At 55.0% G+C, this 41,672-nt stretch carries 52 protein-coding genes (1 of these 52 cut by a window edge); 32 read left to right on the top strand and 20 right to left on the bottom strand.

The window, feature by feature from the left end; genetic code table 11:
* The 3 genes from ACMWKK_RS08675 to ACMWKK_RS08665 all read left to right on the top strand — a co-directional run.
* Window positions 1-372, top strand: a 372-nt coding sequence (locus tag ACMWKK_RS08675; RefSeq protein WP_406542774.1) for a DUF2931 family protein, incomplete at its 5' end; no start/stop codon positions are given.
* A gap of 116 nt (window positions 373-488) precedes the next feature.
* Complete coding sequence (locus tag ACMWKK_RS08670; protein WP_024907384.1) at window positions 489-836, top strand: YidH family protein; 348 nt, start codon at window positions 489-491, stop codon at window positions 834-836.
* Window positions 826-1,173 (top strand): DUF202 domain-containing protein, encoded by a 348-nt coding sequence (locus tag ACMWKK_RS08665; protein ID WP_112779995.1) that lies wholly within the window; start codon window positions 826-828, stop codon window positions 1,171-1,173. The genes ACMWKK_RS08670 and ACMWKK_RS08665 overlap by 11 nt, the downstream gene beginning before the upstream one ends.
* Before the next feature lie 34 nt (window positions 1,174-1,207).
* On the opposite strand, the gene dsdA is transcribed toward ACMWKK_RS08665, so the two are convergent.
* Entirely contained in the window at window positions 1,208-2,494 is a 1,287-nt protein-coding gene (dsdA, locus tag ACMWKK_RS08660; protein WP_112779996.1) for a D-serine ammonia-lyase, read from the bottom strand.
* A gap of 117 nt (window positions 2,495-2,611) precedes the next feature.
* On the opposite strand from dsdA, the gene dsdC reads away from it, so the two are divergent.
* Window positions 2,612-3,529, top strand: coding sequence for a DNA-binding transcriptional regulator DsdC (gene dsdC, locus ACMWKK_RS08655; protein WP_112779997.1), 918 nt, complete (start codon window positions 2,612-2,614; stop codon window positions 3,527-3,529).
* 84 nt (window positions 3,530-3,613) lie between these two features.
* Window positions 3,614-4,702 (top strand): cellulase family glycosylhydrolase, encoded by a 1,089-nt coding sequence (locus ACMWKK_RS08650; protein WP_112779998.1) that lies wholly within the window; start codon window positions 3,614-3,616, stop codon window positions 4,700-4,702.
* Here ACMWKK_RS08650 and emrD read toward each other — a convergent pair.
* From emrD to tisB, 4 genes are all read right to left on the bottom strand, one after another.
* Window positions 4,605-5,789 (bottom strand): multidrug efflux MFS transporter EmrD, encoded by a 1,185-nt coding sequence (gene emrD / locus ACMWKK_RS08645; RefSeq protein ID WP_406542773.1) that lies wholly within the window; start codon window positions 5,787-5,789, stop codon window positions 4,605-4,607. The genes ACMWKK_RS08650 and emrD overlap by 98 nt on opposite strands.
* A 175-nt stretch (window positions 5,790-5,964) precedes the next feature.
* On the bottom strand, window positions 5,965-6,798 hold the full coding sequence (locus ACMWKK_RS08640; protein ID WP_112779999.1) for an EamA family transporter: 834 nt from the start codon (window positions 6,796-6,798) through the stop codon (window positions 5,965-5,967).
* Between the two features lie 62 nt (window positions 6,799-6,860).
* On the bottom strand, window positions 6,861-7,307 hold the full coding sequence (locus ACMWKK_RS08635) for a GNAT family N-acetyltransferase (RefSeq protein ID WP_112780000.1): 447 nt from the start codon (window positions 7,305-7,307) through the stop codon (window positions 6,861-6,863).
* Window positions 7,308-7,371: 64 nt separating this feature from the next.
* Window positions 7,372-7,461, bottom strand: coding sequence for a type I toxin-antitoxin system toxin TisB (gene tisB, locus ACMWKK_RS08630; RefSeq protein WP_072049957.1), 90 nt, complete (start codon window positions 7,459-7,461; stop codon window positions 7,372-7,374).
* 486 nt (window positions 7,462-7,947) lie between these two features.
* On the opposite strand from tisB, the gene ACMWKK_RS08625 reads away from it, so the two are divergent.
* The 10 genes from ACMWKK_RS08625 to ACMWKK_RS08580 all read left to right on the top strand — a co-directional run bounded on the left by ACMWKK_RS08625 (window position 7,948) and on the right by ACMWKK_RS08580 (window position 16,885).
* The gene (locus tag ACMWKK_RS08625; protein ID WP_112780002.1) at window positions 7,948-8,262 is read left to right on the top strand and encodes a type II toxin-antitoxin system HigB family toxin; all 315 of its coding nucleotides are present in this window, start codon (window positions 7,948-7,950) and stop codon (window positions 8,260-8,262) included.
* Entirely contained in the window at window positions 8,259-8,678 is a 420-nt protein-coding gene (locus ACMWKK_RS08620) for a helix-turn-helix domain-containing protein (protein WP_139156876.1), read from the top strand. The genes ACMWKK_RS08625 and ACMWKK_RS08620 overlap by 4 nt, the downstream gene beginning before the upstream one ends.
* A gap of 146 nt (window positions 8,679-8,824) precedes the next feature.
* Window positions 8,825-8,923, top strand: coding sequence for an ilvB operon leader peptide IvbL (ivbL, locus tag ACMWKK_RS08615; protein WP_057979964.1), 99 nt, complete (start codon window positions 8,825-8,827; stop codon window positions 8,921-8,923).
* Between the two features lie 106 nt (window positions 8,924-9,029).
* Window positions 9,030-10,718 carry an acetolactate synthase large subunit gene (gene ilvB, locus ACMWKK_RS08610; protein ID WP_112780003.1) on the top strand — a complete coding sequence of 563 codons (1,689 nt, stop codon included), beginning with the start codon at window positions 9,030-9,032 and terminating at the stop codon, window positions 10,716-10,718.
* A gap of 3 nt (window positions 10,719-10,721) precedes the next feature.
* On the top strand, window positions 10,722-11,009 hold the full coding sequence (gene ilvN / locus ACMWKK_RS08605) for an acetolactate synthase small subunit (RefSeq protein WP_008500144.1): 288 nt from the start codon (window positions 10,722-10,724) through the stop codon (window positions 11,007-11,009).
* 99 nt (window positions 11,010-11,108) lie between these two features.
* Complete coding sequence (gene uhpA / locus ACMWKK_RS08600) at window positions 11,109-11,702, top strand: transcriptional regulator UhpA (RefSeq protein WP_112780004.1); 594 nt, start codon at window positions 11,109-11,111, stop codon at window positions 11,700-11,702.
* Window positions 11,699-13,204, top strand: coding sequence for a signal transduction histidine-protein kinase/phosphatase UhpB (gene uhpB, locus ACMWKK_RS08595; RefSeq protein ID WP_045328658.1), 1,506 nt, complete (start codon window positions 11,699-11,701; stop codon window positions 13,202-13,204). Before uhpA ends, uhpB begins: the two co-directional genes overlap by 4 nt.
* Window positions 13,197-14,516 (top strand): MFS transporter, encoded by a 1,320-nt coding sequence (locus ACMWKK_RS08590; protein WP_112780005.1) that lies wholly within the window; start codon window positions 13,197-13,199, stop codon window positions 14,514-14,516. Before uhpB ends, ACMWKK_RS08590 begins: the two co-directional genes overlap by 8 nt.
* A gap of 132 nt (window positions 14,517-14,648) precedes the next feature.
* The gene (uhpT, locus tag ACMWKK_RS08585) at window positions 14,649-16,040 is read left to right on the top strand and encodes a hexose-6-phosphate:phosphate antiporter (RefSeq protein WP_112780006.1); all 1,392 of its coding nucleotides are present in this window, start codon (window positions 14,649-14,651) and stop codon (window positions 16,038-16,040) included.
* 362 nt (window positions 16,041-16,402) lie between these two features.
* Window positions 16,403-16,885 carry an Hcp family type VI secretion system effector gene (locus ACMWKK_RS08580; RefSeq protein ID WP_112780007.1) on the top strand — a complete coding sequence of 161 codons (483 nt, stop codon included), beginning with the start codon at window positions 16,403-16,405 and terminating at the stop codon, window positions 16,883-16,885.
* A 24-nt stretch (window positions 16,886-16,909) separates the two neighbouring features.
* On the opposite strand, the gene ACMWKK_RS08575 is transcribed toward ACMWKK_RS08580, so the two are convergent.
* Window positions 16,910-17,227 (bottom strand): DUF1493 family protein, encoded by a 318-nt coding sequence (locus ACMWKK_RS08575; protein WP_112780008.1) that lies wholly within the window; start codon window positions 17,225-17,227, stop codon window positions 16,910-16,912.
* Window positions 17,227-17,679, bottom strand: a complete 453-nt coding sequence (locus tag ACMWKK_RS08570) for an STM2901 family protein (protein ID WP_112780009.1) — start codon at window positions 17,677-17,679, stop codon at window positions 17,227-17,229. The genes ACMWKK_RS08575 and ACMWKK_RS08570 overlap by 1 nt, the downstream gene beginning before the upstream one ends.
* A 344-nt stretch (window positions 17,680-18,023) precedes the next feature.
* Here ACMWKK_RS08570 and ACMWKK_RS08565 point away from each other — a divergent pair, with 344 nt between their 5' ends.
* Window positions 18,024-18,476, top strand: a complete 453-nt coding sequence (locus tag ACMWKK_RS08565) for a DUF1198 domain-containing protein (RefSeq protein WP_008500140.1) — start codon at window positions 18,024-18,026, stop codon at window positions 18,474-18,476.
* Here the strand turns inward: ACMWKK_RS08565 and ACMWKK_RS08560 are convergent.
* Entirely contained in the window at window positions 18,473-19,393 is a 921-nt protein-coding gene (locus tag ACMWKK_RS08560) for a LysR family transcriptional regulator (protein ID WP_045328652.1), read from the bottom strand. The two genes, ACMWKK_RS08565 and ACMWKK_RS08560, sit on opposite strands and share 4 nt — an antisense overlap.
* A gap of 187 nt (window positions 19,394-19,580) precedes the next feature.
* Between ACMWKK_RS08560 and ACMWKK_RS08555 the strand changes: the two genes are divergently transcribed.
* Genes ACMWKK_RS08555 through ACMWKK_RS08520 form a run of 8 tightly spaced genes read left to right on the top strand, consistent with a single transcriptional unit; the run spans window position 19,581 to window position 25,505 of the window.
* A complete protein-coding gene (locus ACMWKK_RS08555) occupies window positions 19,581-20,192 on the top strand; it encodes a hypothetical protein (RefSeq protein ID WP_045328650.1) in 612 nt (203 codons plus the stop codon).
* A 10-nt stretch (window positions 20,193-20,202) separates the two neighbouring features.
* On the top strand, window positions 20,203-20,979 hold the full coding sequence (locus tag ACMWKK_RS08550; protein ID WP_045328648.1) for an AfsA-related hotdog domain-containing protein: 777 nt from the start codon (window positions 20,203-20,205) through the stop codon (window positions 20,977-20,979).
* Entirely contained in the window at window positions 20,972-21,805 is an 834-nt protein-coding gene (locus ACMWKK_RS08545; RefSeq protein ID WP_045328646.1) for a hypothetical protein, read from the top strand. The genes ACMWKK_RS08550 and ACMWKK_RS08545 overlap by 8 nt, the downstream gene beginning before the upstream one ends.
* Window positions 21,806-21,812: 7 nt before the next feature.
* Window positions 21,813-22,037 (top strand): 2-hydroxymuconate tautomerase, encoded by a 225-nt coding sequence (locus tag ACMWKK_RS08540; RefSeq protein WP_045328645.1) that lies wholly within the window; start codon window positions 21,813-21,815, stop codon window positions 22,035-22,037.
* 3 nt (window positions 22,038-22,040) lie between these two features.
* Window positions 22,041-22,691: an HAD family hydrolase gene (locus tag ACMWKK_RS08535; protein ID WP_112780010.1), complete on the top strand. Its 651-nt coding sequence runs from the start codon at window positions 22,041-22,043 to the stop codon at window positions 22,689-22,691.
* Between the two features lie 21 nt (window positions 22,692-22,712).
* Complete coding sequence (locus tag ACMWKK_RS08530) at window positions 22,713-23,933, top strand: MFS transporter (RefSeq protein ID WP_112780011.1); 1,221 nt, start codon at window positions 22,713-22,715, stop codon at window positions 23,931-23,933.
* On the top strand, window positions 23,920-24,333 hold the full coding sequence (locus tag ACMWKK_RS08525) for a carboxymuconolactone decarboxylase family protein (RefSeq protein ID WP_023333965.1): 414 nt from the start codon (window positions 23,920-23,922) through the stop codon (window positions 24,331-24,333). Before ACMWKK_RS08530 ends, ACMWKK_RS08525 begins: the two co-directional genes overlap by 14 nt.
* Window positions 24,330-25,505, top strand: a complete 1,176-nt coding sequence (locus tag ACMWKK_RS08520; protein WP_112780012.1) for an acetyl-CoA C-acetyltransferase — start codon at window positions 24,330-24,332, stop codon at window positions 25,503-25,505. Before ACMWKK_RS08525 ends, ACMWKK_RS08520 begins: the two co-directional genes overlap by 4 nt.
* 67 nt (window positions 25,506-25,572) lie before the next feature.
* Here the strand turns inward: ACMWKK_RS08520 and ACMWKK_RS08515 are convergent, their stop codons facing one another.
* The gene (locus tag ACMWKK_RS08515; protein WP_045328637.1) at window positions 25,573-26,571 is read right to left on the bottom strand and encodes an aldo/keto reductase; all 999 of its coding nucleotides are present in this window, start codon (window positions 26,569-26,571) and stop codon (window positions 25,573-25,575) included.
* 229 nt (window positions 26,572-26,800) lie between these two features.
* On the opposite strand from ACMWKK_RS08515, the gene nepI reads away from it, so the two are divergent.
* Window positions 26,801-27,991, top strand: a complete 1,191-nt coding sequence (gene nepI / locus ACMWKK_RS08510) for a purine ribonucleoside efflux pump NepI (protein ID WP_045328635.1) — start codon at window positions 26,801-26,803, stop codon at window positions 27,989-27,991.
* 48 nt (window positions 27,992-28,039) lie between these two features.
* Here nepI and ACMWKK_RS08505 read toward each other — a convergent pair whose 3' ends face one another.
* Together ACMWKK_RS08505 and ACMWKK_RS08500 are read right to left on the bottom strand one after the other, a co-directional pair.
* Entirely contained in the window at window positions 28,040-28,945 is a 906-nt protein-coding gene (locus ACMWKK_RS08505) for an EamA family transporter (protein WP_112780013.1), read from the bottom strand.
* Window positions 28,946-29,087: 142 nt separating this feature from the next.
* Complete coding sequence (locus ACMWKK_RS08500) at window positions 29,088-29,384, bottom strand: YicS family protein (protein WP_045328632.1); 297 nt, start codon at window positions 29,382-29,384, stop codon at window positions 29,088-29,090.
* 141 nt (window positions 29,385-29,525) lie between these two features.
* On the opposite strand from ACMWKK_RS08500, the gene ACMWKK_RS08495 reads away from it, so the two are divergent.
* Window positions 29,526-29,945, top strand: a complete 420-nt coding sequence (locus ACMWKK_RS08495) for a GNAT family N-acetyltransferase (protein WP_112780014.1) — start codon at window positions 29,526-29,528, stop codon at window positions 29,943-29,945.
* A gap of 830 nt (window positions 29,946-30,775) precedes the next feature.
* Here ACMWKK_RS08495 and ACMWKK_RS08490 read toward each other — a convergent pair.
* Entirely contained in the window at window positions 30,776-31,249 is a 474-nt protein-coding gene (locus tag ACMWKK_RS08490; RefSeq protein ID WP_139156877.1) for a hypothetical protein, read from the bottom strand.
* 357 nt (window positions 31,250-31,606) lie between these two features.
* Between ACMWKK_RS08490 and nlpA the strand changes: the two genes are divergently transcribed.
* The 3 genes from nlpA to ACMWKK_RS08475 all read left to right on the top strand — a co-directional run bounded on the left by nlpA (window position 31,607) and on the right by ACMWKK_RS08475 (window position 34,289).
* The gene (gene nlpA / locus ACMWKK_RS08485) at window positions 31,607-32,407 is read left to right on the top strand and encodes a lipoprotein NlpA (RefSeq protein WP_112780015.1); all 801 of its coding nucleotides are present in this window, start codon (window positions 31,607-31,609) and stop codon (window positions 32,405-32,407) included.
* A gap of 122 nt (window positions 32,408-32,529) precedes the next feature.
* Window positions 32,530-33,309, top strand: a complete 780-nt coding sequence (locus ACMWKK_RS08480; protein WP_045328628.1) for an MBL fold metallo-hydrolase — start codon at window positions 32,530-32,532, stop codon at window positions 33,307-33,309.
* A gap of 26 nt (window positions 33,310-33,335) precedes the next feature.
* The gene (locus tag ACMWKK_RS08475) at window positions 33,336-34,289 is read left to right on the top strand and encodes a GlxA family transcriptional regulator (RefSeq protein ID WP_112780016.1); all 954 of its coding nucleotides are present in this window, start codon (window positions 33,336-33,338) and stop codon (window positions 34,287-34,289) included.
* Between the two features lie 28 nt (window positions 34,290-34,317).
* Here the strand turns inward: ACMWKK_RS08475 and ACMWKK_RS08470 are convergent, their stop codons facing one another.
* From ACMWKK_RS08470 to ACMWKK_RS08455, 4 genes are all read right to left on the bottom strand, one after another.
* Entirely contained in the window at window positions 34,318-35,406 is a 1,089-nt protein-coding gene (locus ACMWKK_RS08470) for an AAA family ATPase (RefSeq protein ID WP_112780017.1), read from the bottom strand.
* A gap of 145 nt (window positions 35,407-35,551) precedes the next feature.
* Complete coding sequence (locus tag ACMWKK_RS08465; RefSeq protein WP_112780018.1) at window positions 35,552-36,511, bottom strand: YbgA family protein; 960 nt, start codon at window positions 36,509-36,511, stop codon at window positions 35,552-35,554.
* A 102-nt stretch (window positions 36,512-36,613) separates the two neighbouring features.
* Window positions 36,614-37,024, bottom strand: a complete 411-nt coding sequence (gene uraH, locus ACMWKK_RS08460) for a hydroxyisourate hydrolase (RefSeq protein ID WP_112780019.1) — start codon at window positions 37,022-37,024, stop codon at window positions 36,614-36,616.
* Between the two features lie 99 nt (window positions 37,025-37,123).
* Window positions 37,124-37,849 (bottom strand): MerR family transcriptional regulator, encoded by a 726-nt coding sequence (locus tag ACMWKK_RS08455; protein WP_045328622.1) that lies wholly within the window; start codon window positions 37,847-37,849, stop codon window positions 37,124-37,126.
* Between the two features lie 117 nt (window positions 37,850-37,966).
* Between ACMWKK_RS08455 and ACMWKK_RS08450 the strand changes: the two genes are divergently transcribed.
* On the top strand, window positions 37,967-38,491 hold the full coding sequence (locus ACMWKK_RS08450; protein WP_112780020.1) for a lipocalin family protein: 525 nt from the start codon (window positions 37,967-37,969) through the stop codon (window positions 38,489-38,491).
* 4 nt (window positions 38,492-38,495) lie between these two features.
* On the opposite strand, the gene ACMWKK_RS08445 is transcribed toward ACMWKK_RS08450, so the two are convergent.
* Entirely contained in the window at window positions 38,496-38,933 is a 438-nt protein-coding gene (locus ACMWKK_RS08445) for a hypothetical protein (RefSeq protein WP_112780021.1), read from the bottom strand.
* Between the two features lie 112 nt (window positions 38,934-39,045).
* On the opposite strand from ACMWKK_RS08445, the gene ACMWKK_RS08440 reads away from it, so the two are divergent.
* On the top strand, window positions 39,046-39,501 hold the full coding sequence (locus tag ACMWKK_RS08440) for an acetyltransferase (protein ID WP_112780022.1): 456 nt from the start codon (window positions 39,046-39,048) through the stop codon (window positions 39,499-39,501).
* Here the strand turns inward: ACMWKK_RS08440 and ACMWKK_RS08435 are convergent.
* Window positions 39,491-40,528, bottom strand: a complete 1,038-nt coding sequence (locus tag ACMWKK_RS08435) for a virulence RhuM family protein (RefSeq protein ID WP_112780023.1) — start codon at window positions 40,526-40,528, stop codon at window positions 39,491-39,493. The genes ACMWKK_RS08440 and ACMWKK_RS08435 overlap by 11 nt on opposite strands.
* 59 nt (window positions 40,529-40,587) lie before the next feature.
* Window positions 40,588-40,929: a SymE family type I addiction module toxin gene (locus tag ACMWKK_RS08430; protein ID WP_112780024.1), complete on the bottom strand. Its 342-nt coding sequence runs from the start codon at window positions 40,927-40,929 to the stop codon at window positions 40,588-40,590.
* A 128-nt stretch (window positions 40,930-41,057) separates the two neighbouring features.
* Between ACMWKK_RS08430 and ACMWKK_RS08425 the strand changes: the two genes are divergently transcribed.
* Window positions 41,058-41,231, top strand: a complete 174-nt coding sequence (locus ACMWKK_RS08425; protein ID WP_112780025.1) for a YlcI/YnfO family protein — start codon at window positions 41,058-41,060, stop codon at window positions 41,229-41,231.
* 274 nt (window positions 41,232-41,505) lie between these two features.
* Here ACMWKK_RS08425 and ACMWKK_RS08420 read toward each other — a convergent pair whose 3' ends face one another.
* A protein-coding gene (locus ACMWKK_RS08420) for an oxidoreductase (RefSeq protein ID WP_112780026.1) crosses the window boundary here: on the bottom strand, window positions 41,506-41,672 show its 3' end. 298 nt of this gene lie beyond the right edge of the window; the window shows 167 of its 465 coding nt (coding positions 299-465); the start codon falls outside the window, past its right edge; it ends in the stop codon at window positions 41,506-41,508.

Below are 41,672 nucleotides of genomic sequence, written 5' to 3'. Positions count from 1 at the left end.
GCGCGCCACCCGCCCGTGATGATGCTGTTCTGCTGGGATTCGGTCATCGACAAGAAGACCTATGAGACCCGGATAGTCTTTCCGGCGTCGCTCAGGACCAGAATGCTGACCCCTACAGGCCTGGACTCATACGGGACCACGTGGTACGACACCCTGCTGATTGGCCTGGCCCCGGAAGGCCGTGTGCGTGTCTGGCTGCAGAACAGCGGGATTGGCGAGAACCTGCCGGTAGAGCCACAGCGGCTCACCACGCTGTCCGGTGAAAAACTGGATGCCTGTAAGGGAGTAACACAGTTTTCGCATGGTTACCGGTATACAGAAGATACGGTTGAGTTTATCAAAGGCAAAACCTACCCGTACGGACAATGGTGAGGGAAGCTGATATTACGTTCAGTAAGTCCTGCAAAGAACCCTTCGAAATACTTAACCAGATCAACTCGCCACGCTATGCTGAGCGAAGTAACAGAAGTAAGTTGTGAGGAGATGCAATGAAAATTTCCCGCCTCGGTGAAGCGCCGGACTACCGCTTCTCTCTGGCTAATGAGCGCACGTTTTTAGCGTGGATCCGCACCGCGCTGGGCTTTCTTGCCGCCGGGGTGGGGCTCGATCAGCTCGCGCCTGATTTCGCCACGCCGCTGATACGCGAGGTGCTGGCGCTGCTGCTGTGCCTGTTCGCGGGCGTGCTGGCGATTTACGGCTACCTGCGATGGCTGCGCAACGAGAAGGCAATGCGCCTGAAGCAGGATCTGCCCTACACGCGCGGGTTACTCATCATCAGCGCGATCCTGCTGGCGGTGGCGGGCGTGGTGATGGTGCTGGTGTTCTATGGCGGATAGCCGCAAAGCGCGACGCGAAGCGGACCCCGGCCTGCAGCCGGAGCGGACGTCGCTCGCCTGGCTGCGCACGCTGCTGGGGTATGGCGCGCTGATTGCCCTGGCGATTAAGCACAACTGGCACCGCACGGGGGTGCCGTTCTGGATCTCGATTGTTGTGCTGGCGCTGGTGGCGATCGTTTTATGGCGCTATACCCGCAGCCGTAACCTGATGGACGTGGCGCAGGATGATTTTGTGCAGCCGAAAGCGGTGCGGGATAAGTTCCTGATCGCCCTGGCCGTGCTGTCTCTGTCTTTACTCTTTGCGGTGACTCACCTTCAGCAAATTACGGGCTTATAAGCCCGGTGGCGGCTACGCCTTACCGGGCCTACGGTTAACGACCTTGTGCTAAATACTTCGCCATCTCGTCTTCCGGCACCATGCCGCCGCCGGTTGCCCACACCAGATGGGTAACGCTGGCATCTGACTGAACGCGTACCGGTCCGGCCATGCCCGCCAGCGCGGACGGTTCCAGCCGAATGCCTTCCTCCTGCGCCAGCCAGCCGAGCATGTCGTACATGCTCCGATCGGAAAGCGTATAGAACCCGTCCAGCAGGCGCTCCATCGCGCGGCCCACGAAGCCGGACGCGCGCCCGACCGCCAGCCCGTCCGCCGCCGTCACGTTATCAATGCCCAGATCCTGTACCGCAATCTCATCGTGAAGGCCGGTGTAGACGCCCAGCAGCATGCACGGGGAGTGCGTGGGTTCCGCGAAGAAGCAGTGGACGTTATCGCCAAAGGCCAGCTTCAGGCCAAACGCCACGCCGCCGGGGCCGCCGCCGACGCCGCAAGGCAGGTAGACGTACAGCGGGTGTTCCGCATCCACCACGCGGCCCTGCCCGGTAAACTGCGCCTTCAGCCGCTCGCCCGCCACCGCGTAGCCCAGGAACAGGGTGCGGGAATTTTCATCGTCAATGAAGAAGCAGTTCGGATCGCTTTCCGCCGCCTTGCGCCCCTGTTCCACCGCCACGCCGTAGTCCTGCTCATACTCCACGACGATGACGCCGTGGCCGCGGAGCTTCGCTTTCTTCCACTCGCGGGCGTCGGCGGACATATGCACCGTCACCTTAAAGCCGATGCGTGCGCTCATAATGCCGATGGACATCCCCAGGTTGCCGGTAGAGCCTACCGCAATGCTGTACTGGCTGAAGAAGTCCTTAAAGCGCGGCTCCAGCAGGATGCTGTAGTCATCTTCAACGCTCAGCAACCCGGCTTCCAGCGCCAGTTTCTCCGCGTGGGTCAGCACCTCGTAGATGCCGCCGCGCGCTTTAATCGAGCCGGAGATCGGCAGATGGCTGTCTTTTTTCAGCAGCAGGGTGCCGGGAATGGCTTTGCCAGATTCCTTCTCCAGCCGCGCCCGCATGGCCGGAATGGCGACCAGTTCGGATTCAATCATCCCATTCGTGGCTGCCGTCTCCGGGAAGGCCTTCGCCAGATACGGCGCGAAGCGGTTGAGGCGCGCGTGCGCGTCGTCCACGTCGGCTTTGGTCAGCCCGACGTAAGGCAATCCTTCCGCCAGCGTGGTGGTACGCGGGTTAAGCCAGGTCGTTTCTTTCAGGGCTATCAAATCCTCAATCAGAGGGAACTGTGCGGTCAGGGCCGCAGCGCGTGCGTTTGCCATTGTTCATCTCGTCGCAATCGGGTCGTGTGGGGTATTGGATAAAAAAAGAGGCATACTGACAAATGATATATATTGCGTTTCAGGTGAGCCAGATTGGATCAAACGCGGAGGAAAGGCGTGACGGATGCTCAGAATCGGCTGCTAAACGGCTGGCAGCTTTCAAAAATGTACACCTTTGAAGTGGCCGCGCGGCATGAGTCCTTCGCCCTGGCTGCGGCGGAGCTATCGCTCAGCCCCAGCGCGGTAAGTCACCGCATCAACCTGCTGGAAGAGGAGCTGGGTATTCAGCTGTTTGTCCGCTCGCACCGTAAGGTTGAGCTGACGCCGGAGGGGAAGCGCGTTTACTGGACGCTTAAATCGTCGCTGGACACCCTGAATCAGGAGATCCTGGATATTAAAAACCAGGCGCTCTCCGGTACGCTGACGATCTACTCCCGGCCGTCGATCGCTCAGTGCTGGCTGGTGCCCATGCTGGGCGACTTTACCCGCCGCTACCCGTCGATTTCACTCACCATCCTGACCGGCAATGACTACGTAAATATGCAGCGAACGGGCGTCGATCTGGCGCTCTATTTCGACGATACGCCGCCTAATCATCTTTCTCATCACTTCCTGATGGACGAGGAGATTTTGCCCGTCTGTTCACCGCAGTATGCCCGCGAGCACGATCTGCTGAAAAACCCCGATAACCTCTGCCACTGCACGCTGCTGCACGACCGTCAGGCCTGGAGTAACGATTCCGGCACGGATGAGTGGCTGAGCTGGGCGCAGCATTTTGCGGTGAATATGCCGCCATCGTCGGGCATTAGTTTCGATCGCTCAGATTTAGCGATTATTGCGGCCATCAACCACGTCGGCGTGGCGATGGGCAGAAAGCGGCTGGTGCAGAAACGGCTCGAACGGGGTGAGCTGATCGCCCCGTTTGGTGAAAAGACCCTGAAATGTCATCAGCACTACTATATTTCGACGCTTTCTGGCCGTCAGTGGCCAAAAATAGATGCCTTTATCGGCTGGCTGAGAGAACGGGCAGGTTGAAGAATTATTACGCTTTCGCTCTACACCAAATGTGAAAAAGCGTGCTAAATACAGGTAATGCTTTCGATTTATCCAGGGTAAACCGTGTTAAAGCCTTTTATTGTCTCTGCATTACTGATCTCTTCCGGCTGGGCCATTGCCGCCGAGCCGCCGCTGACGGCTGCCCGTTATGCGCAGCAGCTGGGCGTCGGGATGGATGTGGACTGGGCGCGCACCGAGCGCGGGATACGTGAATTCGACCCGCTGGAGGTCCGCGATTTTCGTGCTAAAGGCATTACCCACGTGCGCATCCGCGTGGCCGATGAGCCGACTGAAGCGCGGCTGATCCACCTGCGCAAGCTGGTGGAGGCCTGCGAACAGTATGGCGTGATCCCGATAGTTGCGTACCAGGCTGACGAATATAAAAACGACCCGAAAGCCGATAACGAGAAAGAGACCATCAACTGGTGGATTGCCGTGGCGCACTATTTCGGCCAGAGCTACCCGCTGCTGGGGTTTGATCTCATTTACGAGCCGGCCGACAAGCTTAACCACAACCTGGCATCGTTAAACCGCGTGTATGAAAAAACCATTAAGGCAATCCACGATATCGACCCGCAGCGCATGATCTTCATTGCACCACGCCTGCGCGCCGCGCCGGAGGATTTATCCAGCCTGAAGCTGCCCGCGCACAGCCAGAACTACCTGCTGGCGGAGTGGCATATTTTCCCGTGGGGGCCGCTAAAAAACAGCGGTAAATACCCGTGGACGTCCGGCACGGCGGCGGAGAAAGCGGCTATCCATAACCGCATCAATACCGCACTGCGCTGGCAGCAAAAAACCGGGCACGTTAGCTGGGTCGGGGGCTGGGGCGTAGGTGAATCAAGCCGCGTCACGCCAACCGCCTCGCAAATAGCCTTCGCCACCTTTATGGCCTGCGAGCTGCAAAAAGCGAAAATCCCGTATGCGCTTAACGCGGATTTCCAGTTTTACGACGGGGAAGAGGGAGCCTGGCGGCCTGCGCCGGAGCCGCTTTTGCAGGCGATGATGGCGCCCGTTTGTGAAAAGCCCGGCGAGAAGCCGGGCCATCATGCCGTTAAACCGGCTGCTCGTGATGCGGAACGCGCGACGCCAGCGGCAGCCAGCACAGTAAAATCAGCAGCCCCATCAGCGTCATCAGCAAACCCAAACTAGCCTGCCCGGTTTGCGGCATCATCGCCGAGAGCCATGCCAGCGCGCCGGAGCCGATATTCTGCAAACCGCCCACCAGCGCGCCCGCCGTGCCCGCGAGGAACGGGAACGGCTCCATCGCGCCGCTGGTCGCCAGCGGGAACAGCATCCCCGCGCCGAAGAAGAAGAGCGCCGCCGGGATGAGCAGCGTCCAGACGGTCATCACGCAGAACAGCCCCGGGATCCACATCATCAGCCCTGCCAGCAGGCAGCTGATCACCGACTGCCACATCAGCGTGGAGAAACGCTTGTTCTGACGTCCGGCGAACCACGCGCCGAAGAACGCCGCCGGGATCGGCAGAATAAACAGAATGCTCACTACCATACTGCTCAGGCCAAGCCCTGCGCCCAGCAGCACGCCGGAGCAGGCTTCGAACACCGCAATGCCCGCCAGGCCGCCGATCAGCATCAGCAGATAGCAGGTAAAAGAACCGTTGCCGAACAGCGTTTTATAACTGGCGATAAGCTTCGTGCGCGGGGCGTCCACTGGGCGCGTTTCCGGCATCCAGCGCGCCATGCTGAAGGTGACAATCACGCACAGCACCAGCAGGAATGCGTAGCAGGCGCGCCAGGACCACATTGTGTCCAGCAGGCCGCCAATCAGCGGCGCCAGCAGCGGGCTGACCAGAATCCCCATGTTCAACAGGCTATTGGCGTGACGAAGCTGGGTGCCCTGGTACATATCGCGCGGTAAGGTTCGCGCCATCACCCCGCCGACGCCGGTCCCGACGCCCTGCAGCGCGCTGGCGGCAATCAGTACGGTCAGGTTATGGGTGGTCATCGCAATGACCGTCGCCACCATGAATATGCTCATGCCGATCAGGATCACCGGGCGACGCCCGACGCGGTCGGACAGCGGGCCGTAGAAAAGTTGCGAGACGCCGTAGGTCAGCAGGTAGGCGGCCATTACGCTCTGCACCGCGCCCTCGCGGACGTTTAGTTCCTTTGCCATGTCGGCGATCGCCGGAATGTAGATGGTTTGCGCCATCTGACCGACGGCCACCAGTAACACCAGCATCAACAATAAGTTAACGTTCCTTTGTTTTTTCATGTCGCTGAATACTTTTGCCAAAAGAGAAAAATGAAGAATAAGTGACTGCGCATTCCCATAAATGCGCGAGGAATCTACCACAGTAAAATGACAATTTAATCATTGTGGTGGTGAATGGATGAACGATGAAAGGCAGGATTTGTAAACAAAAACGGCAACTAATGTTGCCAGTGATTTACGCGAGGCGCAGGAGAATAGCTCCGCCGGCAATACCCAGCGCCGCCGCAATGCGCAGGCCCGCAACCTTCTCTTTTAAAATCACAAAGGCGATCAGCGCCCCGAAAAGAATCGAGGTTTCACGCAGCGCCGCGACTACCGCCAGCGGTGCCTGCGTCATTGCCCAAAGCGCCAGACCATAAGAGCCCATGGTGCCAACCCCGCCGAGCAGCCCCTTTTTCCAGTGCAAACGCAGGTAGCTGGAGGCTTCGCGTCGACGCGCCACCATCGCCCAGCCGAGCAGGCAGAAGCCGTTCATAAAGAAGGTCCACAGCGTGTAGCCCAGGGCAGTATCCGACAGCCGCACGCCGGTGCCGTCCACCAGCGTATAGCCCGCGATAAAACAGGCGTTCAGCAGCGCCAGCCAGATCCCTTTGCGCGACTGCATGCGCCCGTTCATCGCCATCGCCAGAATCGACAGGCAAATGACCCCGATGCCGGACCAGGCGAGCCAGGAGAGGCTATCGCCGAGCGCCAGTACGCTGATCAGCGCCACCAGCAGCGGCGCGGTGCCGCGCATCAGCGGGTAGGTCTGACTCATATCGGAAACCTGATAGGTCTTCGCCACCAGCACGGTATACACCACCTGTAGCGCGCAGGAGACGATCAAAAACGGCCAGCTTGCGGCAGAAGGCTGTGGAGAGAAGGGAAGCAGCACTAGGGCAATCAGCGTGGCGGAGCCGCTGACGCTAATCGCGGAATAGAGCTTATCCGTTCCGGCCTTAACGATGGCGTTCCAGCTGGCATGCAGCAGGGCGGCAAAAAGCAAAATGCAGAATACGGTGATGGTCATGGCGTATCGGGTGGTGAATTGTCACTCAACTGTAACATTCACGCCCTGATGCTGCCAGCCGGTTACACCGCACAAAAAAGGCGGTGCGTCACCCGCGGTTCGTCCGAGACCAGCGTAAAACCCGCCCGGCGGTAAAACCCATACGCGCTGTCCGGCGCGTGGGTATTCAAGAAATCAAACCAGATGCTGGCATCGGCCATCACCACGGTTAAAAGCTGTTTGCCAATACCCAGCCCGCGACACTTCTCGCTGACGTAGAGATGGCGAATACGCCCGGCGCGCGGCTGCTGGCTGAAGGGATCGCGGTTGAGGCCGCATACGCCCACCAGCCTGCCGTTCAGAAACGCCCCCAGCAGCTTTTCTCCCGGCGCGTTAAATCGGTTTTCACCCCGCTGCCAGCTCTCTTCCAGCCTGCGCAGCATATTGAAATTCAATGCGATACTTTCCGCCTTCAGGGCGATATACCCCGGCTCCTCGGGCGTAACAGGCTCAATTAACAGACGCGACATAGCATTCCCTCGTTATTAAAGAGGGGCGGTTGCCCGCCCCTCTCAGGTGCGACTTGAACCTGAATTACCGAAGGAATTTCAGGACAGCATCAAGCAGTTGCAGTACAGCAACAATGAGTTTGAGGATAAGTATCACCATATCCACGATGCTCATACGCGTCTCCTTTTGGTAAAAAGGAGCACGATGCTGGCGTACCTTTCCGCCGCCTGTTGCCAGCACCTGGATTGACGTAACACAGTGTGCTCACTTCAGGGGGGTTAAGGCACTGACGGCACCACCCGTTTCAGCCAGGACTTCGTTGCGCCGGTAGAACTGCGGCCCCCTCGCTCACTGCGAACACCCTCAGTATAGATAAATACTGTATGTATGAACAGTATTTTTTGGACAAAAATCGAAGGGTGATTCATACTCAAAAACGTCAAAATCCGTGCCGGAATTGCGCGTTCGTCCTCGATCGCGTATACTTTTTGCGTTGACGTAACACAGTGTGTTCTGCGGCGACCAACCGCAAAACCCTGATAAAAACCTCGCTTAGGCGGGGTTTTTTGTTTTTGGTGTGCGCATGAAAGATGCCTGTTGACTTATTGGCAATGGATGTCATCATTGCCATAATGGCAACGGACGCGGCAGGCATGTAGTATGCATTTAATCTCTATGAAAGCTATTTTGGATGCGGTAACCCAGTTTCCGCAGCACAAGGAAGAGCTCCTTTTTTTGGGTCGCACCATCGAAAAGAGCCATTGCCCAACACCTGCTGCGCTGAAAAAACTGTTTCCGACGCTGGATTACTTTAAGTATCTGGATAAGCATTATGTTATTGATATTGCAAACAACAATATCAGAGTAGTGGCTCTCATATTTTTTGAAAGCCAAAAGTTTTATGTGCGCCATGTTTTTACTCATAAGGAATATGACCGTTTTACGGAGAAACATCGCACTAAGGGGAAGAAATGATGATCGTCGCTGATGCAATGAAAGCTACGCATGCCCTCGTTGCGGCCGTTCCATTACTGGGTGAACAGCCGAGTGAGAAAGATTATAAGGATGCGCTTGAGCTGGTTGAGTATCTGCTCATGAATGAGCCCGATAGCCCCTTGCTGGATATTGTGTGCGCCAGAATCAGTCGTTACGAAGCCAATCGTCCAGAAATAGTCGCATTACGCAAGGAGATGGAGTCAGTTCCCGTCGGTATTGCGGTTTTAAGAACCTTGATGGATCAGTATAACCTGACGATATCGGATTTTCAGGATGAAATTGGCAGTAAATCAATGGTTTCACGGGTTCTGAATGGTCAGAGACAGCTTACTCTGAACCATATTAAAAAGCTGGCGGCCAGATTTGGGGTGTCACCTGCGCTGTTTATTGAGTGAGTTAAAACTCGTTTTTGAGTGTTACCATTCAACAAACGAAACGTGATCCCTGACGCATTTTTGCGCAGATGAAAATTTTTCCATTGTCACGCCCGAAAACCTGTGTTTGTATAAATTCAATCAATGATTCCAAACACAGGTCCCCAATGACTTCATCCATTTTCACTTCGACCCTACTAAAAACTGCGCAACCAGCCGCAGTGGTCGTCGTGCGTGTGGTGGTGGTCGTCGGCAATGCGCCGTAGGGACTGGATCAACACACGAATCCAAAACCCCGCCGGCGCAAACCGGGCGGGGTTTTTCGTTTAGGACCCTCCCCGGAAAGTCGGCCCAGAAGAAAAGGACTGGAGCATGGCAAGTTCGGGCACAACATCCACCAAGACGCGTTTTACCGGCGCGCAGCTGATCGTTCATTTGCTGGAACGACAGGGCATCACCATCGTAGCGGGCATCCCGGGCGGCACGGTGCTGCCGCTGTACGACGCGTTAAGCCAAAGCACAAAAATCCGCCACGTGCTGGCGCGCCACGAGCAGGGTGCGGGCTTTATCGCGCAGGGCATGGCGCGTACCCAGGGCAAACCGGCGGTCTGTATGGCCTGCAGCGGTCCCGGCGCAACCAACCTGGTGACCGCCATTGCCGACGCGCGCCTCGACTCCATTCCGCTGATCTGCATTACCGGCCAGGTGCCGTCCTCAATGATCGGCACCGATGCGTTCCAGGAAGTGGATACCTACGGCATCTCTATCCCCATCACCAAACATAACTATTTAGTTCGCGATATCAGCGAGCTTCCTCAGGTTATCAGCGATGCGTTCCGCATTGCGCAGTCCGGCCGCCCCGGCCCGGTGTGGATAGACATTCCTAAGGATGTCCAAACCGCAGAGATCGAGATTGACGCGCTGCCGGAGCCGGGCGACCGAGCCCCCGCGCCGGAATTCAGCGCGGAGAGCGTGCGCGACGCCGCAGCGATGATTAATGCCGCCAAACGCCCGGTGCTCTATCTGGGCGGTGGGGCGATCAACGCCGCGGATGAAGTTCGCCAGTTCGCTGAAAAAGCCAGCCTGCCCACCACCATGACCCTGATGGCGCTCGGCATGCTGCCCAAAGCGCACCCGCTCTCTCTCGGCATGCTGGGCATGCACGGCGCGCGCAGCACCAACTACATCCTGCAAGAAGCGGATTTGCTGATTGTAATGGGCGCGCGTTTTGATGACCGGGCGATTGGCAAAACCGAGCAGTTCTGCCCGAACGCCAAAATCATTCACGTGGACATCGACCGCGCCGAGCTGGGTAAAATCAAGCAGCCGCACGTGGCGATTCAGGGCGACGTGGCGGAAGTGCTGGCGAAGCTGATCCCGCAGACGGACGCGACCGATCGCGGCGACTGGCGTCAGCTGGTGGCCGATCTGCAGCGCGAGTTCCCGGGCGCTATCCCAACCGAAGGCGACCCGCTGAGCCACTATGGTCTTATCAACGCCGTGGCTGCCTGCGTGGACGACAGCGCGATTATTACCACCGACGTGGGCCAGCACCAGATGTGGACCGCCCAGGCCTACCCGCTGAACCGTCCGCGCCAGTGGCTGACCTCCGGCGGCCTCGGCACCATGGGCTTTGGCCTGCCCGCAGCCGTGGGCGCGGCGCTGGCTAACCCGGACCGCAAGGTCATTTGCTTCTCCGGCGACGGCAGCCTGATGATGAACATTCAGGAAATGGCGACCGCAGCCGAAAACCAGTTAGACGTGAAAATCATCCTGATGAACAACGAGGCGCTGGGGCTGGTGCACCAGCAGCAGAGCCTGTTCTACAAGCAGGGGGTGTTTGCGGCGACCTATCCGGGGATGATTAACTTTATGCAGATTGCCGCCGGTTTTGGCCTGCATACCTGCGATCTGAACGCGGAAGAGGATGCCCACGCGGCGCTGCAGGCGGTGATTTCGCGTCCCGGCCCGGCGCTGATCCACGTGCGTATCGACCCTGAACAAAAAGTGTATCCGATGGTGCCGCCGGGTGCGGCAAATACTGAGATGGTGGGAGAATAAGCCATGCAGAAACAACATGATAACGTCATCCTGGAACTCACCGTCCGCAACCATCCCGGCGTCATGACCCACGTCTGCGGGCTGTTTGCCCGCCGGGCGTTTAACGTGGAAGGGATCCTCTGTCTGCCGATTCAGGGCAGCGAACACAGCCGCATCTGGCTACTGGTGAACGACGACCAGCGTCTGGAGCAGATGATGGCGCAGATCGACAAGCTGGAAGATGTCACCAACGTGGCGCGCAACCAGTCCGATCCCACCATGTTTAACAAAATTGCGGTGTTTTTCGAGTAGATCGCTTAAGGTAAGCGCCTTTGTTGGCCTACGAACTTTGCCCTTTGTAGGCCGGATAAGCGCAGCGCCATCCGGCGCTTTCAGACCGCAGGAACGCACATGATTACCATCGCCCTTATCGACGACCACCTTATCGTCCGCTCCGGATTTGCCCAGCTTTTGAGCCTCGAACCCGATTTTCAGGTGGTGGCCGAGTTTGGCTCCGGCCGCGAGGCGCTGGCGGGCCTGCCGGGGCGTGGGGTGCAGGTCTGTATCTGCGATATCTCGATGCCGGATCTCTCCGGTCTGGAGCTGCTAAGCCAGCTGCCGAAAGGCATGGCGACGATCATGCTGTCGGTTCACGACAGCCCGGCGCTGGTGGAACAGGCGTTAAACGCCGGCGCGCGCGGGTTTCTCTCCAAGCGCTGCAGCCCGGACGAGCTGATCGCCGCCGTGCGCACCGTCGCAACAGGCGGCTGCTATCTGACGCCGGATATCGCCATCAAGCTGGCGGCCGGGCGTCAGGATCCGCTCACCAAACGCGAGCGCCAGGTTGCGGAAAAGCTCGCGCAGGGGATGGCGGTGAAAGAGATTGCCGCCGAACTGGGGCTGTCGCCCAAAACCGTTCACGTTCATCGCGCTAACCTGATGGAAAAACTCGGCGTCAGTAACGACGTCGAGCTGGCGCGCCGTATGTTCGACAGCTGGCAATGAGTCACGCTTTTTCACGGCTGATCGCCGTCGTCGCCAGCTTTTTTATCTTCTCCGCCGCCTGGTTCTGTCTGTGGAGCATCAGCCTGCACCTGGTGGAGCGCCCCGAGCTGGCGGTGCTGTTGTTTCCCTTCGGGCTGCGTCTGGGGTTAATGCTCCAGTGTCCGCGCGGCTACTGGCCCGTTTTGCTGGGGGCCGAGTGGCTGATGCTGGTCTGGCTGGCGCAGGAAGTGGCTCTCGCGCACCTGCCCTTATTGATGACCGGAAGCCTGCTCACGCTTCTCCCGGTTGCCCTCATTTCGCGCTACCGCCACCAGCGCGACTGGCGCACCCTGCTGCGCCAGGGAGCAGCGCTGATCGCCGCCGCGCTGCTGCAGTCCCTGCCGTGGGTCGGCGAGAAGGAGATGCTCAACGCCCTGCTGCTGACCCTCACCGGCGGCCTGACGCTCGCCCCGACCTGCCTCGTGATCTGGCACTATCTCACCAGCACCGTCTGGCAGCCGCTCGGTCCCGCGCTGGTCTCTCAACCGGTGAACTGGCGCGCCCGACACCTTATCTGGTATCTGCTGCTGTTTGTGGTAAGCCTCTGGCTGCAGCTTGGCCTTCCCGCTGAGCTTTCACGCTTCACGCCGTTTTGCCTGGCGCTGCCGATTATCGCCCTGGCCTGGCACTACGGCTGGCAGGGGGCACTGATCGCCACGCTGATGAACGCCATCGCGCTGATTGCCAGCCAGACCTGGCACGACCATCCCGTTGATCTGCTGCTCTCCCTGCTGGCCCAGAGCCTGACCGGGCTGCTGCTCGGGGCGGGCATTCAGCGCCTGCGCGAGCTGAACCAGTCTCTGCAAACCGAGCTGGCGCGCAACCGCCGTCTGGCGGAGCGACTGCTGGAGACCGAAGAGAGCGTGCGGCAGGAGGTCGCCCGCGAGCTGCACGACGATATCGGCCAGACCATCACCGCTATCCGCACCCAGGCGGGCATTGTCCAGCGTCTGGCGGCGGAAAACGCGGGCGTGAAGCAGGGCGGGGCGCATATCGAACAGCTTTCGCTTGGCGTGTACGACTCGGTGCGCCGCCTGCTCGGCAGGCTGCGCCCGCGCCAGCTGGACGATCTGTCGCTGGAGCAGGCGGTGCGCTCCCTGATGCGCGAGATGGAGCTGGAAAGCCGCGGCATCGTCAGCCATCTCGACTGGCGTATTGATGAACGGGCGCTGAGCGAAGGCCAGCGCGTAACGCTGTTTCGCGTCTGTCAGGAAGGGCTGAACAATATCGTCAAGCACGCCAGCGCCAGCGCGGTCACGATCCAGGGCTGGCAGCAGGACGACAGCCTGAAGCTGGTCATTGAAGACGACGGCTGCGGCCTGCCGCCGGGCTCCGGCCAGCAGGGCTTTGGCCTGGCGGGCATGCGCGAGCGCGTGAAGGCGCTGGGCGGCACGCTGAACCTCTCCTGCACCCACGGGACGCGCGTCAGCGTCAGCCTGCCGTTAAGGAGCCACCATGTTTAAAACCCCCGCGAACGCCGCGCCGATTGGCGATAAAGCGGAAATCGACGCTCGCTACCGCTACTGGCGTCGCCATATCCTGATGACCATCTGGCTCGGCTACGCGCTGTTCTACTTCACCCGCAAAAGCTTCAACGCCGCCGCCCCGGAAATCCTCGCCAGCGGCGTGATGACGCGCACCGATATCGGCCTGCTGGCGACGCTGTTTTACATCACCTACGGCCTGTCGAAGTTCTTCTCCGGCATCGTCAGCGACCGCTCCAACGCGCGCTATTTTATGGGGGCAGGGCTGATCGCCACCGGCGTGGTGAATATCCTGTTTGGTTTCTCCACCTCGCTGTGGGCCTTTGCCCTGCTGTGGGCGCTGAACGCCTTTTTCCAGGGCTGGGGCGCGCCGGTCTGCGCCCGCCTGCTCACCGCCTGGTACTCGCGCAACGAGCGCGGCGGCTGGTGGGCAATCTGGAACACCGCGCATAACGTCGGCGGGGCGCTGATCCCGATGGTGGTGGGCGCCGCGGCGCTGCACTACGGCTGGCGCGCGGGAATGATGATTGCGGGTGGTCTGGCGATAATTGCCGGGCTGTTCCTCTGCTGGCGCCTGCGCGACAGGCCGCAAACCGTCGGCCTGCCCGCGGTGGGCGACTGGCGGCACGACGAGATGGAGATCGCCCAGCAGCAGGAAGGCGCGGGGCTGACCCGCAGGGAGATCCTCACCAAATACGTACTCAAAAACCCGTACATCTGGCTGCTGTCGCTCTGCTACGTGCTGGTCTACATAGTGCGCGCGGCCATCAACGACTGGGGCAACCTGTACATGTCCGAGACGCTCGGCGTGGACCTGGTCACCGCCAACTCGGCGGTGACGATGTTCGAGCTGGGCGGATTTATCGGCGCGCTGGTGGCAGGATGGGGCTCGGATAAGCTTTTTAACGGCAACCGCGGCCCGATGAACCTGATTTTTGCCGCCGGGATACTGCTCTCCGTCGGCTCGCTGTGGCTGATGCCGTTCGCCAGCTACGTGATGCAGGCGGCGTGCTTCTTCACCACCGGCTTCTTCGTGTTTGGTCCGCAGATGCTGATCGGCATGGCGGCGGCGGAGTGCTCGCATAAAGAGGCGGCGGGCGCGGCGACGGGGTTTGTCGGGCTGTTTGCCTATCTTGGAGCATCCCTCTCCGGCTGGCCGCTGGCGCGGGTGATCGACATCTGGCACTGGAGCGGATTCTTCGCGGTGATCGCCATCGCGGCGGGGATCTCCGCCCTGCTGCTGCTGCCATTTCTGCATGCGCAGGCCCCGCGCGAGGCCAGCGTGATGTGATGCGCTTCACCTTTTCACCCCGAGTGGCGCAAAACTAGGAAATTTTCCCGGTTTTACCCGGACGCTGTCTCAGGCATCTCTCCCGGCTGGTTTTTACAATGCTGCAAAAATCAGCTCAGGAGTAAACCAACCATGCTGGCCTTCTTAAACCAGGTGCGCAAGCCGACCCTGGATCTGCCGCTCGACGTGCGGCGCAAGATGTGGTTCAAACCGTTCATGCAGTCCTATCTGGTGGTCTTCATCGGCTACCTGACCATGTACCTGATCCGCAAAAACTTTAACATCGCGCAGAACGACATGATCTCAACCTACGGGCTGAGCATGACGCAGCTGGGGATGATTGGCCTGGGCTTCTCCATCACCTACGGCGTGGGGAAAACCGTCGTTTCCTACTATGCGGACGGTAAAAATACCAAGCAGTTCCTGCCGTTTATGCTGATCCTCTCCGCCATCTGTATGCTCGGCTTCAGCGCCAGCATGGGCGCGGGCTCCGTCAGCCTGTTCCTGATGATCGCCTTCTACGCCCTGAGCGGTTTCTTCCAGAGTACCGGCGGGTCGTGCAGCTACTCCACCATCACCAAATGGACCCCGCGCCGCAAGCGTGGTTCCTACCTCGGCATGTGGAACATCTCCCACAACCTCGGCGGGGCGGGTGCGGCTGGCGTGGCGCTGTTCGGCGCAAATTACCTGTTCGACGGTCACGTGATCGGCATGTTTATCTTCCCGTCGATTATCGCCCTGATTGTCGGCTTTGTCGGCCTGCGCTACGGCAGCGACTCCCCGGAATCTTACGGCCTCGGCAAAGCCGAAGAGCTGTTCGGCGAGGAGATCAGCGAAGAGGATAAAGAGACCGAAGAAAACGAGATGACCAAATGGCAGATCTTTGTTGAGTACGTGCTGAAAAACAAAGTGATCTGGCTGCTGTGCTTCTCAAACATCTTCCTTTACGTGGTGCGTATCGGCATCGACCAGTGGTCTACCGTGTATGCCTTCCAGGAGCTGAAGCTCTCTAAAGAGGTGGCGATTCAGGGCTTCACCCTGTTCGAAGTGGGCGCGCTGGTTGGCACGCTGCTGTGGGGCTGGCTCTCCGATCTCGCCAACGGCCGTCGCGCACTGGTGGCCTGCGTTGCGCTGGCGCTGATTATCGCCACCCTCGGCGTCTACCAGCACGCCAGCAACCAGTACGTTTACCTGGCGTCGCTGTTCGCGCTCGGCTTCCTGGTATTTGGCCCACAGCTGCTGATCGGCGTGGCCGCCGTTGGCTTCGTGCCGAAAAAAGCGATCGGCGCGGCCGATGGAATTAAAGGCACGTTCGCCTACCTGATCGGCGACAGCTTCGCCAAGCTGGGTCTGGGGATGATCGCCGACGGCACGCCGATTTTCGGCCTCACCGGCTGGGCGGGCACCTTCGCGGCGCTGGATGCGGCAGCGATCGGCTGTATCGTCCTGATGGCGATGGTTGCGGTGCTGGAAGAACGTAAAATTCGCCGCGAAAGGCGAGTGCAGAAATTAAAAACAGCCTGAGTGTGCAGGTAACTTCTTTGCCCGACTGACCGCCGGGCTTTTTTTCCTTCCATCTATCCCACCGAAAAAAAGATCGTGTCTGATCTTTCTACTCCACCAGAAGTCGGTTGCCAGACGGTATTTTCTGAACGTTTCATAATTTAACTGCTGAATATGGTTAAAAAATGCCAGGTCAATGTCTTAAAAATAGATCGACCGGGCGTAATCATGACTTGGTCTGAACTTTTATAGCCGCGCTGGGCATACGCTGGGGCGGGCAGGCGCAGTAAAAAGAAGACCTGGAATGAAGTATTCAAGCCAACCACTCGGCAGCACAAAAACCGGTGATTGACCATTACAACTTGCACACGGAAAAAATTAACATGGCAATACCAGCTTACTTATGGCTTAAGGACGACGGTGGAACATTAATCAAAGGCGGAGTTGATGTTCAATACAGAGAATGCAGCATTGAGGTAAAAGAATTTCATCATAACCTGATGATCCCAACAGATAACGCCACCGGCAAAATAACCGGTACGCGCATGCATTCGCCTATGTTAATCATTAAAGAATTCGATTGCTCAAGCCCATACCTCTATAAAGCGGTAGCGACAGGGCAGAGCCTGGTCTCTGCTGAGATAAAATGGTATAGGATTAACTACTCAGGCCAGGAAGAAGAATATTTTACTATGCTGCTCGAAGGCGTCAGGGTCGTTTCTATCTCGCCAGCGATGTCGCCGGGCGATAACCCTAACGAAAACCATATGGAAACGGTTGAACTACGTTACGAGAAAATTACCTGGAAGCATAACGACGGGAACATCATCTTTAGCGATGCCTGGAGCGAGCGCCAGTCAGCATAAAGAACGTAAGGGGCAAGTAGCCCCTTAATCATATAACCAGCGCCCGGATTTAGCAGACTCAATAATCATTTCGAGCGTTAGCGGCTTATACTGTCGGTCTCGAAACTTTTTTCTAAGTCCAAACTGGAACCAAAACAGCTCCGGCTCAAAATAGTTGTCCATAACAAAGTTGCTGTACTCGATCCCATAGCGATTGAAAAGGTCAAGCAACATGTCCTCAAGATCTTCAGGAACGAGGTTGAAATGCTCCTGGAATGCCCACTCCTTTCGGGCGGGGTGCTTCAGTTCACTGTAGTTTTCAGTGATGTAATCTAAAAATTCTTGCTCATCAGGTAACAACATTAGAAGCATGTCCATTCGATCCGATCTTTTGGTCGGGCTATCAGGTTGTACGTGTTTCTGGTTTCCTTGGCCACAAGGGCAAATATAATGACTGCCTGTGCGTAGCCGACGAAAGGAACAACTCTTCCAACAACTGCTCCCACCTTATTTGTTTGTCTGGTTTTACCCATACCGATGATGGTCTCAACTCTCATCCCTACTGGAAAGCGTGCTCCCTTTAATATGCGACGTGCTAGTTTGGAGGCAACGCTTGTACGTGAGCCTGATGCGCCTAACACCTTACGTTTAGGTATTAAAGGCTGACCTGCAAGGATTGTTGCAGCAGTCTCTACCGTTACGCCCAGATGGTTCGCCAGTCCCTCAGCGAATATCAGCAAAAATAGCTCCTGAGGGGTTACGTTCGAATTTCCGCGATAGAAGTACGTTCCACCAGATTCCTCAATTGTATCCATAGCATCGTCCTGAATTTAGTTTAAGCAAGGTTATAACCTTGCTTAAACTAAGGGTAATGCGGAGTTAATAGTTTTTTGAAATTAAGAAAAGTGCCCGCAAATAGGATATTTATCGATTATGACGCCGTGATATCGACAGGCTGTAATGAGGATCACATCTTCCTGAATATGGCTTACCTCGATCTAAAGCCGGGGAAAACCGACGGACGAGCCGAAGGGGCTTCAGCACGGCGTTCCGCTTTCAGAATGATTTTCCACCTCTTTTCACTGCACTAATAGCGTTCTGCCCGCTGTTGACCCAGCGAGTTTCCCGCTATGATGAGCGGCTAGTCTAAGGAGAACGCATGGTCTGGATAATGCTGGCAACGCTTGCCGTGGTCTTTGTGGTGGGATTTCGCGTCCTGACCTCAGATTCCCGCCGCGCCATCAAACGTTTAAGCGAGCGGCTGGGCATCACCCCGATGCCGGTCGAGTCGATGATCGATCAGTTCGGTAAAACGCCGGGCAATGAGTTTATCCGCTACCTTGAGCGGCCGGACGAGGCGCATCTGCAAAACGCCGCGCAGGTGCTGCTCATCTGGCAAGTCTGCATTGTCGACGGCAGCGAAGAGAACCTGCACACGTGGCACCGCCTGCTGCGTAAAGCCCGCCTGGCCGCGCCCATCACCGATGCGCAGATTCGTCTGGCGCTCGGCTTTATGCGCGAGATGGAGCCCGATCCGCAGGAGCTGAATGCCTTCCAGCTACGCTACAACCAGCTCTTCCTGCCGGAAGAGGGTGTGTTTTATCTGCATTAAGGCATTTTCCCGCATAACACATTCTGAGCGTTCAGAATCTCCTCTCTATTTTCATTGAGGCGGGTGGCGGCATAGATATCTATGTTTAACCTTTTTGCCTCCGCGTCCGTGAGTTCACGGTAGCAAAGTCCTTCCTGATTAAAGGTGCATTTCGACTGAGGCAGTAGCGCAAATCCTTTCCCTCTTGCGATACGGCTTAGCATCACAAGGGTATCATCCGGCTCTTTTATCCGCTTCAGCGGCGTTTTCAGCGTCTCAAAGTAGCTTTCGCATTTGTCGTAGAATGAAGGGTTTGCACTTCTGGAAAACCAGAATATGGGTAAATCACTGATATCTTCGAGGGAGACTTTCTCTTTGAGACTTGCTGGGTGTAAAGAGGGCATTGCGATGAGTAACGGCTCCTGGCAGACCCACCGGTACTGAACAATATCTTCATGGCCTGTCCCTTTTTCCCCGGTTAGCACCAGATCCAGCATATTTTTAGACAAGCTTTGCAGCAGTTGCGCTGACGTCAGATCCGGCGTTTCGACATCATCTCCCGCGTTCATTTTTTGAAGCTGGGTGTTCACGGGTTCAATATATTCAAAATTAAGCGTCCGCGTGAGACCGATACGCAGGCTCGTTTCAGAAGAGAGAGGATCTTCTTTTAGATTACTGATGTCTTTAAGGATTTTTTCTGCCTGAACAACCAGCGCACGACCTGCTTCAGTGAGGCTAACGTCATGCGTGCTGCGGCTGAACAACTGACGTTTCAGAACCGCTTCAAGGCACTTTATCTGGCGCGTCAATGGCGGTTGAGTCATGCGTAGACGTTCGGCAGCTTTACGGAAATTCAGTTCATGTGCAACAGCAAGAAAGCATTGTAATTGTTTGATACTGGGCAGGTTATTGCTGATTAAATGTTCTGCTGTGGCCATACGTGAGTCCTGAATGCGAAAAGGTATTTAGTCTTTTTTCGATTTTGATATTACACGCTAAATGCGGGCAGCAAAACCTGTTTTAACAGTAATACAAAAAATATATTACAAATTTAACAATTCCAATTGTTTCCTGTATTGATAAATTTCTATGCGAATCCTCACTCAATCAATATTCGGAGTAATTATGTCGTCTAAATATGTACTGGTATCACGCTTCCCATTAAAAAATACTTTTTCTGAAAAAGAATTTAATTCATTAAAAAGCAATGAAAACGTTCGCTACTATTCCTGTGAAGAAAACGGCATTAATGAATTGCTGGAACTGCGCGCGTTCAATGACATTAAAGAAATTGCGTGGGTTGAGAGTGAAATGGAATCCATGTTCCATCGTTTCTCGGATGTTCTTTCTGCCGATATTCGTCGCGAATTACTTAAATTTGTTGAATCCCCGATCGATAATAAAAAGAATTTACCAGAATCAAATTATATCCAGCTTCGTCACGTTGAAGTGCCAGCGCATAACTATCAGCAGTACCGTCAGTGGCGCGATGAAACCATTTTTAATGTGGTAAGAGATAACAAAGATAAGATTGAAAGTTTCGAAGCGTTTCATTCTCTGATCAGTGGTGTTCCGGGTGTAATGTTTATCTCCTCATTCAACGGTGATAAAGCAGCATATAAAGAAGCATTTACCAATGCACGTTACCAGGAAATCATTCAGCAAGCCGGCGACAACTTTATTACTGGCGGCAATGACGGCCTTTATACGCGCATCTACCGTGCTTGCTGTTGTTGAGGAACACTGAATGAACTGTAAAAAATTGGTTGTTGTTGGCGATAAATTTAATGAATTTGCCAACGGTAAAGATGTATTGACTATATCTCAGCTTGAATTATTGACTCAGATCCCTGCGAATATTATTGATAAAGAACACGAAATTATTGTTGGTCAGGGCGTGCGCAAAGATTTTGCCGGAAAAGTAATTTCAAACCAGGCAAGAAATGCAGTTCATGGTAATAAACTTAAAATGTGCTCTCTGGAAAAACTGGTTAGCGACAAAAAAAATGCACATTGCCATAAAAAGCTAGAACAGAACGTACTTATAGGTCCTGCTGAACAGGCTGAGCATAATCCCGATCTTTATGCTATGCCTTTGTTGATCGACGAACGTTGCGAATTGATGGCGGATCACCAGACGGGCCAGCATATTCAGGGAATGCTGCTGGTTGAAGCCAGCCGACAGGCCTTTATCGGCGTCACCGAGGAATTTATTTACCAGCAGGAAAGCGGGCGCTATTACGTCATTAATAGCATGGCAATCAATTTTGCCAGTTTCCTGTTCCCTTTACCGGCGCTGGTCCACTTTGAATTTCTTGAAAAAGATATTAATGACCGCCGGGGGCGTTTCAAGGCTCAGGTTCGCGTCACGCAGCACCAAACGCTTTGCGCGACAATGGATGTGTCGTTCACCGTCTATCCTTCCGCCCTGATTACAGAGAAAGAAAAATCTCTGGCTGAGGTTGCCATGCAGGCGACCATCGTTCAGCAGCAAGGGGCGGCTCAGGGGGTAACGCATGCCTGAATCACGTAGCCAGAAATACCGTCTGGCTGCGACCACGCAGGGGCCGCTTTACCCCCCTGCGGAGGTCATGGACGGGAAGGGTAATTTTGTCGTGGTTGGCATGGTGCCCGGGGATAACGGCCTGCAGTGGCGAAGCGTCATTGTCTCACCGGACAGCGCGCTCCCGGCATTTGGGGAAATCGCACCCTATAACATTCTGTGTGATATAGAAAAAATGCCTCAGGATGCCTTGAAGGAGATCATTCTTCATACGCTCCCTTTACCCATTCCGATGAACAACTACCGGATGATTTTCGCACCGGAACAGCGGCCGCAGGCCAATAATGAAATGCGGCCGAGCGTGCCGCTTCATGACGGCTATATTGCGGATTATCGCAGCAGCGATGGAAAACGAGACATCCAGCCTGTTACCCTCGCTGCCTGGCTTGAGGCAGAGGGCATTTTTGACGTCACGTTGTCCGAAGACAAGAAGCGAGCAAGGTTCACGTTTTCGTTCCGGAGTCTTGTTCCGGATAGCGTTTATACCGTGATGAGTCTCAGGGAAAACGATTTAGCCTCTGAGGCGCCGAGCAGGCCTGGCCCGCTCGGCATACCCAACGTATTTATAACCGATAGCGAAGGTAATGCCGAATATTGGGCAGAGTTAACCGATCCTTTTCCGGCGCCGGAGAGGAAAGGAAACAGAATTATTAACGTGGTCGTACTTTATATGAGCTCGCGCCAGAGCTACGGCGGTGCAATTGGTTTTTACGGTCTTGGAGGCGATATCCATGCCCATTTAAAACTTAAAGGCCGTTCCTTCGATGAATTTACAACTATAGAGTGAGAAAAGTATGCCGTTTGTTCATGTGATGACCTGGCCGACGAAAGATGAAAATCAAATCATCAGTCTTCAGGAAGATATTACGTTTGCCGTACACAAAAATACAGGTGCACCGCTGGATAAAATCTCCGTGGTGGTTTCTGAAATTTCGCCTTCCCGCTGGGCGGATGCAGGTGTGTCTGGTACGGATAAAGATTTCCCGGTTAAGAGCCGAAGAAAAAACTACGAGGAATAGGTTTTGCGTAAACACGCCGCATTTTTTGACGTTGATGAGACGCTTATAAATATTAAAAGTATGTTTGATTTCTATGATTTCTGGTGCAGGGAAAATAATCAACACGATCGTCTTCAACGCTTTATGTCTCGCTTTCGCGCTGACGTAAAAAACGGTGTACCAAGGGAGACGCTGAACCGAGATTATTATCGCCAGTTTAAAGGTGTATCTTGTCGTTATCTGGACGAAATGGGCGAGGAATGGTTCAGGCGTAAGCTGGAAAACGAATTTTTTATTGAGAGTGCCGTTTCAGCACTTAAAGACCATCAGAGCCAGAACATGTACACCGTATTTATATCGGGCTCTATGCTTCCGATTCTGTCACCCATTGCGAAATACCTTGGGGTAACGGATGTATTCTGTGCACCGGTCATAATAAATGAAGCAGGTGAGTTAACGGGTGAAATCGGCCAGCCGCAAACAATTGGCGCGGGTAAAAAAGATGCGCTTATAACGTTTTGCCGGGATAAGGAGATTAACCCGGCGGATTGTTATGCCTACGGTGACGATGTTTCGGATATTCCAATGCTCGAAGCCATCGGGCATCCCGTCTGTGTGGGAGAGCATTCCGCGCTTACCCGATATGCAGCAGAAAAAAATTGGCACATTATTTAAACCATTATTGAGGTAAGTAGTATGACTTCAGAACTCTCCCCGCAAAATATGACGTTAAGGTCATGGCTTGCGTTATTCATTCTGGCTATTTCAACGTTTACTATTGTCACTACTGAACTGGCACCCGTCGGATTATTAACGCCAATCGCAGAGGGGCTACAGTCTTCAGAATCCGCGGTGGGCATGACCGTGTCGCTTTATGCCTGGGTGGGGGCGTTGAGTGCGTTGTTTGCCTCCGTTTTTTTAGGCAATGTTGCCAAGAAGCGGCTTTTACTCGTGCTCACCGTGGTGCTTCTGATCTCCAACATCATGGCCGCGACGGTAAACACCTACAGCATGCTGCTTAGCGCCCGAGTGTTGGGTGCGCTTGCTCACGGTGCATTCTGGGCGATGATCGGCGCAACGGCGGTTGCTATCGTTCCTGCCAGATATATTGGGGCGGCGACGTCAATCGTATTTGGTGGCGTCTCTGCAGCAAGCGTTTTTGGCGTACCGGTATCCAACTACATTGGTATTCACTTCGGCTGGCGGCAGGCATTTTGGCTGATGGCCGCGCTCAGCGTAATTGCCTTTGTGGGTATTAGCGTTCTTGTTCCCCAGATCACCAGCAAAAGTGCGCTAGGCCTGGATGCGCTTAAAGGCGTGCTGAAATCATCTACCTTGTGGAAAATTTACTCCGCTACCCTGCTGGCCGTTACGGCCCACTTTGCCGCCTTTACGTACATTGAACCCTGGCTACACACGCAGAGTTTACTGTCCACCGCGTTTATTCCCGCTGTGCTTTTTGTTTACGGCATCGCGGGTCTTGCCGGTAATTTTCTGACCGGCGTGTTGATTGATAAGTATCTCAAGCTGACGGTCTCTTTGTCTGTACTGCTGATCTGTGCAGTGCTGCTGTTCCTGGGCCTGTCAGGCGCTTCGCTCTCTGCTGCGCTGATATTTATCAGCATGATTGTCTGGGGCGTTGCCGTGTCCGGAATATTTGTCGGCTTCCAGACCTGGGTTTTACGTATGGCTGAGGATAAAGCTTTCCCGGCCTCCGCAATCTACGTTTCGTTTTTCAATACCGCGATTGGTATCGGCGCGTCGGTCGGTGCCTGGATGGTTTCAGCATTTTCAATGCCGCTCCTGTATATCGTCGCCGGCACGGCCATCGGCCTGTCCGTTCTGCTTGTCGCGGTTATTCCTGCAACGTTGACCGCAAAACAGTCCCCTCTGGAGAAATCTTATGAGTCAAATTAATGACCGCACGCGCTATGGCAGAGAGATTATGGACCGTCTTGAAGCGGGACTTGCGGATAAAGTCACCCGCCGCCTGAGCGAGCTGGACCCGGGGCTGCCCGCCCTGATTACCGACTATGCGTTCGGGGATGTGGTGGGGCGTCCGGGACTGGATCTCAAAACGCGCGAAATGCTGACCGTCGCCTCGCTTGTGACGCTGGGCAATGCCATGCCGCAGCTGGAACTGCATATGAGAGGCGCGCTCAACACAGGCGTGACGCCGGAAGAGCTGCTTGAAATCGTGATACAGATGGCGGTGTATGCTGGTGTTCCCGCCTGTATGAATGGTCTTACTGCATACCGGGCGGCAATGGCCGCGACGGGTCATACCTTGCCAGGACTGAAAGGGGGGGACGCATGAGAGAGGTTGTCATTATTGCAGCCCGCCGCACGGCGACGGGCGCATTTCAGGGCGCACTTGCTGAGCATTCCGCTTCTGATTTGGGAAGCCGGGTCATTCAGGCGCTCCTGAAAGAATCTGGCGTAGAGGCCGGTGATATCTCTCAGGTCATTATGGGGCAGGTACTTACTGCGGGTTGCGGTCAAAATCCGGCCCGGCAGTCGGCCCTGAGTGCCGGATTATCGGTAGAAACGCAATGTCTGACAATCAATAAAGTGTGTGGTTCGGGGCTAAAGGCGGTCCATCTGGGCATGCAGGCGCTTCAGACGGGTGAGGCTGAATTTGTTATCGCCGGAGGTCAGGAGAGTATGTCCAACGCGCCGCATATCGCCATGACGTCACGTAGCGGAACACGGCTGGGTGATATCACTCTCAAAGATAGCCTGGTTTCTGACGGGCTCTGGGATGCCTTCAACGATTATCATATGGGTATCACCGCTGAGAATGTCGCGACGGAATTTGGTATCAGCCGCGAAATGCAGGATGAGTATGCCCTTATCTCTCACCACAATGCGCTTGAAGCGCAGGCGCGCGGCATTTTTGAGCGCGAAATTGTTCCGGTTGAGTGGCTGACGCGAAAAGGCGAAACGATTAGCGTGGAAAGGGATGAAGGGCCGCGTGCAACCAGTATTGAAAAATTGACGAAGCTGAGGCCTGTCTTCCGAAAAGAGGGAACGGTGACGGCGGGAAATGCGTCATCGCTGAATGACGGTGCCGCTGCGGTACTGCTTTGTACGCGTGATACCGCCGAAGCGCGTGGCTTGCCGGTTCTGGCTTCGCTGGGCGTTTTTACCAATTCCGGTATCCAGCCGGCATTAATGGGCGCAGCCCCGATTCATGCCATTGCCGACTGTCTTTCCCGCTCGGGATGGAAGCCTGAGGATATCGATCACCTTGAATCCAACGAAGCGTTTGCCGCCCAGGCGCTGGCGGTGATTCAGCAGGCTGGGATTTCCCCGGATCGTATCAATCCTTACGGCGGGGCCATCGCGCTTGGGCATGCGATAGGCGCATCTGGCTGCCGGATTTTGGTGACGCTGGTTCATTCCCTGGTCCGTAACGACGGCAAGCGTGGCGTCGCCGCACTGTGCGTAGGCGGTGGGGAAGGTGTCGCGTTGAGCGTTTATCGCTAACGGCACGGCGTATATGTAGAAATAAAAAAACCGGGTTTACCCGGTTTTTTTATTTCATGATGAGGTATCAGGCGTTCACACCCTTCATTCCCTCTGCAGAATAGCGTTCCCCTTTAATTTCTATCTTCCGATGAATATTGTTCAGCGATTCAACATCGCTTTTTTCCAGAACAACGTCAGCCGCATGGGCATTCTCAGCCAGGTAACGGGTGTGCTTAGTGCCCGGAATGGGGACCAGCTTATCGTATTGCGCCAGCAGCCAGGCCAGGGCAATTTGCCCTGTAGTGCAGTCGTATTTCTGCGCAAGCGGGGCAATGGCATCAAGAAGCTGGCGATTATGATCAAGACTGGACTGAATAAAACGCGCATTATTCTTGCGGAAATCACCGTCTGCAAAATCGTTGTTGCTGAGGTATTTTCCTGTCAGGAAGCCCCTGCCCAGAGGAGAGTAAGGGACCAGACCGATACCCAACGCTTTCACAACCGGCAGAACGGTATCCTCAATATCACGCGTCCACAGCGAATATTCGGTTTGCAGCGCAGTGACCGGATGTACCGCATGGGCTCGCTGTAGCGTGGCAGCCGACACTTCACAAAGGCCAACGTGATTAATTTTGCCTTCCTTAACGAGCGCGCTCAGGCACTCCATGCTCTCTTCAACGGGCGTTTCGTTGCTGACTCTGTGCAGGTAAAAGAGATCGATGCGTTCAACGCCAAGCCGCTTGAGGGATTCGTTACAGCAACGGGTAATATAATCGGGTGTGTTATTGATTGTGCGGGCATAGGACTCGTCAGGCGAGCGGTCAATACCGCATTTCGTGGCAATTTTAAACTGCTCGCGAGTGCTTTTATCCAGCCCGGCAAGAAAGTGGCCGATCAGCCGTTCGTTGTGACCACGACCGTAGAGGTTCGCGGTATCAATAAACGTTACGTTCAGATCAATGAGCTTGTGCAACACTTCCAGGGACGCATTGTCATTTGTTTGCCCGTAAAACTCGCTCAGCCCCATGGCACCATAGCCAATAGAACTTACGGTAAGATGTTGAGATAAAGTACGTGTTTTCATCGTTCCTCCTTTTCAGACGCTATGATTGTTTCACCTCAAATGTGGATACTGAATTTTCATTTTCGTTATGCTGAAAAGGTATCAATGCAGGCAGGCCGCTATTCCTGCGGGCCGTAAATACCCCTCTCCGCCATAAAACGCCACAAAAGTTGTCTAAACGTTAAATCCGTCACACTTTTGATGATAAACTGCGCGACTTTTCCGCACGTTTTTATCTTCAGGTGATGCCATGACAGAACATATCCAGCCCTCGACCAGACCACAGACCAGCGAGGTTTCTCGCCCCAACTGGTCGGCGGTTTTTGCCGTGGCGTTCTGCGTTGCTTGCCTGATCACCGTTGAGTTTCTGCCGGTGAGCCTGCTGACGCCGATGGCGCAGGATCTCGGTATTTCCGAAGGCGTGGCGGGGCAGTCCGTTACCGTGACCGCGTTTGTCGCAATGTTCGCCAGCCTGTTTATCACCCAGGTGATTGGCACTATCGACCGCCGTAAAGTGGTCATTCTGTTCAGCGTGCTGCTGACGCTCTCCTGCCTGCTGGTCTCCTTCGCGGAAAGCTTTACCCTGCTGCTGCTGGGGCGCGCCTGTCTGGGGCTGGGGCTCGGCGGCTTCTGGGCGATGTCCGCCTCGCTGACCATGCGCCTGGTGCCCGCGCGTACGGTGCCGAAAGCGCTGTCAGTTATCTTCGGCGCGGTCTCTATCGCGCTGGTGATTGCCGCGCCGCTGGGCAGCTTCCTCGGGGGGATTATCGGCTGGCGTAACGTCTTTAACGCGGCGGCGGTGATGGGCCTGCTCTGCATCATGTGGGTGTGGAAAGCGCTGCCGTCGCTCCCGGGCGAAGCGGCACACCACAAACAGAACATGTTCGCGTTGCTGAAGCGTCCCGGCGTGCTGGCGGGGATGACCGCTATCTTCATGTCCTTTGCCGGGCAGTTTGCCTTCTTTACCTACATCCGCCCGGTCTTTATGACCATGGCGGGATTTGACGTGGATGGCCTGACGCTGGTGCTCCTGAGCTTCGGCATTGCCAGCTTTGTCGGCACCTCGCTGTCGTCGCAGTTCCTCAAGCGCTCCCTGAAGGTGGCGCTGGCGGGGGCGCCGCTGGTGCTGGCGGCAAGCGCTACGGTACTGGTGCTGTGGGGCAGCGACAAGTGGGTTGCGTCAGCGATTGCGATTGTCTGGGGCTTTGCCTTTGCGCTGGTGCCGGTGGGCTGGTCGACGTGGATCACCCGCTCGCTCGCCGATCAGGCGGAAAAAGCCGGGTCGATTCAGGTGGCGGTGATCCAGCTGGCGAACACCTGTGGCGCGGCCATTGGCGGCGTGGCGCTCGACCACCTTGGACTGACGTCACCGCTGGTGATTTCCGGTACGCTGATGCTGCTGACGGCGCTGCTGGTGGCGGGGAAGGTAAAGGCGAAGTAATGCTTTTCTCCCTCTCCCGTGGGAGAGGGCTGGGGTGAGGGCATCAGGCTAGGCCGGGGCTTTCACCCGTCTTCTTGAATCCATCGAAATCAACACCACCGACGACACAATCAGCAGCGTTCCCAGCCAGTCCGGCACGGTGAACGCCACGCCCAGCAAAACCACCGACAGTAATGCGCTGCTCAGCGGCTCGGCGCAGCTCAAAATGCTCGCCTTCGGCCCGCCGATCATCTGCGCGCCTTTAAGGTACAGGCTGAACGTCAGCGCGGTACCGATCACCACCAGGTAGAAAAACGCCAGCAGCAGGCCGCCGTCAATCACGAAAGTGGTTCCGCGCCCGGCGTAGAACGGCGTCAGCATCAGTCCGGCAATCAACATGCTCCAGCCGACAATCGGCAGCGTGCCGTAGCGGGCGATCAATGTTGACGGGTAGGTGGTGTAAAATGCGGCGGCAAACGCCGAGGCGATGCCGAAGAACAGCGCGGCAGGCGAAATGGAGAGCGAGGTTGGATCGCCGTGGGTGACCAGCAGGAAAGTGCCAATCAGAGACGTCAAAATGGCCGACAGCACAAACACGCCGGGGCGCTTTTTTCGCGCCAGGGCAAACCACGCTACAATGATGGTCGGCGACAGGAACTGCAGCACGGTAGCGGTCGCCGCGTTGGATTTTTCAATCGTCAGCAGGAAGGTGAGCTGCACGGTGAGCGCGCCGACCAGCGAGAAAAACAGCAGGCTGAGGGCGTCTTTGCGATGTTTGATGACAGAGAAAATCTTGTCGCCGTGAACGAAGGAAAGCGTCAGCAGGATCACGCCGGTAAACAGCAGGCGAACCATGGTCAGGTAAGGTGAAGAGATGTGGCTTTTCTCCATGATGTACTGCGCACAAACTCCTGAACTGCCCCATAAAACGGCGGCGATCAGGACGTTCAGCATCCCTTTACGTGTGGAACCCATGTTCTCCCCTGCTATGCGTTGTCGTTAATCCGGTCAACAGCATAGCATGGTTGTCAGCGGCCTGATGCCCTCACCCTGGCCCACTCAAAACCGTAGGCCGGGTAAGCGCAGCGCCACCCGGCGAGAAGCCTGCGCCTAACCCTTAATAATCTTCCATACAATCCACCTGACCAACCGCCGCCCAGTAGGCATCGAGGTTGTCGCGCTTGACGGCGGTAACGGCATTTTTGATCAGCAGCTGATTGGCCTCGGATGACAAAATCATCTCCTGCCAGGCTTTATCGCTCTGCTTTTTCTGCGGCGTACAGGTTTTCTTAATATCTTTAAGGACCTGCTGCTTTATCTGCGCCTCTTTCGCCGGATCCTCTTTTTCCTGGGCATGGACAAACGCGGCGAAGAGCAGACAAACCAGCAGGCAGACCAGGTGCGCAGCTTTCATCAATAACCCCCTTAAGACGTCACAGGCTTCTCATGAAATGTATCGTTACATTCAGTGTAGCGACGCCAGTCGAAAGTATGAATTTTCTCCACGCCTCGTGTGTGAGATAGTGAAACGGCATCGAAAACAAGGAGAAAAAATATGCACTTGAGCATCACTGACGCCGTCACGCCGCAGGAAAAAGAAGAGTTACTGGTTGGCCTGAGATCCTATAACGGACAGTTCCTCGATCTGACGAACTTTAGCGGCGACATCGGCGTTTACGTACGAGACGAAAAGGGCGTGATGTTGGGAGGGTTGATCGGCGTGCGTAAAGGCGACTGGCTGAATATTGATTTTCTGTGGGTCAGCGAGACCGTGCGCGGATCCGGCGTCGGCAGCCAGCTTATCAAAACGGCGGAAAATGAAGCCAGACGCAAAGGCTGCAAGCATGCGCTGGTGGATACCGCCAGCTTCCAGGCGCGCCCGTTCTATGAAAAACAGGGTTACCAGCTGCAGATGTCTTTGCAGGATTATCCGTATCCGGGCATGCAGCGACATTACCTGGCGAAGCCCCTTTAATGCCGCTGTGGTGATTATGGATTCAGCTATTTATTGCGAGTCGCTTTCCTAATTTGAAGCGTATTGCTTGTCTTTTTTTCAGGCTCTGGCGCATGCTTTGATCTGTTCAAATAAAGAATAGATAGTGCTATGGAACGAACAGCAAAACTATTCAAAAAGGGGCGGAATCAAGCCGTAATTTTGCTTGCTGAGTTCGCATTTTATAAGGAAAGCGTTTATATCCGGTGTGATGAGGAGAGTAATGTCGTTTTGACGAGAAGAATTGTTCAGGCTAAGAGCTGGAATAATTTTCTCCATATGCTGGTAGATACGGACCTACCAGATACGTTTTGAGCAAGAAGCAATACAATTAGAGAGTTACGACAAGAGGTTCTCTGGATGGAGCATGCTCATGAGACACATGCTAGATATGAATATTGTGAGTCGCTTGTTTAAAAGACACCCGAAGGCTGTGAGCAGGATGACGTGTATGGTTACAGGAAAAATTTATATCTAAAGCATTACCGATGCGGAATTGCCGTATAGTGCTGACAGGAAGAAAAGCAGTAAACTGAAAGGTGTTCTTCAATACCATTACGGTTTGTGACTGGAACAATGACGCCGCCACAACATACGGTGAACTCCGTGCTGTAATAGAAAAGAGTGGAAAAATCATAAACGATCTGGATCAGCGGATTGCTACACATGTGATCAGTCGTCGGATGACGATTGTGACTAACGATCGTTCATTCAGACTGGTGCAGTAGCTTGCTCTTAAAGAATTTTACCAACAAGTTAAATAGAAGCGACCTTTTTAACAAACAGGTCGCTTAAAAATTGAACATTTTAATTTAAGCTTCTGCTTTATCTTCTATAATAACTTCTCCAAGCTCAAATATTATTTCAGCGGGTGATACTCTCATTGTTTTCTCAACCGCAATTGCACGTGCCTTTTTAATTTTAATGTCATTACCAAGAAGTGGTATACCTTCACACCAAGTCAATCTAAGTTGCCCTCGCTTTGAATTATTTGATGGTGTTGTAATGCTATAACCTTGCTCTCCATTGGGTACGACTTTTAAGCGCCAGAAAACACCATTGTCAGTAAAAGCTATGTCAACGCGATCTCCTTTTTTGAATCGCGCCTTGGACATCACATCCTCGGGTATGTTTATTGTCATATAACGTATATGTTGATTATTAGTGCTACGGCATATCTGTGATATGTTTAAATTATTGCTGAAAGGTAATCTCCCTGCTTTCCGACCTCTTTTTTTTACTATTTCACTTATAGATGTAAATTGATGTATTTCTTGGTCTTTCATTTCTATTTCCCTAAGCCAATTCAATTGTAACATGGATGTTTTCGTATTGAACTATGAGTTTGGGATCTTAAAGGTTATTGATTCACAAAAAATTGAGATATGTCAACTTGATTTCTATGTCTGAATGTTTTAATTATTGTTGATATTGATTTATAAAAGTCATGAATAAGTTGTGCTGGTTTTTTTATCCTCGTGATTGTATTTGGGCTTTTCTTATAATCTGCAAAATGTATTATATGTTTCTTGTGTTTTTTATTTTTATATAACCTTTCGTTCTTATTGATTCTTTTTCGGTTTTTATTCCACCGCCTCGTTGTCGATATATTCACTACAACATTTAGCAAAAGGAACTGTCTTGTGAAACGTCGATTGGGTGCTTTGGTACTGGCTGGCCTGCTGCTGGCAGGGTGCGATCAACACGGCAGCGATGCCAAACACATTAAAGTCGGCGTCATCAACGGCGCCGAGCAGGACGTGGCGGAAGTCGCCAAAAAGGTGGCGAAAGAGAAATATGGCCTGGACGTTGAGCTGGTGGGCTTCAGCGGCTCGCTGTTGCCTAACGATGCCACCAACCAGGGAGAGCTGGATGCTAACGTCTTCCAGCACCGCCCGTTCCTCGCTGAGGATAATAAGGCGCATGGCTACAAGCTGGTTGCCGTGGCGAACACCTTCGTGTTCCCGATGGCGGGCTATTCCCGCAAAATCAAATCCGTCTCGGATCTGAAGGACGGCGCGACCATCGCGATTCCAAACGACCCGACCAACCTTGGCCGCGCGCTGTTGCTGCTGCAAAAGGAGAAGCTCATCGCCCTGAAGCCTGACACCGGGCTGTTGCCGACGGTGCTGGACATTACCGCCAACCCGAAAAAGCTGAAAATTATGGAGCTGGAAGGAGCGCAGCTGCCGCGCGTGCTGGACGACCCGAAAGTGGATGTTGCTATCATCAGCACCACCTATATCCAGCAAACCGGGCTGTCGCCGGTGCATGACGGCGTCTTTATTGAAGACAAAAATTCGCCGTACGTGAACATCGTGGTGACGCGCGAAGACAACAAAGACGCGGAGAACGTGAAGGAATTTATCCAGTCGTATCAGTCGCCGGAAGTGGCGAAAGCGGCGGAGACGATCTTTAACGGCGGGGCGGTTCCGGGCTGGTAAACGATCTTCCCGAAAAAACCGGTTTTAAATTGGCCCGATTCCATCGGTAATCGCCCTTAAACCCACAGCGGGGCCCGTGGCGGCGGGCTATCCTCCTTATCACACCCACCGGAGGATAGCCCATGAACATTACCCACATTCGCAACGCCACCCAGCTGATTACCTTCGCCGGCAAACGTCTTTTAATCGACCCGATGCTGGCGCCAAAGGGCGCTTATCCGGGCTTCCCCGGCACGGCGCATGCCGAACGCCGCAACCCGACGGTCGAACTCCCCGTTGACGTCAACACGCTGCTGGACGCCGACGCGGTGATTGTCACCCATACTCATGACGATCACTGGGATCGCGCAGCGGTAGAGCTGATCGCCAAAGACAAACCGATCTACGTGCAAAACGATCGTGACGCCGCGCTGCTGCGCAGCCAGGGGTTTAGCAACCTGACGGTCATGACCGATGCGACCACCTTCGGCGATATTCAGATTACAAAAACCCACGGCGGCCAGCACGGTACCGATCGCGCTTACGCCGTGCCCGAACTGGCGGAGCGGCTGGGCGAAGCCTGCGGCGTGGTGCTGCGCCATCCCGATGAGAAGACGCTCTATCTTGCAGGAGATACGATCTGGCGCGATGAGGTGGCGGCCGATCTGCAAAAACATCAGCCGGATGTGGTGGTGCTGAACGCGGGCTATGCCCACGTCATTGGTTTTGGGCCTATCATTATGGGCCAGGAGGATGTGCTTAACGTCCATTTCCTGCTGCCGCAGGCCAACATTGTGGCGAGCCATATGGAGGCGATTAACCACTGCCTGCTGACCCGCAGCGCGCTGCGTGAGTACGTCGAAGCCAACCAGGTAAGTGATGCGGTGAGTATTCCCGAGGACGGTGAAACCGTTATATTCTGAGTGTGTTAAAGGGAAAGGAGGGACCGATGTCGCTAATCAACGTCGCGATTGTCGCGGTAGACGGGTTCAGCCCGTTTCACTACTCCGTTCCCTGCATTCTGTTTGGCGAATCGGTCTCCGGCGAAAAGCGCTTTAACGTGACGATCTGCGCCGAAACGCCGGGTTTTCTCACTTCAAAAGACGGATTTTCCCTCAACGCCACGCAGGATTATTCTGCTCTCGGGCAGGCCGATATCGTTGTCGTGCCTTACTGGCAGCACGTCCTTGAACGGCCGCCCCAGACGCTGCTCGACAGCCTGGTGCAGGCAAGAGACAGCGGCGCGGAAATTGTCGGGCTGTGTCTGGGGTCATTTGTGCTGGCCTATGCGGGGATCCTCGACGGTAAACGAGCGGCTACCCACTGGGAGTTCGAACGCCAGTTTCAGTCGCTCTTTCCTAACGTTCAGCTGGATATTAATGCCCTTTACGTGGATGACGGCAATATCATCACCTCCGCCGGAACCGCCGCCGCGCTGGACTGCTGCCTGTATATTATTCGCCAGCGCTTTGGCAGCGTGGTTGCCAACCAGATTGCCCGCCGGATGATTGTACCGCCCCACCGCGAGGGCGGTCAGGCGCAGTTCATCGCCCAGCCGGTACCCAAAGATACCCGCGACGGACGCATTAACTGCCTGATCGACTACCTGCAGCAGCACATCACCGAACCGCATAGCCTGGACTCGCTTGCGGAGGTGGTTTCGATGAGCCGCCGCACGCTGACCCGTCATTTTATTAAAGCCACGGGGATGAGCGTCGCTGACTGGCTTACCGCCGAACGCCTGCGGCGTAGCCAGATCCTGCTTGAAGCCGGAAATATGCCCGTTGAAAGCGTGGCCGAGATGGTGGGGTTTAATTCCGCCGTCACCTGGCGACAGCAGTTTAAGGCGCGTTTTGGGGTCAGCCCGGCGGAGTGGCGTAAGACGTTTCGGACTCGTTTGTAGGCCGGGTAAGCGCAGCGCCACCCGGCGTTTACCCCAGCTTCTCCACCCGCGTCTCCCCCTCCGCCATCGACAGCTGATACAGCGAAAACGACCGCTGCTTCTCAATCAACTTCGCCAGCTCCGGCGAGTGGCTGGTGAGCCAGATCTGCGAGTAGCGGCTGGCCTCGGCGATTAAGCTCGCCAGCGCGGGCAGCATCTGCGGGTGCAGGCTGTTTTCCGGCTCGTTCAACGCGATAAACGCCGGAGGGCGCGGGCTGAGCAAGGCCACCGCCAGGCACAGAAAGCGCAGGGTGCCGTCAGAGAACTCCGCCGGTTCCAGCGGCCTGCTGAGCCCCTCGCGCTGCATCATCATCCGGAAGCGTCCGCCGGTGTTGTCGCTGTAAAACACGCAGCCGGGGAACGCCTGGTCAAGGATGCGCATCAGCAGCAGCTCGTCGCCAATCTCCACGATGGTCTGAAACGCGGCCGCCAGGTTGGCACCGTCGCTGGCCAGCACCGGAGAGCGGAAGCCGACCTGCGGGGCGCGCATCGCCGAGCCGATTGATACAGAAAACTCATGGTAAAAGCGCCAGTTACGCAGGGACTCGCGCATCTGCGACACTTCCGGGTAAAGATGCGGTTCGCCGAGCTGTCCGAAGACCGATTCGTTCTCGTACAGCGTGCCGCTGTGGGTCACCTTCTCGTGATGCACGTTATTCAGAAACACGGCCTGATTCTTACGCTTCATCAGCTGTGACGATGGGCGTCGATGCTGGCCGCTCAGCCAGATGGACTCCTCTTTAATCACCGGGTCGAGCTGAAACTGCGAGGGATAAGGCAGCCTCTCCACAAACCCGACCTGCAGCTCGTATTCGTAGGCCTCTGTTTCCACTGCCAGATTCATCCGCCGCAGCTGGTCGCTGCGGGTTTTGCCTGCCCAGAACACCTTCAGAATGCCGCCTTCGTTCGCCAGCGCCTGGGAAAACTGTCCCTGCGCGGCGCTGTGCATCAGGTGGATCGCCTTGTAGATATTCGATTTCCCGGTGCCGTTTGGCCCGAAGACGATGTTGAGCTGCTCCAGCTCCAGCGACATCTCGCGGATCGAGCGGTAGTTTTGGATGTGCAGGGTATTGATCACGGACAGGCCCCTTTTTGCAGAATAAGCCTGTATATAATCACAGTCTTTGAGGTGAAATGCAAAAAAGAGACGACAGTGAGGATGTCGTCTAAACTGGGTACTGCTTTGGGCCTCTAAGGGTCAATGGGCCTTCGCATTTTTATGATCACTTGACTGCCAGACGCAGACCCAAATCATCAGGATAGGGATCAAAGTAGTTTTGCGTCATCAGATACCGGTCGGGGTATTCGGCCAGATAGTGTTTCAGCAGCGTGATCGGAGCAAGGATAGGCAACTGCCCGTTGCGGTAGTGCAGGATCACGTCGCGCAGCTCGCCGCGCTGGCGGGTGTTAAGCTGGTTACGGAAGTACCCCTGAATATGCATCAGCACGTTGGTGTGGTTTTTCCGCGAAGCCGGTTTTTTCAGGATGGTCATCAGCTTTTCCCTGTACGCTACGAAGAAGGCATCCAGGTCTTCCCACTCGTGCAGCGAGGCAACGAACGGGCCGATTTCGCGGTAGCCCGCCTGATGGTGCGCCAGCAGCTGAAGCTTGTAGCGGCTGTGAAAGTCCAGCAGCGCGCGGCGGGTCAGGCCGTTGGCGCGAATCGTGTTCAGCTCATGCAGCGCAAAAACGCGCTCGACGAAGTTTTCCCGCAGCACCGGGTCGTGCAGGCGTCCATCCTCCTCCACGGGCAGCCACGGCCAGGTTTCAAGAAGGGCGGCGGTGAACAGCCCGACCCCCTCCTTGCGGCCCCGGTTGCCGTTTTCATCATACAGCCGCACGCGCTCCATGCCGCAGCTTGGGGATTTTGCGCAGACGATAAAACCGGCGAGATCGCCGATTTTCGGCAAAAAATCTGCCGTAAAGTCCGCCATTTTCTGCGTAACGTCTTCGTGAGGCGCGTGGCTGAAGCGCATCTGCGTTTCACCGCGGTCAGTCACGATCAGACGCAGCGCCGGGCGAGGCGTCGGCAGGCCAATGGCCATTTCCGGGCAGACGGGGCGGAAATTCACCCACTGGGCCAGCTCATCCATGACGAAGCCCATACGCTTGTGTCCGCCGTCAAAGCGTACGGCGGATCCGGTCAAACATCCGCTAATACCGAGCACAGGTTTCGTTGTCATGGTGTGGTCCTCCCGTTCATATACTTAAAACTTACACAACATGACTAATTTGTCCAAGTATTCGCGGAACTATTTTTTTTATTCCTTTAAAATCAATGCGTCTTAACTGCCCTTGTAGGTCGAATAACCGTACTGGCTCAGCAGAAGGGGGATGTGCAGCTTTTCGTTGGTGCGGGTCACGGTAAACAGCACCGGGATCTCCGGGAAGAAGGTCTCCAGCTTTTTGCCGTGGAAGTACTCTGCGGTTTTGAAGGTCACTTTATAGACGCCGGGCTGCATGTCCTGATCCTGCGGATAGAGCGACTTGATGCGTCCGTCGTGGTCGGTTTTGCCGCTGGCAACCGGGGTCCAGGTGTCCTGCTGCTGCTTCTCCAGCGTAACGGTCACGTCGGATGGCGGCATCCCGGTTTGCTGGTCGAGAATGTGGACGCTTAGCGTGCCGACAGGGGCGCTAAAGGCGGCAGGGGTAAAGGCCATTGAGGCCAGGATCAGCAGAGGGGCAGTTTTTTTCATGGTGTTTTCCTGTGGAGTTGTTCATCACAGGAAAACGTTAGCATCTGCGGCGCGGGAAAATATTCAACTTTTCGTGAAGATTCCCGCAGGAGAAAATGATCAGAGGATAATCACTTCAAGCGATACCTGCTGCTGCCACTGCTCCAGCTGCTTTTTCCGCCCGGCGGTGAGCTTGCCGCTGGTGACCAGCACCCATTTGCGCTCCGGGAAAATCTCCGGTGCCAGCGCGTCAGGGGGAACCGGCAGGATATCGATCCGGTGGCCCTGCCCGGTGCGCGTTAAGGCTTCGAGCCAGATCTCGCACGGGTCGTTGAGGTGCCAGCCGCTGAGCAGAATATTGTCGCCCGGCGCTTTTTTATCGCCTTCGAGACAAAACGAGGTGTAGGCGATGATGATGCCGTCGAGGATCGCGCGCAGGGTCATGGCGGCGGCGACGTTAGCCGAGACCTGGCTGCGCAGCGGGCGCAGCACGTTCGCGACCAGCTCCGGCCTTGGGTACTCGCGTCCGGCGTCATATATCATCTGGCGCAGGGACTCGACTTTGCCGTCCTGCAGGCGCTGCAGCATGTTCTGCTGCAGGGTTTGCCAGTTGTTGGTCCGCCCCGGCGTCGGGCGTTCCAGCAGCGGTTTAACCTGGCCAATCGGGACGCCTTTTTTGACCCAGTCGAGGATTTTCAGCGCCTGCTGGACGTCCGCATCGCTGTACTGGCGGTGGCCGCCTTCCGTGCGCTGTGGCTTGAGTAAACCATAGCGACGCTGCCACGCCCGCAGGGTGGTGGCGGTAATGCCGCTGAGTCTGGCGAATTCGCCGATGGAGTAAGCCATGTCCGTGTCCAGAGTGGAGGAATACTCTCAATATACTACGAATTTTCCCGAACGGGATGAAGCGCCGAAACGGTGCACTACACTTAACATCCAACCGTGCAAATGAAAGGAATTCTCATGAAGCTATGGCCTGTTGTGACCGGTGTCGCCATTGCCCTGACGCTGGTCGCCTGTAAATCCCCTACGCCGCCGAAAGGCGTGCAGCCCATTTCCGGTTTTGACGCTAGCCGCTATCTCGGCAAATGGTACGAGGTCGCTCGCCTGGAAAACCGCTTTGAGCGCGGTCTTGAGCAGGTGACCGCTACCTACGGCAAGCGTAGCGACGGCGGGATCAGCGTGCTCAACCGGGGTTACGATCCGGTGAAACACAAGTGGAACGAGAGCGAAGGGAAAGCGTACTTCACCGGCGAGCCGACCACGGCCGCGCTGAAGGTCTCCTTCTTCGGCCCGTTCTACGGGGGGTATAACGTGATCAGGCTGGACGACAAGTACCAGTACGCGCTGGTCAGCGGCCCAAACCGCGATTACCTGTGGATTTTGTCGCGCACGCCAACCATCCCGGATGCGGTGAAGCAGGATTACCTGAACACCGCGCGCAGCCTGGGCTTCCGGGTTGACCAGCTGGTCTGGGTGAAGCAGTAGCGCGCTAGCTGCACATGTCGCTAAACGGTCCGCGCGGGCAGGGACGCAGGATGACGTGAACCGAATCTTCCTTCAGCGTATACATGCCGCCGAAGAACGGATCGACGATTAGCCAGCCCGGCACGCCCAGGAAGATGACGTTCCCCAGCGTGTACCAGCGGCTAAAGCGGTACGCCAGCGGCATGCTGGCAGAGTAGTAGCCTGGCTGCCTGAGCGTGAGCGAGTACTCGCGCTTGCCGAAATAGCTGCCGTCGGATTTCTTCAGCGCGAGGGTTTTCGGCGTGACGCCGGTGGCGGTGATGGCGCCGGTGCGGTCGATGACTGCAAACGGGACGTTGTCCGGCGTGCTGCTGATGGTGACGGTTTCTTCATTGCTGCCGAAGATGGCGGCACAGCCGGTCAGCATCCAGGCGGTTAACAGCAGTAGGGTGAGTTTTTTCATCGGGGCGCTCCGTATCGTTATCGATCCAGAGCGACACGGAAAGAGGGAAAGTTAAGTGGGTGGGAGCGGAGAATAGGTTGATTTATCACGGCGAGCCGAAGATGATCCCCGCATGAAAATTGAAACCGCAGTGTCTGAACAGTTTGAACGTCTCGTCGCGATCTGGGAATCCTCCGTTCGCGCCACCCATCACTTTTTACAGGAAAGCGATATTGCGGCGCTGCGCCCGCTTTTGCTCAACGCCTATCTCCCCAACCTCAACGTTTTCATTGCCCGTGATGAAAAGGGCGTTATTCACGGCTTTTTCGGTGTCGATGAAAACCGTATTGAGATGCTGTTTGTTGACGACGCGAGCCGCGGGAAGGGCGTTGGGAAATTGCTGCTGCAACACGCCATCTCAGAGTTCGGCGCGAACGAAGTGGACGTGAATGAGCAGAATCCACAGGGCGTCGCGTTTTATCGCCATATGGGCTTTGAGCAGGTCGGGCGCTCGGAACGGGATGGGCAGGGGAATCCGTTTCCGTTGCTGCATATGAAGCTGAGCAGGAATACCAGGATTAGCGCTTAGCCTGCTTATCCCATTTTAATAAGCCGATAATATCTTTCTCACCTTCGGCTTCTTTCAGCAGGCGCTGCTTTTTTTCATACTCAACGTATTCTGAGCACGCCTTTTCATCGGCCGCTTTCTTGCTGATCTTGCCTGCCCCTTCTAAAACGTCCCGGTCGTTAAATCGCAGGAACTGATCGAGTTTGTTTTGCCAGTCTCGTAAAAATACCTGCTTGCGGCGTTTGGCCTGATCTTCGGCAAAATCGAGCCACATATTAACGACGCGATTAAGCTCGCTGACCTCATCCTGAGACAGATAATTTTTTGCCGTGGTGACATCGCTTTTACGAACTTCTTCGCCTTTATAGCTGGTCAGCCCCATATGCGGTTGAGTAGCGTCCGCACGTTTGTGAATCAACTCAGCAGCGGTGTGGCCCGTGCAGGCAAAATGCAGTTTATTCTGGATGGTCTGGAAGAATTGCGTGGTTTCTTTGAGTGATGGCTGGTAATCAGCGGCCAATGCAAAAATCTCCCTCACGCGGAGATAAACCCGCCGTTCGCTGGCCCGTATATCGCGAATGCGTTCCAGCATTTCATCGAAATAGTCAGGTACGGCGGATGATCCGACAGGTGGATTTTTCAGGCGCTCGTCGTCCATAACGAAGCCTTTTACCAGATATTCCTGCAGCGTTTGGGTAGCCCACTGGCGGAACTGTGTACCTCGCGTGGATCGGACGCGATAGCCGATGGCGAGAATGACGGGTAGACTATAGTGAAGTGTGTTGCGATTAACCTTGCGCTGACCTTCTTGCTGAACTTGTAAGTAAGCCTTACAAGTTGCTTTTTGTTCAAGCTCACCTTCTTCGTAAATGGCTTTAATATGCTGAGTAATGGCCTGAGGAGTGACCTGATAAAGAGCCGCAATGGCTGCTTGCGACAGCCAGAGCGTTTCATGTTCAAAGCGACATGTGATGCGAACCGTACCGTCATCACTGGCAAACATAACAAATTCGCCTGCTGGAGATTGGATTACGTCTTTATCTGCCATGTCGCCTCCCTCTTTCGAGTGATTAATCTTACTAGCGTGTAGTATGCCAGAAACCGCCGCTAAGCCGGGTGGTTTGTATTTGATTTTACGAGGCGCTTTCCAGGATGCTGGATTTGAATCGCTGCGAGTGCATTCTCTATCTCAACGAGCTTTGCTTTCGTCCGTTTATAATCGTCCTGCAACCGCTGCTCCTGCTCGTTATAAGCCACCAGAACGATGCACCCTTTCATCACCTTGACCGTGATCTGCTGCCCGGTATCAAAGCCTGCGGCGCGCAGCCACTTGCCGGACAGAATGATATTGGGCGTGGATTTGTCGAAAACATTCGGGCGGTATCCCACAATTAACGAACGCTCGGTTCCGGATTGGTCGGTGTCTGGGGTAGAATGCGAATCAGCCATAATCAACTCCTTGATAGTTGGTGAGGTTAGACTCCCATTAGTGCTCCAACACTGCCGGGCGTTGTCAGAATTCCAAATCCATGTGGTAGGTACCACATGCAGATAAACTAACCGAAGTGGTACCTACCATGCAAGAGAAAAAGAAACCAAATTTTGACCGTACCAAGAGCACGATGAAGAACATCCGGTTCGAGGATGAGCTTTTGGAGCAGATTGAGAAGGCTGCGGGGAAGGGGAATTTTAGTAAGTGGGTGAAGGAAGCATGTCAGTGGAGATTGCGGGAAAAAACGAGCAACAATTAGTCGTATGCTTAAGTTTTGATAGTAAAAGTCTTCTTTAAAGGATGGATGACTTTGCCTTCTTAATTGATAGGGATTAACAATCAATCGTTTGCATTCATCTTTTATAATTAATTTCAATGGGTTAAATGTAGCTGTATGTTGTTTAACAACCTTGACTTTCCCAAGGATGGTTGACTATGGCTGTTCCGTAACTTACATTAAAGGCGTCTCATCTACCATGTGTAGAAAGAGCGTACGAACCCGGTGCATAGAAATGTGTGTCGGGTTCAGCTTTTTATACTACTTGTGATCTTGCTCTGCTGTTTGCAAGTTGTCTGCGTTTGCCAGTTCTATTTACTACATAAGCGGTTTTTAATAGCCAGTAGTCTCTACGAGCCGCCAGCACCACGACATAGTCTTCTATTTCATTCCAAATAACGATTTCGGTGTTATTTCCACGCC

The organism is Enterobacter sp. 01-M-03-SI-ECC, assembly GCF_047530215.1.
Lineage (GTDB): Bacteria > Pseudomonadota > Gammaproteobacteria > Enterobacterales > Enterobacteriaceae > Enterobacter > Enterobacter chengduensis.
This window is presented reverse-complemented; position numbering and strand designations above follow the sequence as displayed.

Bases quoted from the DNA above. Each gene is read 5' to 3' on its own strand.
- ACMWKK_RS08670 (WP_024907384.1), top strand. From the start codon at position 489: ATGAAAATTTCCCGCCTCGGTGAAGCGCCGGACTACCGCTTCTCTCTG.
- ACMWKK_RS08665 (WP_112779995.1), top strand. From the start codon at position 826: ATGGCGGATAGCCGCAAAGCGCGACGCGAAGCGGACCCCGGCCTGCAG.
- dsdA (WP_112779996.1), bottom strand. From the start codon at position 2,494: ATGGCAAACGCACGCGCTGCGGCCCTGACCGCACAGTTCCCTCTGATT.
- emrD (WP_406542773.1), bottom strand. From the start codon at position 5,789: ATGAAAAAACAAAGGAACGTTAACTTATTGTTGATGCTGGTGTTACTG.
- ACMWKK_RS08640 (WP_112779999.1), bottom strand. From the start codon at position 6,798: ATGACCATCACCGTATTCTGCATTTTGCTTTTTGCCGCCCTGCTGCAT.
- ACMWKK_RS08635 (WP_112780000.1), bottom strand. From the start codon at position 7,307: ATGTCGCGTCTGTTAATTGAGCCTGTTACGCCCGAGGAGCCGGGGTAT.
- tisB (WP_072049957.1), bottom strand. From the start codon at position 7,461: ATGAGCATCGTGGATATGGTGATACTTATCCTCAAACTCATTGTTGCT.
- ACMWKK_RS08625 (WP_112780002.1), top strand. From the start codon at position 7,948: ATGCATTTAATCTCTATGAAAGCTATTTTGGATGCGGTAACCCAGTTT.
- ACMWKK_RS08620 (WP_139156876.1), top strand. From the start codon at position 8,259: ATGATGATCGTCGCTGATGCAATGAAAGCTACGCATGCCCTCGTTGCG.
- ivbL (WP_057979964.1), top strand. From the start codon at position 8,825: ATGACTTCATCCATTTTCACTTCGACCCTACTAAAAACTGCGCAACCA.
- ilvB (WP_112780003.1), top strand. From the start codon at position 9,030: ATGGCAAGTTCGGGCACAACATCCACCAAGACGCGTTTTACCGGCGCG.
- ilvN (WP_008500144.1), top strand. From the start codon at position 10,722: ATGCAGAAACAACATGATAACGTCATCCTGGAACTCACCGTCCGCAAC.
- uhpA (WP_112780004.1), top strand. From the start codon at position 11,109: ATGATTACCATCGCCCTTATCGACGACCACCTTATCGTCCGCTCCGGA.
- uhpB (WP_045328658.1), top strand. From the start codon at position 11,699: ATGAGTCACGCTTTTTCACGGCTGATCGCCGTCGTCGCCAGCTTTTTT.
- ACMWKK_RS08590 (WP_112780005.1), top strand. From the start codon at position 13,197: ATGTTTAAAACCCCCGCGAACGCCGCGCCGATTGGCGATAAAGCGGAA.
- uhpT (WP_112780006.1), top strand. From the start codon at position 14,649: ATGCTGGCCTTCTTAAACCAGGTGCGCAAGCCGACCCTGGATCTGCCG.
- ACMWKK_RS08580 (WP_112780007.1), top strand. From the start codon at position 16,403: ATGGCAATACCAGCTTACTTATGGCTTAAGGACGACGGTGGAACATTA.
- ACMWKK_RS08575 (WP_112780008.1), bottom strand. From the start codon at position 17,227: ATGTTGTTACCTGATGAGCAAGAATTTTTAGATTACATCACTGAAAAC.
- ACMWKK_RS08570 (WP_112780009.1), bottom strand. From the start codon at position 17,679: ATGGATACAATTGAGGAATCTGGTGGAACGTACTTCTATCGCGGAAAT.
- ACMWKK_RS08565 (WP_008500140.1), top strand. From the start codon at position 18,024: ATGGTCTGGATAATGCTGGCAACGCTTGCCGTGGTCTTTGTGGTGGGA.
- ACMWKK_RS08560 (WP_045328652.1), bottom strand. From the start codon at position 19,393: ATGGCCACAGCAGAACATTTAATCAGCAATAACCTGCCCAGTATCAAA.
- ACMWKK_RS08555 (WP_045328650.1), top strand. From the start codon at position 19,581: ATGTCGTCTAAATATGTACTGGTATCACGCTTCCCATTAAAAAATACT.
- ACMWKK_RS08550 (WP_045328648.1), top strand. From the start codon at position 20,203: ATGAACTGTAAAAAATTGGTTGTTGTTGGCGATAAATTTAATGAATTT.
- ACMWKK_RS08545 (WP_045328646.1), top strand. From the start codon at position 20,972: ATGCCTGAATCACGTAGCCAGAAATACCGTCTGGCTGCGACCACGCAG.
- ACMWKK_RS08540 (WP_045328645.1), top strand. From the start codon at position 21,813: ATGCCGTTTGTTCATGTGATGACCTGGCCGACGAAAGATGAAAATCAA.
- ACMWKK_RS08530 (WP_112780011.1), top strand. From the start codon at position 22,713: ATGACTTCAGAACTCTCCCCGCAAAATATGACGTTAAGGTCATGGCTT.
- ACMWKK_RS08525 (WP_023333965.1), top strand. From the start codon at position 23,920: ATGAGTCAAATTAATGACCGCACGCGCTATGGCAGAGAGATTATGGAC.
- ACMWKK_RS08520 (WP_112780012.1), top strand. From the start codon at position 24,330: ATGAGAGAGGTTGTCATTATTGCAGCCCGCCGCACGGCGACGGGCGCA.
- ACMWKK_RS08515 (WP_045328637.1), bottom strand. From the start codon at position 26,571: ATGAAAACACGTACTTTATCTCAACATCTTACCGTAAGTTCTATTGGC.
- nepI (WP_045328635.1), top strand. From the start codon at position 26,801: ATGACAGAACATATCCAGCCCTCGACCAGACCACAGACCAGCGAGGTT.
- ACMWKK_RS08505 (WP_112780013.1), bottom strand. From the start codon at position 28,945: ATGGGTTCCACACGTAAAGGGATGCTGAACGTCCTGATCGCCGCCGTT.
- ACMWKK_RS08500 (WP_045328632.1), bottom strand. From the start codon at position 29,384: ATGAAAGCTGCGCACCTGGTCTGCCTGCTGGTTTGTCTGCTCTTCGCC.
- ACMWKK_RS08495 (WP_112780014.1), top strand. From the start codon at position 29,526: ATGCACTTGAGCATCACTGACGCCGTCACGCCGCAGGAAAAAGAAGAG.
- ACMWKK_RS08490 (WP_139156877.1), bottom strand. From the start codon at position 31,249: ATGAAAGACCAAGAAATACATCAATTTACATCTATAAGTGAAATAGTA.
- ACMWKK_RS08480 (WP_045328628.1), top strand. From the start codon at position 32,530: ATGAACATTACCCACATTCGCAACGCCACCCAGCTGATTACCTTCGCC.
- ACMWKK_RS08475 (WP_112780016.1), top strand. From the start codon at position 33,336: ATGTCGCTAATCAACGTCGCGATTGTCGCGGTAGACGGGTTCAGCCCG.
- ACMWKK_RS08465 (WP_112780018.1), bottom strand. From the start codon at position 36,511: ATGACAACGAAACCTGTGCTCGGTATTAGCGGATGTTTGACCGGATCC.
- uraH (WP_112780019.1), bottom strand. From the start codon at position 37,024: ATGAAAAAAACTGCCCCTCTGCTGATCCTGGCCTCAATGGCCTTTACC.
- ACMWKK_RS08455 (WP_045328622.1), bottom strand. From the start codon at position 37,849: ATGGCTTACTCCATCGGCGAATTCGCCAGACTCAGCGGCATTACCGCC.
- ACMWKK_RS08450 (WP_112780020.1), top strand. From the start codon at position 37,967: ATGAAGCTATGGCCTGTTGTGACCGGTGTCGCCATTGCCCTGACGCTG.
- ACMWKK_RS08445 (WP_112780021.1), bottom strand. From the start codon at position 38,933: ATGAAAAAACTCACCCTACTGCTGTTAACCGCCTGGATGCTGACCGGC.
- ACMWKK_RS08440 (WP_112780022.1), top strand. From the start codon at position 39,046: ATGAAAATTGAAACCGCAGTGTCTGAACAGTTTGAACGTCTCGTCGCG.
- ACMWKK_RS08435 (WP_112780023.1), bottom strand. From the start codon at position 40,528: ATGGCAGATAAAGACGTAATCCAATCTCCAGCAGGCGAATTTGTTATG.
- ACMWKK_RS08430 (WP_112780024.1), bottom strand. From the start codon at position 40,929: ATGGCTGATTCGCATTCTACCCCAGACACCGACCAATCCGGAACCGAG.
- ACMWKK_RS08425 (WP_112780025.1), top strand. From the start codon at position 41,058: ATGCAAGAGAAAAAGAAACCAAATTTTGACCGTACCAAGAGCACGATG.